This window comes from Vibrio rotiferianus CAIM 577 = LMG 21460 (assembly GCF_002741985.1).
Lineage (GTDB): Bacteria > Pseudomonadota > Gammaproteobacteria > Enterobacterales > Vibrionaceae > Vibrio > Vibrio rotiferianus.
The window spans coordinates 230,686-288,356 of the sequence record NZ_APHW01000002.1; the positions used below are offsets into that span (position 1 = coordinate 230,686).

The 57,671-nt window shown below is 46.2% G+C and carries 41 protein-coding genes, 1 other RNA gene and 1 pseudogene (2 of these 43 only partly in view); 26 read left to right on the plus strand and 17 right to left on the minus strand.

From position 1 onward, the window contains the following. The 3 genes in view from B853_RS01895 to B853_RS01905 are tightly spaced (at most 3 nt apart) and all read right to left on the minus strand, a layout consistent with a single transcriptional unit that may run on beyond the window. Positions 1 to 457, minus strand: the 5' portion of a protein-coding gene (locus B853_RS01895) for a phosphoheptose isomerase (protein WP_010445840.1). The gene continues 134 nt to the left of window position 1, outside the view; only the first 457 of its 591 coding nucleotides appear in the window; the start codon lies at positions 455 to 457; its stop codon lies beyond the left edge, outside the window. Positions 458 to 460: 3 nt separating this feature from the next. Then, a complete protein-coding gene (locus tag B853_RS01900) occupies positions 461 to 829 on the minus strand; it encodes a YraN family protein (RefSeq protein ID WP_038884181.1) in 369 nt (122 codons plus the stop codon). Beyond that, entirely contained in the window at positions 816 to 2,627 is a 1,812-nt protein-coding gene (locus B853_RS01905; RefSeq protein ID WP_038884182.1) for a penicillin-binding protein activator, read from the minus strand. Before B853_RS01905 ends, B853_RS01900 begins: the two co-directional genes overlap by 14 nt. Positions 2,628 to 2,695: 68 nt before the next feature. On the opposite strand from B853_RS01905, the gene rsmI reads away from it, so the two are divergent. The 16 genes from rsmI (at position 2,696) to lpxC (ending at position 21,127) form a co-directional block, all read left to right on the plus strand. Further along, positions 2,696 to 3,559, plus strand: coding sequence for a 16S rRNA (cytidine(1402)-2'-O)-methyltransferase (gene rsmI, locus B853_RS01910; protein ID WP_010445844.1), 864 nt, complete (start codon positions 2,696 to 2,698; stop codon positions 3,557 to 3,559). Positions 3,560 to 3,842: 283 nt separating this feature from the next. Then, positions 3,843 to 4,270, plus strand: an RNA gene (gene rnpB / locus B853_RS01915) — RNase P RNA component class A. Between the two features lie 190 nt (positions 4,271 to 4,460). Then, positions 4,461 to 5,411 (plus strand): 16S rRNA (cytosine(1402)-N(4))-methyltransferase RsmH, encoded by a 951-nt coding sequence (gene rsmH, locus B853_RS01920; RefSeq protein ID WP_038884206.1) that lies wholly within the window; start codon positions 4,461 to 4,463, stop codon positions 5,409 to 5,411. 5 nt (positions 5,412 to 5,416) lie between these two features. Continuing rightward, positions 5,417 to 5,734, plus strand: coding sequence for a cell division protein FtsL (ftsL, locus tag B853_RS01925; RefSeq protein ID WP_010445849.1), 318 nt, complete (start codon positions 5,417 to 5,419; stop codon positions 5,732 to 5,734). Continuing rightward, complete coding sequence (locus B853_RS01930; RefSeq protein ID WP_010445851.1) at positions 5,731 to 7,515, plus strand: penicillin-binding transpeptidase domain-containing protein; 1,785 nt, start codon at positions 5,731 to 5,733, stop codon at positions 7,513 to 7,515. The genes ftsL and B853_RS01930 overlap by 4 nt, the downstream gene beginning before the upstream one ends. 54 nt (positions 7,516 to 7,569) lie before the next feature. Continuing rightward, positions 7,570 to 9,051, plus strand: a complete 1,482-nt coding sequence (gene murE / locus B853_RS01935) for a UDP-N-acetylmuramoyl-L-alanyl-D-glutamate--2,6-diaminopimelate ligase (protein WP_038884183.1) — start codon at positions 7,570 to 7,572, stop codon at positions 9,049 to 9,051. Beyond that, positions 9,048 to 10,412 (plus strand): UDP-N-acetylmuramoyl-tripeptide--D-alanyl-D-alanine ligase, encoded by a 1,365-nt coding sequence (locus B853_RS01940; RefSeq protein WP_038884184.1) that lies wholly within the window; start codon positions 9,048 to 9,050, stop codon positions 10,410 to 10,412. Before murE ends, B853_RS01940 begins: the two co-directional genes overlap by 4 nt. Beyond that, positions 10,412 to 11,494 (plus strand): phospho-N-acetylmuramoyl-pentapeptide-transferase, encoded by a 1,083-nt coding sequence (gene mraY / locus B853_RS01945; RefSeq protein ID WP_010445856.1) that lies wholly within the window; start codon positions 10,412 to 10,414, stop codon positions 11,492 to 11,494. Before B853_RS01940 ends, mraY begins: the two co-directional genes overlap by 1 nt. A 49-nt stretch (positions 11,495 to 11,543) precedes the next feature. Beyond that, positions 11,544 to 12,857, plus strand: a complete 1,314-nt coding sequence (gene murD, locus B853_RS01950) for a UDP-N-acetylmuramoyl-L-alanine--D-glutamate ligase (protein WP_038884185.1) — start codon at positions 11,544 to 11,546, stop codon at positions 12,855 to 12,857. A gap of 18 nt (positions 12,858 to 12,875) precedes the next feature. Next, a complete protein-coding gene (gene ftsW, locus B853_RS01955) occupies positions 12,876 to 14,072 on the plus strand; it encodes a cell division protein FtsW (protein WP_010445860.1) in 1,197 nt (398 codons plus the stop codon). Continuing rightward, positions 14,059 to 15,126, plus strand: a complete 1,068-nt coding sequence (murG, locus tag B853_RS01960; protein ID WP_038884187.1) for an undecaprenyldiphospho-muramoylpentapeptide beta-N-acetylglucosaminyltransferase — start codon at positions 14,059 to 14,061, stop codon at positions 15,124 to 15,126. The genes ftsW and murG overlap by 14 nt, the downstream gene beginning before the upstream one ends. A gap of 22 nt (positions 15,127 to 15,148) precedes the next feature. Next, complete coding sequence (gene murC, locus B853_RS01965) at positions 15,149 to 16,609, plus strand: UDP-N-acetylmuramate--L-alanine ligase (RefSeq protein WP_038884188.1); 1,461 nt, start codon at positions 15,149 to 15,151, stop codon at positions 16,607 to 16,609. A 190-nt stretch (positions 16,610 to 16,799) separates the two neighbouring features. After that, positions 16,800 to 17,585: a cell division protein FtsQ/DivIB gene (locus tag B853_RS01970; RefSeq protein ID WP_029560917.1), complete on the plus strand. Its 786-nt coding sequence runs from the start codon at positions 16,800 to 16,802 to the stop codon at positions 17,583 to 17,585. After that, a complete protein-coding gene (ftsA, locus tag B853_RS01975) occupies positions 17,578 to 18,840 on the plus strand; it encodes a cell division protein FtsA (RefSeq protein ID WP_010445869.1) in 1,263 nt (420 codons plus the stop codon). Before B853_RS01970 ends, ftsA begins: the two co-directional genes overlap by 8 nt. Positions 18,841 to 18,870: 30 nt before the next feature. Further along, the gene (ftsZ, locus tag B853_RS01980) at positions 18,871 to 20,109 is read left to right on the plus strand and encodes a cell division protein FtsZ (protein WP_010445872.1); all 1,239 of its coding nucleotides are present in this window, start codon (positions 18,871 to 18,873) and stop codon (positions 20,107 to 20,109) included. Between the two features lie 100 nt (positions 20,110 to 20,209). After that, positions 20,210 to 21,127: a UDP-3-O-acyl-N-acetylglucosamine deacetylase gene (gene lpxC, locus B853_RS01985; protein ID WP_038884189.1), complete on the plus strand. Its 918-nt coding sequence runs from the start codon at positions 20,210 to 20,212 to the stop codon at positions 21,125 to 21,127. Between the two features lie 66 nt (positions 21,128 to 21,193). On the opposite strand, the gene B853_RS01990 is transcribed toward lpxC, so the two are convergent. Next, positions 21,194 to 21,655 (minus strand): DUF721 domain-containing protein, encoded by a 462-nt coding sequence (locus B853_RS01990; protein WP_010445876.1) that lies wholly within the window; start codon positions 21,653 to 21,655, stop codon positions 21,194 to 21,196. A 406-nt stretch (positions 21,656 to 22,061) separates the two neighbouring features. Between B853_RS01990 and secA the strand changes: the two genes are divergently transcribed. The 5 genes from secA to carB all read left to right on the plus strand — a co-directional run bounded on the left by secA (position 22,062) and on the right by carB (position 31,322). After that, positions 22,062 to 24,791, plus strand: a complete 2,730-nt coding sequence (gene secA / locus B853_RS01995) for a preprotein translocase subunit SecA (protein ID WP_010445878.1) — start codon at positions 22,062 to 22,064, stop codon at positions 24,789 to 24,791. Between the two features lie 338 nt (positions 24,792 to 25,129). Further along, the gene (gene mutT / locus B853_RS02000) at positions 25,130 to 25,528 is read left to right on the plus strand and encodes an 8-oxo-dGTP diphosphatase MutT (protein ID WP_038884191.1); all 399 of its coding nucleotides are present in this window, start codon (positions 25,130 to 25,132) and stop codon (positions 25,526 to 25,528) included. 113 nt (positions 25,529 to 25,641) lie between these two features. Continuing rightward, positions 25,642 to 26,451: a 4-hydroxy-tetrahydrodipicolinate reductase gene (dapB, locus tag B853_RS02005; protein ID WP_038884192.1), complete on the plus strand. Its 810-nt coding sequence runs from the start codon at positions 25,642 to 25,644 to the stop codon at positions 26,449 to 26,451. 481 nt (positions 26,452 to 26,932) lie between these two features. Then, complete coding sequence (gene carA, locus B853_RS02010) at positions 26,933 to 28,072, plus strand: glutamine-hydrolyzing carbamoyl-phosphate synthase small subunit (protein ID WP_010445883.1); 1,140 nt, start codon at positions 26,933 to 26,935, stop codon at positions 28,070 to 28,072. A gap of 16 nt (positions 28,073 to 28,088) precedes the next feature. Beyond that, the gene (gene carB / locus B853_RS02015; RefSeq protein ID WP_038884193.1) at positions 28,089 to 31,322 is read left to right on the plus strand and encodes a carbamoyl-phosphate synthase large subunit; all 3,234 of its coding nucleotides are present in this window, start codon (positions 28,089 to 28,091) and stop codon (positions 31,320 to 31,322) included. An 82-nt stretch (positions 31,323 to 31,404) separates the two neighbouring features. Here the strand turns inward: carB and B853_RS02020 are convergent, their stop codons facing one another. Together B853_RS02020 and B853_RS02025 are read right to left on the minus strand one after the other, a co-directional pair. Next, entirely contained in the window at positions 31,405 to 31,818 is a 414-nt protein-coding gene (locus B853_RS02020) for a hypothetical protein (RefSeq protein WP_170001009.1), read from the minus strand. Beyond that, positions 31,808 to 32,722: a hypothetical protein gene (locus B853_RS02025; RefSeq protein ID WP_038884195.1), complete on the minus strand. Its 915-nt coding sequence runs from the start codon at positions 32,720 to 32,722 to the stop codon at positions 31,808 to 31,810. The genes B853_RS02020 and B853_RS02025 overlap by 11 nt, the downstream gene beginning before the upstream one ends. Positions 32,723 to 32,973: 251 nt before the next feature. Here B853_RS02025 and B853_RS02030 point away from each other — a divergent pair, with 251 nt between their 5' ends. Continuing rightward, a complete protein-coding gene (locus B853_RS02030) occupies positions 32,974 to 33,753 on the plus strand; it encodes a TSUP family transporter (protein ID WP_038884196.1) in 780 nt (259 codons plus the stop codon). On the opposite strand, the gene B853_RS02035 is transcribed toward B853_RS02030, so the two are convergent. The 10 genes and pseudogenes from B853_RS02035 to gltB (B853_RS02080) form a co-directional block, all read right to left on the minus strand. Continuing rightward, positions 33,683 to 34,549, minus strand: a complete 867-nt coding sequence (locus tag B853_RS02035) for a LysR family transcriptional regulator (protein ID WP_010445893.1) — start codon at positions 34,547 to 34,549, stop codon at positions 33,683 to 33,685. The two genes, B853_RS02030 and B853_RS02035, sit on opposite strands and share 71 nt — an antisense overlap. Before the next feature lie 126 nt (positions 34,550 to 34,675). Then, positions 34,676 to 35,296, minus strand: coding sequence for a TRIC cation channel family protein (locus B853_RS02040; protein WP_017190089.1), 621 nt, complete (start codon positions 35,294 to 35,296; stop codon positions 34,676 to 34,678). Positions 35,297 to 35,373: 77 nt separating this feature from the next. Next, complete coding sequence (btuF, locus tag B853_RS02045) at positions 35,374 to 36,198, minus strand: vitamin B12 ABC transporter substrate-binding protein BtuF (protein ID WP_038884197.1); 825 nt, start codon at positions 36,196 to 36,198, stop codon at positions 35,374 to 35,376. After that, positions 36,198 to 37,151, minus strand: coding sequence for a cobalamin biosynthesis family protein (locus tag B853_RS02050; RefSeq protein WP_038884199.1), 954 nt, complete (start codon positions 37,149 to 37,151; stop codon positions 36,198 to 36,200). Before B853_RS02050 ends, btuF begins: the two co-directional genes overlap by 1 nt. 14 nt (positions 37,152 to 37,165) lie before the next feature. Then, positions 37,166 to 37,861, minus strand: a complete 696-nt coding sequence (gene mtnN / locus B853_RS02055) for a 5'-methylthioadenosine/S-adenosylhomocysteine nucleosidase (protein WP_038884201.1) — start codon at positions 37,859 to 37,861, stop codon at positions 37,166 to 37,168. Between the two features lie 65 nt (positions 37,862 to 37,926). Beyond that, positions 37,927 to 38,355, minus strand: a complete 429-nt coding sequence (locus B853_RS02060) for a DUF1499 domain-containing protein (protein ID WP_010445903.1) — start codon at positions 38,353 to 38,355, stop codon at positions 37,927 to 37,929. 91 nt (positions 38,356 to 38,446) lie between these two features. Further along, entirely contained in the window at positions 38,447 to 39,859 is a 1,413-nt protein-coding gene (locus tag B853_RS02065) for an FAD-dependent oxidoreductase (RefSeq protein ID WP_038884203.1), read from the minus strand. 20 nt (positions 39,860 to 39,879) lie between these two features. Then, entirely contained in the window at positions 39,880 to 44,343 is a 4,464-nt protein-coding gene (gltB, locus tag B853_RS02070) for a glutamate synthase large subunit (protein ID WP_038884204.1), read from the minus strand. 452 nt (positions 44,344 to 44,795) lie between these two features. Then, a complete protein-coding gene (locus tag B853_RS02075) occupies positions 44,796 to 46,265 on the minus strand; it encodes a glutamate synthase subunit beta (RefSeq protein WP_038885695.1) in 1,470 nt (489 codons plus the stop codon). Further along, positions 46,265 to 50,817 (minus strand): annotated as a pseudogene (gltB, locus tag B853_RS02080) (glutamate synthase large subunit). Before gltB (B853_RS02080) ends, B853_RS02075 begins: the two are co-directional and overlap by 1 nt. A 555-nt stretch (positions 50,818 to 51,372) precedes the next feature. On the opposite strand from gltB (B853_RS02080), the gene mnmL reads away from it, so the two are divergent. The 4 genes from mnmL to B853_RS02100 all read left to right on the plus strand — a co-directional run bounded on the left by mnmL (position 51,373) and on the right by B853_RS02100 (position 57,120). Next, positions 51,373 to 52,317 carry a tRNA modification radical SAM protein MnmL/YtqA gene (mnmL, locus tag B853_RS02085; protein WP_038885691.1) on the plus strand — a complete coding sequence of 315 codons (945 nt, stop codon included), beginning with the start codon at positions 51,373 to 51,375 and terminating at the stop codon, positions 52,315 to 52,317. A gap of 50 nt (positions 52,318 to 52,367) precedes the next feature. After that, positions 52,368 to 54,113 carry a sensor domain-containing diguanylate cyclase gene (locus B853_RS02090; protein WP_038885690.1) on the plus strand — a complete coding sequence of 582 codons (1,746 nt, stop codon included), beginning with the start codon at positions 52,368 to 52,370 and terminating at the stop codon, positions 54,111 to 54,113. A gap of 195 nt (positions 54,114 to 54,308) precedes the next feature. Next, positions 54,309 to 56,669 carry an aerobic respiration two-component sensor histidine kinase ArcB gene (arcB, locus tag B853_RS02095; RefSeq protein ID WP_010445920.1) on the plus strand — a complete coding sequence of 787 codons (2,361 nt, stop codon included), beginning with the start codon at positions 54,309 to 54,311 and terminating at the stop codon, positions 56,667 to 56,669. Position 56,670: 1 nt separating this feature from the next. Beyond that, positions 56,671 to 57,120, plus strand: coding sequence for a lipoprotein (locus tag B853_RS02100; RefSeq protein ID WP_010445922.1), 450 nt, complete (start codon positions 56,671 to 56,673; stop codon positions 57,118 to 57,120). 69 nt (positions 57,121 to 57,189) lie between these two features. Here B853_RS02100 and arcA read toward each other — a convergent pair whose 3' ends face one another. After that, positions 57,190 to 57,671 carry the 3' portion of a two-component system response regulator ArcA gene (gene arcA / locus B853_RS02105; RefSeq protein ID WP_010445924.1) on the minus strand. The gene runs 235 nt beyond the window's last position, so 482 of the gene's 717 nt are visible here — the last part of the coding sequence; its start codon lies off the right edge, out of view — the gene reads right to left on this strand; the stop codon is at positions 57,190 to 57,192.

Below are 57,671 nucleotides of genomic sequence, written 5' to 3' on the forward strand. Positions count from 1 at the left end.
GACCTGCCATCTCACCGCCATCTTTACCCGTAAGAGCGATGATCGTCATATCACGCGTTACGGCAGCTTCCATTGCTTTGATGATGTTCTTGCTATTACCACTGGTTGAAATCGCTAGTAGGATATCGCCAGGCTGACCAAAAGCACGCACCTGTTTAGAGAAGATCTCTTGGTAGTGGTAGTCGTTGGCGACGGCAGTCAACGTCGTGTTGTCTGCTGTTAGGGCCATTGCTGGTAGGCTAGGGCGTTCAGTCTCGAATCGGTTTAAAAGGCATGAAACAAACTGCTGAGAGTTCGACGCGCTGCCACCGTTGCCACAACATAGAATTTTATTGCCATTGAGCAAACTCGAGACCATGGCTTGAGCTGCATGAGTAATGGCGTCTGGCAGTGCTTCTGCTGCCGCAATTTGAATTTGAATACTTTCTGTAAAACTGTCTTTAATGCTGTCTAGCATCGTTTATCCTTCAGAGATTGCATTTTGTATCCAGTTGATGTCTCGACCACTGTCGTGAATGGCGACCACATCAAACCGATAATCGATATTGTACGCCGAGCGCTGTTGCTGGCTTAGCCAAATTTGGGCTGTTTTGACTAGTTTACGCATTTTTGCGCGGGTGACCATTTCTGCTGCTGAGCCAAAGCTATCATTCTTACGATATTTGACCTCAACAAAGACGATAGTTTCACCTTGTTGGAAGATTAAATCAATTTCGCCGACTTTAGTCAGATAATTTTGATCTAAAAAGCGCAAACCCTGGCGCTGCAAATACTGCTTCGCCAGGGTTTCGTATTGATTACCAATTTGTCGCTTACTAAAGAGCCCCACGCTCAGCCCAGCTCAACTCGCGTTGTACGACACAGTTGTTATCAATACTTAGGGTGCCTGTTTGGCCCGGTACGGAGTAGCCTGGAACCACCTTCATTTGTGGTAATTCGCCCATCAGTTTGTAAGCATCCATACCTAGAGCCTCTAGACGTTTTTCCATATTTGACTGGTTTGGCCAAAGCTCTGTCATTTCAGCTTTCACTGTTGGGTCTGCATCAATCAGCAATGGAATATCACTGTAAATAATCCCCGTGAGATCCTCATATACAGTATCACCACTATTGCTACGCGAGTTAGAGAATAGCTGCGGCGGCTTTGCGTCAGGGTTGATTGCAACTTCGATAAATGGCTTGATGAGCGTCAACTCGGAACTGCGTGCAACAATGTATACCGCGTCAACATCTCTTCGGCTGCGAGGTTGAGTTTCTAGCGGGGTGCGTAGCAGTGATTGCATTTGAGCGATACGTTGCTGGCTTTCTTGTAGACCAAAAACTCCGTTGATATTTTTTTGCAATTGGCGTTTATCACCGAAGTAGCTAGTTGCCACTTTGTTTGAACTGTACTTAGCCCATTCGGCATTAAAGGCTTCAACAACACGTTGACCAAATGAACCACTTGGCGCGAGAATCATTGGGAACTGATAACCTTGGCTGAATAGGTGTTTCGCTGCTTGTGCAACTTCTTGTTCAGGTGAGAGTGCTAGGTAGCAAATTTCATTACCTGGTTGTACATCTTCTGGGATGTTGAGTGCCAAGGCTGGAATGTGTGGGCCATTTGAGGTGCCATCCAAGCTTGTTTGTAGCAAAGTCACGTTTTCTTTTTGCAATGGTCCTACAACGAAGTCGATGCGATCATCGGTAAGTCTTTGCTTGATTTCATCAGCGCTGTACGCATGGGTATCAATGACTGTTAGCGTAGCGTTAGGATCACGATACTCATCATTCATCATGGCAAAAATAAAGCCATCTCGAATCAATTGAGCTTGAGGGGCGAACTTACCGGTGAGCGGAAGTAATAAGGCTGTATTGTTTGGCTTAACAATCTCTAACGCCAATATATTTTTGATTTCCGTAGGTGTATAAACGGCTGCTGGGTGCGATGGGTTTTCGCTCAACCAGCGTTCAAGCGTGTTTTTTAATTGAGGTATATTGCCTGCAAGTGTTTTCGCGTAAATTGCTAGCTGAAGCCAGCCATCTAGAACATCTTCACTCGCTTCTGTGCGCAGCGAGGTCAGCTCATATTCTGAATAACTTGCAAAGTTCATCCAGATTCGACTTGAAATAGCGGCTTGCTCAGATGGCGATGAGTACTGACTAAGAGCAACCAGTTGTCGGTTTGCATCAAAGGGTTTGTGCAAGCTTTGGAAGGCATCCGCACGGAGAGAGTAATAATCTTTCCACTGCTCCGTTGGTAGTTTCCACCACGGCTGAAAGTTCAACTCTTGCAATAGCTGCTGGTAATTGCCCTGTTTCTGTTTCAACGTCGCACGTGTTAATTGCCACTCAGCTTGTTGTACGTCAGTAAGTTGTTGGCGTGAAAGACGTTTTAGTAGTAACTCAGCTTGATCGAATTCATTCGCCTGGATAGCAGCCTTAGAAGCCATAATAAGCCAATCATTCTGTAGGCTACCTTCAGTGCTATCTGCTTGAATCATGTAGTTTTGAACTGACTGGGTTGGCTCTAGCGTAATGTCTACGCTGTCTGGTTGCTTTGGACCAGAGGAACAAGCTGCCAACGTAATTGCCAGTGCAACAGGAGTGAGTAAGCGTGGTACACTGAGTCTCTTATGGTTCATCATTGCCGTGAGTTCTCTATAATTTTGTACAAAATTGTCTCTATATTAATCGTTGAAGTGATGCTAAACAAATGACAGATAAAAATAAGTTGCCAAATGAGGGGCCAACTCTCTACATCGTACCGACTCCAATCGGAAATTTAGCGGATATCACACAACGCGCTATCGAAGTTCTGTCGAATGTGGACATCATTGCCGCAGAGGATACTCGACATACGGGCAAATTACTGTCTCACTTCAATATCCAAACTAAAACTTTTGCTTTGCATGATCACAATGAGCAGCAAAAAGCGCAAGCCTTGGTCGAAAAACTACTTTCAGGTCAGTCTATTGCTTTAGTCTCTGACGCTGGAACGCCACTAATTAGCGATCCAGGGTACCATTTGGTAACAAAATGTCGTCAAGCGGGCGTAAGAGTTGTGCCTCTTCCTGGTGCGTGTGCAGTCATCACGGCGTTAAGTGCTTCTGGTTTACCATCAGATCGTTTCAGCTTTGAAGGCTTTCTACCACCGAAAAGCAAAGGTCGTAAAGACAAGTTCTTGGAAATTGCATCAGTGGAACGCACTTGTATCTTCTATGAGTCACCACACCGTATTTTAGACTCTCTACAAGATATGTTAGACGTTCTTGGTCCTGAACGAGAAGTTGTCTTGGCGCGTGAGCTAACGAAAACCTTTGAAACCATTCAAGGAATGCCTCTAGGTGAACTGATTGAGTGGGTCAAGAGTGATGACAACCAACAGCGCGGTGAGATGGTGCTGCTTATCCACGGTCACCGTGATTCAACTGAAGATACGTTGCCAGATGAAGCAACCCGTACGCTGGGTATTTTGACGAAAGAGCTGCCATTGAAGAAAGCTGCAGCACTTGCCGCAGAGATCTACAGCCTAAAGAAAAATGCACTGTATAAGTGGGGTTTAGAGAATCTGGGCTAGAAGCTCTCAGAACGCTGACATTTCAGGAATGCTTCGCTTCGAGAGGCGGGGGCCGAGAGGTGGGCTTTAGTAGTTTCGTTCAAGAGTCGTTAGCTTTCAGAGTTGTTTAGATAAGATTGATAAGGGGAGTCGTTAACGCGGCTCCCCTATTGCTTATGGAAGCTGGCGCTTCGGGAGCGATCTGCTTTTAGATTGCTGCCTTTTTGACCACTTAACCGACCGTTTTCAGCATTTCTGTGATCTCACTAGACTCTGAGGGGATAACTCTATACAATCCGCCCTCGGAGCTGACTGGGTAGTCGCTGCTTTGTTGATGTCCTTCGGGAGACTGACGTCGAAGTCCCTTTGGGAGACTGACGTTGACGTCCTTCGGGAGACTGACAAAGGGGAGGAAAGTCCGGGCTTCATAGAGCAAGGTGCCAGGTAACGCCTGGGGGGCGCAAGCTACGACAAGTGCAGCAGAGAGAAGACCGCCGATGGCCCTAGGGCACAGGTAAGGGTGAAAGGGTGCGGTAAGAGCGCACCGGACGACTAGTAATAGTTCGTAGCAGGGTAAACTCCACCTGAAGCAAGACCAAATAGGCCTCCACATTGCGTTGCTCGCGTAAGGAGGCGGGTAGGTTGCTCGAGCCAGTGAGTGATTGCTGGCCTAGACGAATGGCTACCGCCGCGCAAGCGGAACAGAACCCGGCTTATGTGTCGGCTCCACCTATTCGAGACCCATCATTACTTCGGTAGTGATGGGTTTTTTGCATTTTATTGACGCAAACTATGTCATTACCAATAAACTTGGCGCTGAATCACGTCTAACTTTAGACTTGTAGTGGCGATGATGTGGGAAATCAGTACACTAGGTCTACATGCCCTAGAAATCGCTTCAAGATCATTCAACGAGAAAGCTATGACCGAAACATTCCAACATATCTCTGTGTTATTAAATGAGTCCATTGATGGCTTGGCTATCAAACCCGACGGTACCTATATCGATGGAACATTTGGCCGTGGTGGTCACAGCAGAACAATCTTGTCGAAACTAGGTGAAAACGGCCGACTATACAGCATCGATCGTGACCCGCAGGCAATCGCTGAAGCGGGAAAAATCGACGACCCGCGCTTCACCATCATTCATGGCCCGTTCTCAGGTATGGCGAAATACGCAGAAGAGTATGGCCTTGTTGGTAAAGTGGACGGTGTATTGCTAGACCTTGGTGTCTCTTCCCCGCAACTCGATGATGCTGAACGTGGTTTTAGCTTTATGAAAGATGGTCCGCTAGACATGCGTATGGACCCAACATCAGGTATTCCCGTATCTCAATGGCTAATGGAAGCCGACTTAGATGATATTACTTGGGTGATTCGTGAGTTTGGTGAAGATAAGCATGCTCGTCGTATTGCAAAAGCAATCGTGGCACACCGTGAAGATGAAGAGAACGAGCCAATGGTTCGTACTGGTCAGTTAGCCAAGCTGATTTCAGATGCGGCGCCAAAAAGTTTCAAAGAGAAAAAGCACCCAGCGACTCGTGCTTTCCAAGCATTCCGTATTTACATCAACAGTGAACTAGAAGAAATTGATACAGCACTGAAAGGCGCTGCGAGCATTCTGGCACCAGAAGGTCGTTTGTCAGTGATCAGCTTCCACTCGTTGGAAGACCGCATGGTAAAACGCTTCATCCGTAAAGAAAGTAAAGGCCCTGAAGTGCCACATGGGATCCCGATGACAGAAGAGCAAATTCGCGCACTTGGTAGCGCGAACATGAAGCCTATGGGTAAAGCGATTAAGCCTACCAAGCAAGAGATTGAGATGAACCCGCGATCTCGTAGTTCAGTTCTTCGTATTGCAGAAAAACTGTAATAATCATGACGAAAACCACTCCTAACCTCGCTAAATTGATCGCAATGGATTTGATAACCGTTGGTCGATGGTCCTTATTGCTGATGTTGTTGATATTTGCGTCTGCAATGGGGGTGGTTTTTGCTACTCATCACGCTCGCCAAGCGATTACTGAAAAAGATCTCACTTTAGTTGAGCGAGAACGTTTAGATAATGAGTGGCGTAACTTGATGCTAGAGGAGACCGCGCTCGCAGAGCACAGTCGTGTTCAAGACCTGGCTAAAAAAGAGTTAGAAATGAAGCGTCCTGATGGCGATAAAGAAGTGGTGATCACACTAAAATGATTGGAAAGAAAACCAAGACTAAGCAAGGGAAGACTTCCTCCTCAAAGCCAAAGGTCGATAAGAAAGACACATTGACTAAATCGAGTTCTCCTCAAGCAGTCGATAACCCGTTCTTAATTCGATGGCGATTTCACCTCTTACTATTCTTCGTTTTTTGTGCTTTTGCACTGCTGGTTGGCCGAGTTGCATACATACAGGTTGTTGAGCCAGATAACCTGATCAAACAAGGTGACTTACGCTCTGTGCGCGTTAAGTCTCTTCCATCTGCTCGAGGAATCATCTCTGACCAAAATGGAGAGCCTCTTGCTGTCAGTGTACCTGTTGAAGCCGTTTGGGCCGATCCTGCTACAATTTTCAAAGATAAAGCGCTAGACCAAGTTCAGAGCTGGTACGCCTTAGCGGACGTACTGGGTTTAGATCGTCAAGGCTTGATTGAAAAAATCAAAAAGAACGAAAAGCGCCGTTTTATCTACTTGCAACGCCAAGTGAGCCCAGCGATGGCAAACTACATTCGTGAGTTGAAGTTGCCTGGCGTTGGGCTCAAGTCAGAATCACGTCGTTATTATCCAGCAGGGGAAGTGAGTGCACACCTTGTGGGCGTTACGGGTATCGACGGACACGGCCTAGAAGGGGTTGAGCGTAGTTATGATAAATGGCTTACAGGCGAAGCTGGCAAAAAAACAATTCGAAAAGACCGATACGGACGAGTTGTTGAAAATATTTCTCTAGAGGAAAAGGAAGAAGGTAAGCCTCTACAGTTAACGATCGATCAAAGACTACAAGCCATCGCATACCGCGCAATTAAGCAAGCGGTCGCTGACCATCGGGCGACATCGGGTTCTGCAGTTATGTTAGATGTTAAAACGGGCGCAGTATTAGCCATGGTAAACGCACCGTCTTACAACCCAAACAACCGCAGTGATTGGCAGAGCTATAAGATGCGTAATCGCATTATTACCGATTCCATGGAGCCTGGTTCAACGATCAAACCATTTGTTATTCTTGCAGCGCTTGAAAACGGTGTTGCTGACAAGGATACCATTGTCGATACCGGGAACGGTATCCTTCAGCTAGGTGGTAGTCGAGTCCGAGATGTATCGAAAGTTGGCAAAGCGAGCCTGACTGAAATTCTTAAGAAGTCGAGTAACATTGGTGTGACTAAGTTGGCGATGCAGATGCCAGTAGAAGCCTTACTTGGACTGTATAGTTCGGTTGGTCTCGGTGAAGTATCAGGGCTCAACCTAGTTGGTGAGGTAACTGGTATATTTCCGACCAGAACGCGTTGGTCTCCAATTGAACGTGCCACCATTGCCTTTGGTTACGGCTTGTCGATAACTCCAATTCAACTTGCTCATGCCTATGCGACATTGGGGAATTTAGGTAAGTACGAGCCTATTCATATTATCGAGAGCAACGATCGAGATATGTCTCGCCAGGTGGTCAGTAAAGAACATGCTCGTCAAGTTCTGGATATGCTCGAAACCGTAACTCAGAAAGGTGGTTCAGCTCGTCGAGCTGCGGTGCCTGGGTACCGAGTTGGAGCAAAGACAGGTACGTCACGTAAGGCCGCCGCTGGTGGTTACAGTGATGAATACATTACGTATACCGCAGGCCTCGCACCCGTGAGTGATCCGCGAGTTGCATTAGTGGTGATTGTTAACGAACCGCAAGGTGATGATTACTATGGTGGTTCAGTTGCATCTCCTGTCTTTTCAGAAATCATGAAGGGCGCATTACAAATCCTTAATGTTGCCCCAGACGAAAATAAATTCCAGCAGTAGGTGTGAACCTGCTGCGATAGCATTAAGAGTTGGGCTGTAGCTCGGAGAACAGATATGACTAAAGCCATCAGTATGGACACGCTGCTTTCAAATTGGGTTGATTGCTCCAGCCTGTCGTCGATTATTGTCTCTGAATTGGAACTCGACAGTCGTAGAGTCCAATCAGGCACTACCTTTGTTGCCATTATTGGTCACGTTGTGGATGGACGTAAGTTTATCCCAGCAGCAATTGAACAAGGTGCAAATGCGGTTCTTGCTCAAGCATGTGACCTAAAAACGCATGGCATGATTGAGATTGTTGATGACGTACCCGTGATATACCTCGACGCGTTGGACAAGTGCTTATCTGAAATTGCTGGTCATTTGTATCCTTACCCAAATATGGAGTTGATCGGTGTCACTGGCACAAACGGTAAAACCACCATCACTCAGCTCATTGCGCAATGGATTGATTTAATTGGTTCAAAAGCGGCAGTCATGGGCACTACTGGCAATGGCTTCCTCAATAGCCTACAAGAAGCTGCAAACACCACCGGTAATGCGGTCGAAATTCAAAAGACATTATCTTCTCTAGCGGAGCAAAATGCGCAATACACAGCGCTTGAAGTTTCTTCTCATGGTTTGATTCAAGGTCGCGTTAAAGCGTTATCTTTTGCGGCGGGCGTATTTACCAACCTAAGTCGTGATCACTTGGATTACCATGGCACGATGGAAGAGTATGCAAACGCGAAGCTCACCTTGTTTACTCAGCATCAATGCACTCACGCAATCATCAACGTCGATGACAAAGTAGGAGCTGCATGGGCGAAGCAATTGAACAACGCGCTTGCCGTATCACTTAAACCAACCACAGAATTTTCTCAGAGCGTATATGCAAACCACATCAAGTATGCGGAATCTGGCATTACGATTGAATTTGATGGCAAGTTTGGTGAAGGAACCTTGCATGCGCCGCTTATTGGCGAGTTCAATGCGGCGAACTTGATGTTGGCCTTCTCAACGCTGCTTAGCCTCGGTTTTAATAAGCAAGATTTACTAACGACAGCAAGCCAATTGCAGCCAGTCTTAGGGCGCATGGAATTATTCCAATCAAGTGGTAATGCAAAAGTGGTGGTGGATTACGCGCATACTCCAGATGCACTAGAGAAAGCATTACAAGCTCTGCGTGTTCATTGTCAAGGTGAACTGTGGGCAATTTTTGGCTGCGGTGGCGATCGCGATGCGGGTAAACGCCCGATGATGGCGGAAATTGCCGAACGTTTGGGTGACAAAGTTGTGCTTACTGATGACAACCCACGCAGTGAAGATCCAGCGCTGATCATGAAAGACATGCTGGCTGGTCTAACGAAACCGGCTGAGGCGATTGTGCAGCATGACCGTTTTAAAGCGTTGTCTTACGCCCTTGAGCATGCTTCTTCGCAAGACATTATCCTTCTGGCGGGTAAAGGCCATGAGGATTACCAAATTCTAAATTCTGGAACCGTCCATTACTCTGACCGCGAGTCAGCCATGACACTATTGGGGCTTTCATCATGATCACAGTAATGCTTTCTCAAATTGCGGACATCACCGGCGGTGAGCTAGTTGGCAATGATCTATCTATTGAGTCTGTTTCGACCGACACTCGAGCTATCGAACAAGGCGCTTTATTTGTTGCTTTGGTTGGAGAACGTTTTGATGCTCACGATTTTTGCCACCAAGCGGTGGAGTCCGGTGCGGGCGCATTATTGGTACAAAAGCGTGTTAATGTGAATGTACCTCAAGTCGTTGTTGACGATAGTAAGATCGCGTTGGGTGATGTGGCTGCCTGGGTTCATAAGCAGTGTGGAACCCCAACCGTCGCGATCACTGGCAGTTGTGGCAAAACGACAGTGAAAGAGATGGTGGCGAGTATTCTTCAGTCAAAAGGCCAAGTGTTGTTTACTGCTGGCAATTTTAATAATGATATCGGTGTGCCACTAACACTGCTTCGTTCTCAGCCGTCAGATGACTACGCTGTGATTGAGTTAGGAGCAAACCATATTGGTGAAATTGCTTATACTACTCAACTCGTCAATCCTGACATTGCGTTGGTTAATAATGTGGCTGCTGCCCACCTAGAAGGGTTCGGGTCAATCGATGGTGTTAAGCAAGCTAAAGGTGAGATTTATCAGGGCTTGCCATCAAACGGTGTCGCGATCGTAAATTTAGACAGTCAGGGTGAGGTAATGTGGAAAGAGGTATTGTCTGACAAACATGTCATTACATTTTCACAAAATCATTCAAATGCTGACTATTATGCGTCTAATATCGTTTTAAATACCTCAGGAGAAGCGAGCTTTGTTCTCCATGATCAACCTCGGCAGCAGAGCTTCTCAATTGAATTGGGTATTATCGGTCAGCATAACGTTGCAAATGCCATCGCTGCTTCCATCATTGCTTTTAATATGGGCGTGAAGGTCGAGGATATTCAAGCTGGTCTGAAGAACTTAAGTAAAGTAAAAGGCCGAGTTGAAGTTGAGCAACTTAATGCTCACGTTAAATTGATCGATGATAGCTATAACGCAAGTGTTCCGGCAATGAAAGCCGCCGTTGATCTTCTTGGTACGTTTCAAGGCCAACGTTGGTTGATTTTGGGCAATATGGCGGAATTGGGAGACGAAAGTCTTGCACTTCATCGTCAAGTCGGAGAACATGCTGCCCCACAAAATTTTGAACATGTGTTGACGTATGGCTGTGATGCAAAGGTTATTAGTGACCTTTGTTCCGGCGTTCATTTTGAAACACATGAAGCGATGATTGACTACATCAAGCAGCACCTTACCCTCGCTAGTTCTGACAACCATACCGTTCTGGTTAAAGGTGCAAACAGTGCGGGAATGTTTAAAATAGCGGCTGCTTTGAAGGAGTATTTTTAATGATTATTTGGCTTGCCGAGCTGCTACAGCCATACTTTTCTTTCTTTCGATTGTTCGAATACCTTTCTTTCCGAGCGATTTTAAGCGTACTAACTGCACTTGGCTTATCTCTTTGGATGGGGCCAATCATGATCAAGCGACTACAGTTGTTGCAAATCGGTCAGGTCGTACGTAACGAAGGTCCAGAATCTCACTTTAGCAAACGTGGTACTCCAACAATGGGTGGTATCATGATTTTGGCTGCAATTTCTATTACCATTCTTCTTTGGACTGACTTATCTAACCCTTACGTATGGGCGGTATTAACCGTGTTATTAGGCTATGGGGCTGTGGGTTTCGTTGATGATTATCGAAAAGTTGTTCGTAAGAACACCGATGGTCTAGTCGCTCGTTGGAAGTATTTTTGGCAGTCATTGATCGCGTTTGTTGTCGCGTTCGCACTGTACGCATACGGTAAAGACACTGCTGCTACTCAGCTGGTGGTGCCATTCTTTAAAGACATCATGCCTCAGCTAGGATTGATGTACATAATCCTGACCTATTTCGTGATTGTTGGTACGAGTAATGCTGTGAACTTGACCGACGGTCTAGATGGTTTGGCGATCTTACCTACGGTTTTGGTTTCTGCTGGTTTTGCTGTGATTGCGTGGGCAACAGGTAATATCAATTTCTCAGAGTATCTACATATTCCGTACCTTCCTCACGCCTCTGAATTGGTTGTCGTCTGTACGGCGATTGTTGGAGCTGGCCTAGGTTTCTTGTGGTTTAACACTTATCCTGCCCAGGTTTTCATGGGTGATGTCGGTTCACTAGCACTTGGTGGAGCACTTGGTACGATTGCAGTACTGGTTCGCCAAGAGCTCGTTCTGGTTATCATGGGTGGTGTGTTTGTAATGGAAACATTATCGGTAATCTTGCAGGTCGGTTCTTACAAACTGCGTGGGCAGCGTATCTTCCGAATGGCACCAATTCATCATCACTACGAGTTGAAAGGCTGGCCAGAGCCTCGTGTTATTGTACGCTTCTGGATTATTTCTATTGTTCTTGTCTTAATTGGGCTAGCAACACTTAAAGTTCGTTAATTTTTGGACAGGCTTACTGTTTGGAAAGACTATAATTTTGTGATCGAATATGGAACGTTGGCAAAACATACATAAGGTCGTTGTTGTAGGGCTCGGTATTACCGGGCTCTCTGTCGTTAAACACCTAACAAAAACACAGCCGCAACTGACGGTTAAAGTTATCGATACGCGTGCTACGCCTCCTAGTGCTGAGCGTTTACCTGAGCAAGTTGAGCTGCACAGTGGTGGTTGGAATACCGAGTGGCTTGCAGAAGCCGACTTAGTTGTGACCAACCCAGGGATCGCCTTAGCAACACCAGAAATCCAAGCGGTTCTTGCCAAAGGCACGCAGGTTGTTGGTGATATCGAACTCTTCGCTTGGACAGTCGATAAGCCTGTCATTGCGATTACTGGTTCGAACGGTAAAAGCACAGTTACCGACCTCACTGGCGTAATGGCGAAAGCTGCAGGTTTAACGGTCGGTGTCGGTGGCAATATCGGTGTTCCTGCTCTTGATTTGCTAGAACAAGACGCAGATTTGTATGTGCTTGAGCTGTCGAGCTTCCAACTAGAAACTACCTCGAGCTTGAAGCTTAAAGCGGCGGCGTTTCTAAACCTTTCGGAAGACCACATGGATCGGTATGACGGCATGGCGGACTACCGACAAGCTAAGCTGCGCATTTTTGACAACGCTGAACTGGCCATCGTGAACCGTGATGATCAAGAAACTTTTCCTGATGTTGATATGCCAATTGTCACGTTTGGCTGCGATGATCAAGCCTACGGTCTTGAGTCTGATGGTCAACGAACTTGGCTGCTTGATCATGGTCAGCGTGTTATCGCTAGCGATGAGTTGATGCTTGTCGGAAAGCATAACCTTGCTAACGCATTGGTTGTACTTGCGCTGCTGAAAGCTGCAGGCGTTGATTATTATAACGCTTTGAATGCACTGAAAACTTACACTGGTTTGACACATAGATGCCAAGTGGTTGCGGATAATCGGGGCGTAAAATGGGTGAATGACTCTAAAGCAACTAATATCGCGAGCACTATGGCTGCACTTTCTGGCCTAGAGTCGACAGGTAAACTGTATTTGCTTGTTGGCGGTGTTGGTAAAGGTGCGGACTTCACTCCACTAAAACCGATCTTCGCAACACTTAACTTGCAACTGTGTTGTTTTGGCGCAGATGGTGATGAGTTTATGCCATTGCATGAATCAGCAACTCGCTTTGACACTATGGAAGATGTGATTCAACAAATATCTTCGCAGTTAAAAACGGGTGATATGGTGATGCTGTCTCCGGCCTGTGCTAGCTTTGATCAATTCGATAACTTTATGGCAAGGGGTGATGCATTTGCAGCTCTTGCTAATAAATACGCATAACTAAAGGTTACACACTTCGTGGGTTTAGGTAACGTTAAACGCAGCATTGGCACTTGGCTTAAGCATCCTGCTCCAGAGGCGCTCTTTGATCGCCAGCTTGTTTGGATTGCGCTGGGTTTGATGTTAACGGGTTTGGTGATGGTAACTTCGGCATCATTTCCAATCAGCTCGCGCCTGACTGATCAGCCTTTCCATTTCATGTTTAGACATGCCACGTTCTTGGTGCTTGCGTTGGGTGCATCATGTGTGATCCTTCAGATACCGTTAGAACAATGGTTTAAGCGCAGTCACTACTTACTAGGCATTTCATTTGCGTTACTCATCATTGTGTTACTGGCGGGTAAATCGGTCAATGGCGCATCGCGATGGATTCCTTTAGGGCTATTTAACTTACAGCCAGCGGAAGTCGCTAAGTTATCGCTGTTTATTTTTATGTCTGGCTATCTAGTACGTAAGCAAGAAGAAGTAAGGCAAACCTTCTTTGGTGGCTTTATGAAGCCAATTATGGTGTTTGCATTCTTAGCGGTATTACTGCTCGGCCAGCCAGACTTAGGCACAGTCGTCGTAATGTTGGTGACCCTCTTTGGCATGCTATTTATCGCAGGGGCTAAACTGACTCAATTCTTAGCATTGATGATTGCTGGTATTGGGGCGGTTGTCGGGTTGATTCTTATAGAACCTTACCGGATGAGGCGTGTAACCTCTTTCTTAGACCCCTGGGAAGATCCATTTGGTAGTGGCTACCAGCTCACTCAGTCGCTGATGGCGTTTGGCCGCGGCGAGTGGTTTGGTCAAGGTCTGGGGAACTCAATTCAAAAACTCGAATACCTACCTGAAGCGCATACCGACTTCGTATTTGCAGTATTGGCGGAAGAGCTAGGCTTTGTTGGTGTTGTCTTGGTCCTTATGCTGATTTTTAGCTTGGTACTTAAAGCAGTTTACATTGGCAAACGTGCTTTCGAAGAAGGTGAAATGTTTGGTGGTTACCTCGCGTTTGGTATCGGTATTTGGTTTGCTTTCCAGACTTTGGTTAACGTTGGCGCCGCTGCCGGTATTGTTCCAACCAAAGGTCTTACTCTGCCGCTGATAAGTTATGGTGGCTCGAGTCTTATTATCATGTCCGTAGCAGTATCAATCTTGCTGCGAATCGATCACGAATGCCGCTTGAAGCGCGGCCAGAAAGAATCAGAACAACAAGTCGATGAAGAAAAATAAACGTTTGATGGTGATGGCCGGTGGTACTGGCGGTCACGTCTTCCCAGGTCTTGCAGTAGCGAAGCGGCTACAAGAGCAAGGCTGGGAAATTCGCTGGTTGGGTACCGCGGATAGAATGGAAGCCGATTTAGTGCCGAAACATGGTATTGAAATTGACTTTATCAAAGTAAAAGGTCTACGAGGTCAAGGTGTTAAGCGTCTTCTTGCGGCACCATTTCAGATCATCAATGCCGTCATGCAGGCTCGTGCTCATATGAAGCGCTGGCAGCCCGATGCAGTGCTTGGTATGGGCGGTTACGTTAGTGGTCCTGGTGGTATTGCTGCTTGGATGAGTGGTATTCCAGTGGTTTTGCATGAGCAAAATGCCGTGGCAGGCCTCACTAACCAATGGTTGTCAAAAATAGCGAAGAAGGTATTCCAAGCTTTCCCCGGTGCTTTCCCAAATGCGGAAGTAGTCGGTAACCCCGTTCGTGAAGATGTGACCCAGCTCGATGCTCCTGTTACACGCATGCAAGAGCGACAAGGTCCAATTCGTATTTTGGTGATGGGTGGCAGCCAAGGCGCACGCATTCTTAACCAAACTCTGCCAGAAGTAATGGCGAAATTAGGCGAAGATTACTGTATTCGTCATCAAGCAGGTAAAGGTTCTGCTGAAGAAGTGAATGCGGCATACCAAGCCAATGGTGTGGCTAATGCAGAAGTAACAGAGTTCATTGATGACGTAGCACAAGCGTATGCATGGGCTGACCTTTTGGTTTGTCGCTCAGGAGCGCTAACCGTTTCTGAAGTATCGGCGGCAGGTGTCGGTGCCATCTTTGTTCCATTTATGCATAAAGACCGTCAGCAAGCTTTGAATGCGGACCATCTGGTAGATTGCGGCGCTGCAAAAATGATAGAACAACCAGATTTAACTGTTGAGGCATTGACTCAGCAGATCCAGCAATTGGATCGACAAGCTTTACTTACAATGGCTGAACAAGCGCGTAGCGCTGCAAAACTGAACGCAGACAAAGTTGTCGCACAGGCCATTGTCGCTTTGACCGAAAAGCGTTAACGAATTATTGAGAATAGAATTGATGACAATCCAACATACACAAGACTTAGCTCAGATTCGCGCAATGGTGCCAGAGATGCGCCGCGTGAAATCCATCCACTTCATCGGTATTGGTGGTGCGGGCATGAGCGGCATTGCTGAAGTGCTGTTGAACGAAGGCTACCAAATCACAGGTTCTGATCTATCAGAAAACCCAGTGACCGAGCGTCTAGTATCAAAAGGTGCGACGGTATTTATCGGCCATCAAGCTAGCAATGTAGAAAAAGCCAGTGTTGTTGTTGTATCCACCGCGATCAATGAAGAAAACCCAGAAGTGATCGCAGCGCGTGAGTTGCGTATCCCTATCGTACGTCGCGCAGAAATGCTGGCGGAGTTAATGCGATTCCGTCATGGTATTGCTGTCGCAGGTACACATGGCAAAACGACGACCACAGCTTTGGTCACTCAAATCTATTCTGAAGCAGGCCTTGATCCAACGTTTGTGAACGGTGGTCTGGTTAAGAGCGCGGGTACGAATGCGCGCCTAGGCTCTAGCCGAATTTTGATTGCAGAAGCGGACGAAAGTGACGCTTCATTCCTGCATCTACAACCTATGGTGAGCATCGTGACGAACATCGAAGCTGACCATATGGATACGTACGGTGGTGACTTTGAAACCTTGAAGCAGACCTTCATTGATTTCCTTCACAACCTACCGTTTTACGGTCAAGCGATTGTGTGTATCGATGATCCTGTGATTCGTGAATTGATTCCTCGTATCAGCCGCCAAGTGATCACTTACGGTTTCTCTGAAGATGCTGATGTGCGTATCGAGAATTACCACCAAGAAGGCCAGCAAGGCAAATTCACCGTAGTACGTGAAGGCCGTGCAAACCTTGATATCACGCTAAACATTCCAGGACGTCATAACGCACTCAACGCATCAGCGGCGATTGCGGTTGCGACAGAAGATGACATCAGTGATGAAGCGATTCTAAAAGCAATGGCTGGCACTCAAGGTACAGGCCGTCGTTTTGATCACTTAGGTGAGTTTGATACTGGTAACGGTCATGCAATGCTTGTTGATGATTACGGCCATCATCCAACAGAAGTGGATGTAACAATTAACGCGGCACGCAGCGGTTGGCAAGACAAGCGTTTAGTGATGATTTTCCAGCCGCACCGCTATAGCCGTACGCGTGATTTGTACGATGACTTTGCAAACGTACTTGAACAAGTTGATGTGTTAATCATGTTGGATGTTTACGCTGCGGGCGAAAAGCCAATTGCAGGGGCGGATGGCCGTGCTTTATGCCGTACGATTCGCAGCCGTGGCAAGGTTGATCCCATTTTTGTCCCAGAAACTAGCCAACTACCATCAGTGCTTGCTAATGTCATTCAAGAAGGTGACTTAGTTTTAACTCAAGGTGCGGGAGATGTAGGTAAAGTAGCTAAACAACTTGCAACATTAGAGTTAAACATTGAAAAGATGCAGCAGGGATAAGTGCTTTCGTTTACACATAGTGTGGAAAAAGACGCAGATCTCGATTTTGCGTCAGGATAGTTGTGATTTGTCACTATCAATGTTTGATAGTTTACAAGAGCTAAGTATAATCCCAAGGTTAAAGTCAGAGTTTTTACCACCTTGTAATAGATAAGGTAAAACACGGGACAACAGTCAGGAAACAATACCATTGTTAAATATGGCACTGAATGAAGAACCACCACAAAAGGAATTACTCCGTGGTCGTCAAGAAAAACTAATAGGTGCTCTGTTTTTCGTTTTCGTCGTGACTTTGATTAGTTCTGTGTTGTATTCGGCGATCAGTTGGATGTGGGATGACCAAAGGTTACCTCTTTCCAAAATAATACTGCAAGGTAACTTGGAGTATGTCACGGCTGAGGACGTGCAAAGTGCGTTCGGGCGAATCGATCATATCGGTACATTTATGTCTCAGGACATTGATGTATTACAGCAGAGTGTCGAAGCTTTGCCTTGGGTTGCTCATGCCGCAATTCGTAAGCAATGGCCAGATAAAGTAAAAGTATTCTTAACGGAGTATCATCCCGAAGCCATTTGGAATGGCAACGAACTACTAGATAATAGTGGGATCGTTTTTGATGGTGATGTAGGTCTGCTGAAGGAAGAAAAAGTAAAATTATATGGACCAGCAGCAAGTGGGCCGGAAGTCTTAGAGACCTACCGAACATTACAGCCTCAATTTGCAAAACTTGGTCTTGCGATTTCTTCACTCGTATTGAATGAACGTCGTGCTTGGCAAATTATCCTCGATAACGGCATACGTTTAGAATTAGGTAAAGAGTCTCTTGACGAGCGTATACAGCGTTTTTTTGAGTTGTATCATCAGCTTGGCAGTGACACCCAAAGAATCAGTTATATCGACTTAAGGTACGATACAGGAGCCGCAGTCGGTTGGTTTCCTGAACAAGAGTTAGAACAAGAGAGTACAGATGACTAAGGCCGCTGATGACAACATTATTGTTGGTCTTGATATAGGCACTGCAACCGTGTCAGCTCTAGTGGGTGAAATTTTACCTGATGGCCAAATAAATATTATTGGTGCAGGTAGCAGCCCGTCACGTGGCATGGATAAAGGTGGCGTGAACGATTTGGAGTCGGTAGTTAAATCCGTCCAAAGAGCCATTGATCAAGCCGAACTAATGGCTGAATGCCAAATTAGCCGAGTGTTTATCTCATTATCGGGTAAGCATATTGCGAGCCGTATTGAGAAGGGCATGGGAACTATTTCCGATGAGGAAGTATCCCAAGAAGATATGGATCGCGCTATCCATACTGCAAAATCGATTAAAATCGGTGATGAACAACGAATCCTTCATGTGATTCCACAGGAGTTCACCATCGACTACCAAGAAGGCATTAAAAACCCGCTTGGTTTATCTGGAGTAAGAATGGAAGTAAGTGTCCATTTGATCTCATGTCATAATGATATGGCACGCAATATTATTAAGGCAGTAGAGCGCTGCGGCCTTAAAGTAGAGCAACTTGTATTTTCTGGGCTTGCTGCAAGTAACGCAGTAATCACCGAGGATGAAAGAGAGCTCGGGGTTTGTGTGGTTGATATTGGTGCTGGCACGATGGATGTATCTATCTGGACTGGTGGTGCGCTACGTCACACTGAAGTGTTTTCTTACGCAGGAAATGCTGTAACAAGCGATATTGCTTTTGCTTTTGGTACGCCTGTAAGCGATGCTGAAGAGATAAAAGTTAAATATGGCTGTGCCCTAAGTGAACTGGTCAGTAAGGATGACACGGTTAATGTCCCAAGTGTAGGAGGTCGACCTTCTCGTAGTCTGCAACGTCAGACGTTGTCAGAAGTGATTGAACCTCGTTACTCTGAGCTTATGGGACTGGTTAACCAAACTATCGACTCTGTACAAGCAAAATTGCGCGAAGAGGGCATCAAACATCATTTAGCCGCAGGTGTGGTTTTAACTGGTGGTGCTGCGCAAATTGACGGAGTGGTAGAGTGTGCGGAACGCGTATTCCGCAATCAAGTTAGGGTTGGCAAGCCACTTGAAGTTAGTGGTTTAACTGACTATGTAAAAGAGCCGTATCATTCTACGGCAGTTGGATTACTTCATTACGCAAGAGACATGCAGTCCAGTGATGATGGCGAGTATAATGAACCGAAACGTTCATCTGTTACTGGCTTCTTCGGTAAATTGCGTAATTGGATACAAAAAGAGTTTTAACCTGAGTTGCAGGATAAACGGAGACAACACATGTTTGAACCGATGATGGAAATGTCTGACGATGCAGTAATCAAGGTCGTTGGGGTTGGTGGCGGCGGTGGTAACGCTGTTGAACACATGGTGCGTGAATCCATCGAAGGTGTGGAATTCATCAGCGTTAATACTGATGCGCAAGCACTTCGTAAGACAAGCGTTGGCAATGTGATCCAGATTGGTGGTGACATCACTAAAGGTCTGGGTGCTGGTGCGAATCCACAAGTTGGCCGTGACGCAGCTCTCGAAGATAGAGAAAGAATTAAAGAGTCCATCACTGGTGCCGATATGGTATTTATCGCAGCTGGTATGGGTGGCGGTACAGGTACTGGTGCAGCACCTGTTATTGCTGAAGTAGCTAAAGAGCTTGGCATTCTTACTGTTGCGGTAGTAACAAAACCGTTCAGCTTTGAAGGCAAAAAGCGTTTGGCATTTGCGGAGCAAGGTATCGATGAGCTATCTAAGCACGTTGACTCTTTGATCACGATTCCAAACGAAAAGCTACTTAAAGTACTTGGTCGTGGTGTAACGCTACTAGAAGCTTTCGCAAGTGCTAACGATGTTCTTAAGAACGCGGTTCAAGGTATCGCTGAGCTAATCACTCGTCCTGGCATGATCAACGTCGACTTTGCGGATGTACGCACTGTGATGTCTGAGATGGGACATGCAATGATGGGTAGCGGTATCGCGAAAGGTGAAGATCGTGCAGAAGAAGCTGCTGAAATGGCAATTTCTAGCCCACTTCTAGAAGATATCGATCTAGCAGGTGCACGTGGCGTTCTTGTGAACATCACTGCAGGTCTGGATATGCGTCTTGACGAGTTTGAGACAGTGGGTAACACCGTGAAAGCTTTTGCTTCTGATAACGCAACTGTGGTTATTGGTACTTCACTAGATCCAGATATGACAGATGAAATCCGAGTAACTGTTGTTGCTACTGGTATTGGCAATGAGAAAAAGCCAGATATCACGCTAGTTGCTGGTGGTAAAGCGAAAGTGGCTCCAGCGCCACAAGCTGCTCAACCACAAGCTCAAAGCGTAGCGCCACAAGCTGAAGAGAAACCGGCACAAACTTTGCAGACAAATCCTGTACAAGAGAAGCCACAAGTCACTCCTCAGCCGACAAACACAGTTTCTTCTTCTCCTGCAGCTGGTGGCCAAAGCGCTGCTCCTAAGCAAGAGAAGGAAAGCGGTTATTTAGATATTCCGGCATTTTTGCGTCGTCAGGCTGATTAATTATTAACCCGTAAATTTGACACAGCTCAAAATTATGGTAGCATTCACGGTCGACGTTACAATCGGCCGTGTTTTGTAGCACTTTTTAAGAGGCAAGCAGATGATCAGACAACGTACTCTGAAAGAAATAGTGAAAACAACTGGTGTGGGTCTCCACTCTGGTCGTAAAGTTACGCTTACTCTGCGCCCGGCAGCTGCAAATACAGGCATTATTTACCGTCGTACAGACGTAAATCCTCCTGTAGATTTCCCAGCAGATCCAGAATCGGTTCGCGATACAATGCTTTGTACAGCATTGGTGAATGATGAAGGCGTACGTATTTCAACTGTTGAGCATTTGAATGCGGCACTTGCTGGTATGGGTATCGATAACATTATTGTTGAAGTTGATGCTCCTGAAATCCCAATTATGGATGGTAGCGCAAGTCCTTTTGTTTACCTGCTTCAACAAGCGGGTGTTGAACCACAAAATGCACCTAAGCGTTTTATCCGTATTAAGAAGCCAGTTCGTTTTGAAGATGGTGATAAATGGGCCGAGTTTGTTCCATTTAACGGCTTCCGTATGGATTTCGAAATCGACTTTAACCACCCAGCGATCGAATCAGACGAGCAACGTCTTTTGTTTGATTTCTCATCTCAAGGTTTTGTTCGTGAGATTTCTCGCGCACGTACGTTCGGTTTCATGCGAGATATCGAATACCTACAATCCCAGAACCTAGTTCTTGGTGGTAGCTTTGACAACGCAATCGTACTGGATGATTACCGCATTCTTAATGAAGAAGGCCTTCGCTTTGAAAATGAGTTTGTTACTCACAAAGTATTGGACGCAATTGGTGATCTTTACATGTGTGGTCACGCAATTATCGGTGAGTTCCGAGCGTACAAGTCAGGTCATGGCCTGAACAACCAACTTCTGCGTGCGGTCCTTGCTGATCAAGAAGCATGGGAATGGACAACATTCGAAGAAGAAGCGGGTTCTCCGGTTGCTTTTGCAGAACCAAATATGGTTCTAGCGTAATACCCAACACTCAGACGCAATAAATTAAAAAAGCCAGGCAATGCCTGGCTTTTTACTATTTGCAGATTAGGATTCTTTGCTTTTCTTTTCTGCCATATCAGCAAGACGTTTTAAGCGTTCTTGGATTTTTGGCGGAGCCATGTCAGCAATGATTAATAGCGAGTTTGCTGCTGCTTCTGTCAACGGTGGCCGCTTTGGTTTTTGTTCTTGCTCGTAGTGATTACGGTAGAGAGATGGATTAATCCTTACTTCTACGCTCATCAGTTTTGCATGTCCTTGGCTTCTTAGTTTGTTTAAGATCATCAAACGATCATAATCGATCTTCATTTTGATCGCGGCACTAGATACATCGATCAATAAATGGCCGCCTCGCACGTTTGCCACACGGCAATGATCAGCCGTTCCTTTCGGTAAGATCTCTTGTAACGCTCTGTTCAGTAGTAAGATCTCGCCTGCGTGTTCTTGAAGCTGACTAAGCCGGGATTCAGCGATGAGATCTTCAGTAGAGGTAGGACGGTGGTCGCGCATAGGTAAAAACTAATTTTGTTGAGATAAAGCTATTCTAGAGCAGCTTTCTGCTCAGGTATAGTTTACATTATGGCCTTTAATCTATAGTTGCATATCTCTGATGGATATTTCTGATTGCTTGAGACACAAAGCTTTGGGGATTTTGCATGAGAATATTGGCTAATCCATCATCAGTTTGGATAAAAACTTCCGAGTGCTTCAAACAAATTGGGCTATTTATGGTTGGATTGAAGAAAAATCCTTACACTATGCCACATTGTTTCAAATTTAAGCCTTGAAAATTGGACGTTTGAACTCAATATCTTTGATAAATGATTTATCTCAGTATTCTTAGTTCCAAACTGGTAGAGACTGAAGGCATTCAAGTAGATCGGGAACGGTCTGATAAACGAGAGATTTACATAAAATGATAACTAAGCTACTGACAAAAGTAATTGGCAGTCGCAACGACCGAACACTGCGCCGCCTTAGAAAAATTGTAAAAGAAATAAATAACTACGAACCGACGTTCGAAGCACTATCAGATGAAGAACTAAAAGCGAAAACAGTTGAGTTTCGTGAACGCCTAGAACAAGGTGAAACGCTTGATAAGCTGCTTCCAGAAGCATTTGCTACGGTTCGTGAAGCATCTAAGCGTGTGTACGGTATGCGTCACTTCGATGTTCAGCTTATCGGTGGTATGGTACTGAACGGTGGTCAAATTGCGGAAATGCGCACTGGTGAAGGTAAAACTTTAACTGCAACCCTTCCTGCTTACCTAAACGCACTTCCAGGTAAAGGCGTACACGTAGTCACAGTGAACGACTACCTAGCAACACGTGATGCTGAGACTAACCGTCCATTATTTGAATTTCTAGGTATGACTGTTGGCGTGAACGTGCCAAACATGCCACCTCAAGCGAAGAAAGAAGCTTATCAAGCCGACATCCTGTACGGCACAAACAACGAGTTTGGTTTTGACTACCTACGTGACAATATGGCTTTCCGCAACGAAGACCGTGTTCAACGCGCACGTTTCTTTGCTGTAGTCGATGAGGTGGACTCAATCCTTATCGATGAAGCTCGTACTCCTCTGATTATCTCTGGTCCAGCAGAAGATAGCTCCGAGCTATACACTCGTATTAATCTATTGATTCCAAATCTGCAAAAACAAGATAAAGAAGATTCTGAAGAATACCGCGGTGATGGTCACTACACCGTAGATGAGAAATCCAAACAGGTTCACTTAACTGAAACGGGCCAAGAGTTCGTTGAAGAGCTGATGGTGAAAAATGGCCTGATGGAAGAGGGTGACACGCTTTACTCTCCAACTAACATCAGCCTGCTGCACCACGTAAATGCAGCACTTCGTGCACACGTATTGTTCGAACGTAACGTAGATTATATCGTTAACGAAGACGGCGAAGTGGTTATCGTTGATGAACACACTGGTCGTACAATGCCGGGTCGTCGTTGGTCTGAAGGTCTTCACCAAGCGGTTGAAGCGAAAGAAGGCGTTAAGATTCAAAACGAAAACCAAACGCTGGCTTCGATTACTTTCCAGAACTACTTCCGTCTATACGAAAAACTGTCAGGCATGACAGGTACAGCGGATACAGAAGCATTCGAATTCCAATCGATTTACGGTCTAGAAACGGTTGTTATCCCAACTAACAAACCTATGATTCGTGACGATATGCCAGATGTTGTTTACCGTACTGAAGCAGAAAAATTTGCTGCCATCATCGAAGACATCAAAGAGCGTGTAGAGAAAGGTCAACCATCTCTAGTGGGTACGGTTTCAATCGAGAAATCAGAGCTGCTATCTAACGCGCTTAAGAAAGCTAAGATCAAGCACAACGTACTGAATGCGAAATTCCACGAGAAAGAAGCTGAAATCGTTGCAGAAGCTGGTAAACCTGGCGCGGTAACTATCGCGACCAACATGGCTGGTCGTGGTACCGATATCGTGTTGGGTGGTAGCTGGCAAGCGAAAGTAGAAGCACTACAAGATCCAACCAAAGAACAGATCGACGCTATCAAAGCTGAGTGGAAACAGGTTCACGATCAAGTACTAGAGTCAGGTGGTCTACACATCATCGGTACTGAGCGTCACGAATCTCGTCGTATCGATAACCAGCTACGTGGTCGTTCTGGTCGTCAAGGCGATGCGGGTTCATCTCGTTTCTACCTATCGATGGAAGATTCACTGTTGCGTATCTTCACTTCAGATCGTATGGCTAGCCTTATCCAAAGTGGTATGGAAGAAGGTGAAGCGATCGAATCTAAGATGCTGTCTCGTTCAATCGAAAAAGCACAGCGTAAAGTGGAAGGTCGTAACTTCGATATCCGTAAACAACTTCTTGAATACGATGACGTGGCGAACGATCAACGTAAAGTGGTTTACGAATTGCGTGATGAGCTAATGAGCGTTGACGACATTAGCGACATGATCGAGCAAAACCGTGAAGATGTTATTACGGCGATCATCGACGAATACATTCCACCACAATCTCTAGAAGATATGTGGGATGTGGAAGGTCTACAAGAGCGCTTGAAAGCAGACTTCGATCTAGATGCGCCAATCAAGCAATGGCTTGAAGAAGACGACAAGCTATACGAAGAAGCGCTACGTGAGAAGATCACTAACCTAGCGGTTGAAGTTTACAAAGCGAAAGAAGAAGTGGTTGGCGCACAAGTGCTACGTAACTTCGAGAAGTCAGTTATGCTTCAAACGCTAGATACGCTATGGAAAGAACACCTAGCAGCGATGGATCATCTACGTCAAGGTATTCACTTGCGTGGTTACGCGCAGAAGAACCCGAAACAAGAGTACAAGCGTGAGTCGTTTGAACTGTTTGAAGGTCTACTAGAAGCGCTGAAAACAGACGTGATTACTGTTCTATCTCGCGTTCGTGTTCAACAGCAAGAAGAAGTTGAACGTATGGAAGAGCAGCGTCGCGCGCAAGCTGAAGAAGCGGCTCGTCGTGCACAAGCTCAACACGCGGCAGCACAGAACCCATTGTCTGAAGGTGAAGAGTCTGAAGAAGGTTCTCATCAGCCAATGGTTCGCGAAGAGCGTAAAGTGGGACGTAATGAGCCTTGTCCATGTGGCAGCGGCAAAAAGTACAAACAGTGCCACGGTAAAATCGACTAATACAGTCTGAAAACATAAATAAAGAGTCGCTTAGGCGGCTCTTTTTGTATTGATATACCCAAGTAACCTCGAGATGCTTGGTTCAGCGAGAATGACTTGGTTTGAAGGCGAGGCAACAATTTGAAGATCTAGTGGTTCTAAATCGAAAATTGTTAACGAAGCATGCGAACCAAGGCAACTCGCCCTTCGGGAGCGTGTCACTGAAGCAACTTCATCGTCAAACAACTTGGAAATAGCGTGCTATTCCGCTTCGTTGTTTTCCTTGAACTTGAATCAGTGACGACGCTCTGAATCTAGCATCTTGAAGTGACTTGGGTATAGATCTAGGAACGAATCTAATGAAAAGAATTCACATTGTTGCGGCGATCATCTTCAACCAAGACAAATCGCAAATCTTCATCACCAAACGTCCAGATGACAAACACAAAGGCGGCTTTTGGGAGTTTCCTGGCGGCAAAGTTGAGCAAGGTGAAAGTGTTGAACAAGCGATGATCCGTGAACTCGAGGAAGAGATTGGTATTACGGCGACAGAGCAAGCCTTGTTTGAGCACTTGGAATACGATTATCCAGATAAGTCTCTGAAGTTTGATTTCATGACGGTAACTCAATTCAATAACCAACCTTATGGTCGCGAAGGCCAAGAAGGTTGTTGGGTGGATATTGCTGCATTGCCTGATTACGCCTTCCCTGAAGCGAATGTACCTATCCTCGAACGAGTGGTAAAAGAGTTTTCCTAACTCACCGCGAACTATCTTGTGGTTAACACAGGATATTGTTAGTTTAAAAAGATATCGCGAAACGAAAGAGGACGAGGCAAACCTCGTTTATCCAGAGAAGGAGAGAAAGCGCAATGGTTCGTATTGCAATCGCAGGAGCGGCTGGCCGTATGGGTCGCAACCTAGTAAAGGCCTCACACTTAAATCCGGAAGCCTCTGTTGCAGCAGGCTCTGAACGTCCAGAGTCTTCATTAGTTGGCGTTGATGTGGGTGAATTGTGTGGTGAGGGTAAGTTTGATGTCTTTCTGACAGATGATTTAGCAAAAGAAGTCGAGAACTTTGATGTTGTTATCGACTTTACTGCTCCAGTGAGCACGCTAGCGAATCTAGAGCTATGTAAGCAACATGGTAAGAGCATTATTATTGGTACAACGGGCTTCAGTGAAGAAGAGCGTGAACTGATTGATGAAGCCGCTAAGCAAGTGCCTGTTGTCATGGCTCCAAACTATTCTGTTGGCGTGAACCTAGTCTTCAAGCTTCTTGAGAAAGCAGCCAAAGTCATGGGCGACTACTGTGATGTTGAGATTGTTGAAGCGCATCACCGCCATAAAGTGGATGCGCCTTCAGGTACAGCGATTGGTATGGGTGAAGCCATTGCTGGTGCAATGGGCAACAAACTGAGTGATGTGGCGGTGTACGCGCGTGAAGGCATTACTGGTGAGCGCACTAAAGATGAGATCGGTTTTGCCACTATTCGTGCTGGTGATATCGTCGGTGAGCATACTGCGATGTTTGCTGATATCGGTGAGCGAGTTGAGATCACACACAAAGCGACCGACCGTATGACCTTTGCTAATGGTGCCGTTAAGGCAGCTGTTTGGTTACATTCTAAACCAGCAGGCTTTTATACCATGACCGATGTCCTCGGGCTGAATGAGCTTTAAGTACATAATTATTCGCCGGCGCAAGCCGGCTTTTTTGTATTTGAAGAAAATTATGTAAATGAAATGAGTACGTGAGATGCGCGTGTTATCGATAGTTTGATTGGTATTTTGGGTGGTTTTGCTATTTATCTTGGTGTAATGCTCAAAAGTAAGTGTTGATTTTACTGGATGAACGTTTGCGCAAAAATCTCAGAAAATTTTGTGATCTGTAATAAGTTCAAATTTGTAAAATTCACAAAAAAGTCACGGTAGCTGATGTGTAGGTAAGTAAAACTTACTTTTTTAGGGCTTTTTCTGTTGAAACGCCCTTACTAGCTAGAAAGTGATAATTTATTTTTCAATGTGTGTTGACAGTTTCCAAGTCCGTCTTTAGAATACCGCCAATTTGTCAAAAATACCTGTTTATGTAAATAATCAAGGTAAAGGAAGGCAAATTTGCAGCTTAATTTATTTTTTATGCATTTTTATTCTGGAGGTTGTCTTGGGTAAATTAGCACTGTTAGTCCTAGAAGATGGGACAGTGTTCCGCGGTGTTTCCATTGGAGCAGATGGTATTTCCGTTGGTGAAGTTGTTTTTAATACCTCGATGACGGGGTACCAAGAAATTCTCACTGATCCTTCCTATTCTCAACAAATCGTTACTCTTACTTATCCTCACATTGGCAATACCGGAACCAATTCCGAAGACGAAGAATCCTCTTCAATCCACGCACAAGGCCTTGTGATTCGCGATCTCCCTCTTATCGCTTCTAACTTCCGTAATGAACAATCCCTTTCTGATTACCTCAAGTCGCAAAACATCGTCGGCATTGCAGACATCGACACGCGTAAGCTAACTCGTATCCTGCGTGAAAAAGGTGCTCAAAACGGTTGTATCGTAGCTGGTAATAACCTAGACGAAGCTTTGGCATTAGCGAAAGCAAAAGAATTCCCTGGTTTGAAAGGAATGGATCTTGCGAAAGAGGTTACAACAAAAGAAGCGTATCAATGGAAACAAGGTTCGTGGACGCTTGAGGGTGGACTTCCAGAAGCGAAAGACGACAGCGAATTGCCATATCACGTTGTTGCCTACGACTTCGGCGCAAAACGCAACATCCTGCGCATGTTGGTTGACCGAGGCTGCCGCCTAACGGTTGTTCCTGCTGAAACTTCAGCAGAAGAAGTTCTGGCTCTAAACCCAGATGGCGTTTTCCTATCAAACGGCCCTGGTGACCCAGAACCATGTACTTACGCGATTGAAGCGACAAAAGTATTCCTAGAAAAAGGCCTGCCAATCTTTGGTATCTGTCTAGGCCACCAAATCCTTGCGCTAGCATCGGGTGCACAAACAGTGAAAATGAAGTTTGGTCACCACGGCGCAAACCACCCAGTAAAAGATTTGGAGCGTAATGTTGTGATGATTACGTCGCAGAACCACGGTTTTGCAGCAGACGAAGCAACACTACCTGAAAATCTACGTGCTACTCACGTATCGCTATTTGATGGTTCTCTACAAGGTATCCACCGTACAGATAAACCAGCATTTAGCTTCCAAGGTCACCCTGAAGCGAGCCCAGGTCCACACGACGCGGCACCGCTATTTGACCACTTTATCGAACTAATCAAAAAACACAGCGCTTAATTCGGAGTAGTAGATAATGCCAAAACGTACTGACATTCAAAGTATTCTTATTCTTGGTGCTGGTCCGATTGTTATCGGTCAGGCATGTGAGTTTGACTACTCTGGCGCACAAGCGTGTAAAGCACTGCGTGAAGAGGGTTACCGAGTTATCCTAGTAAACTCTAACCCTGCAACCATCATGACTGACCCAGACATGGCGGATGCAACTTACATCGAGCCAATCCAATGGGAAGTGGTTCGCAACATCATCGCGAAAGAAAAGCCGGATGCAGTACTACCTACAATGGGTGGCCAAACTGCATTGAACTGTGCACTAGACCTAGAGAAGCACGGTGTTCTTGAAGAGTTCGGCGTTGAGATGATTGGTGCGACTGCTGACGCAATCGACAAAGCGGAAGACCGTTCTCGTTTCGATAAAGCGATGAAGTCTATCGGCCTTGAGTGTCCACGTGCAGATACTGCAAAAACGATGGAAGAAGCTTACGCTGTACTCGATATGGTTGGCTTCCCATGTATCATCCGTCCATCTTTCACAATGGGTGGTACTGGCGGTGGTATCGCATACAACAAAGAAGAGTTCGAAGAAATTTGTCGTCGCGGTCTAGACCTGTCGCCAACTAACGAGCTTCTTATCGATGAATCTCTTATCGGTTGGAAAGAGTACGAGATGGAAGTGGTTCGTGACAAAGCGGACAACTGTATCATCGTATGTGCGATTGAAAACTTCGACCCAATGGGCATCCACACGGGTGACTCAATCACGGTTGCACCAGCGCAAACACTAACAGACAAAGAATACCAGCTAATGCGTAACGCATCTCTAGCAGTACTGCGTGAGATCGGCGTTGAAACTGGTGGTTCAAACGTACAGTTTGGTATCAACCCGAAAGATGGTCGTATGGTTATCATCGAGATGAACCCGCGTGTATCTCGCTCTTCTGCTCTAGCTTCAAAAGCAACAGGTTTCCCAATCGCTAAGATTGCAGCAAAACTTGCTGTTGGCTTTACGCTAGACGAGCTAATGAACGACATTACTGGCGGCGCTACGCCAGCATCATTCGAACCAACAATCGACTACGTAGTAACGAAGATTCCTCGCTTTAACTTCGAGAAATTTGCTGGTGCTAACGACCGTCTAACGACGCAAATGAAGTCTGTTGGTGAAGTTATGGCTATTGGCCGTAACCAGCAAGAATCTCTACAAAAAGCGCTTCGCGGCCTAGAAGTTGGTGCGACTGGCTTTGACGAAATGGTTGACCTAGATGCGCCAGACGCACTGACGAAAATCCGTCATGAGCTGAAAGAAGCAGGCGCAGAGCGTATTTGGTACATCGCGGATGCATTCCGTGCCGGTATGTCAGTAGATGGCGTATTCAACCTAACGCAAATCGACCGTTGGTTCCTAGTTCAAATCGAAGACATCGTTAAACTTGAGCAAGAGCTAAAAGCAAAAGGCTTCGCGGGTCTGAACAAAGACGAGCTAAACAAGCTGAAGCGTAAAGGTTTTGCTGATGCGCGCCTATCTAAGATTCTAGGTGTTGCGGAAAGCGAAATCCGTCGTCTTCGTGACCAGTACGACATCCACCCAGTGTACAAGCGCGTTGATACGTGTGCGGCTGAGTTCTCTTCTGATACAGCTTACATGTACTCATCTTACGATGACGAGTGTGAAGCGAACCCAACAGACAAAGACAAGATCATGATTCTAGGCGGCGGTCCAAACCGTATCGGCCAAGGTATCGAATTTGACTACTGTTGTGTACACGCATCGCTAGCACTACGTGAAGATGGCTACGAAACTATCATGGTTAACTGTAACCCTGAGACAGTTTCTACGGACTACGACACGTCTGACCGTCTGTACTTCGAACCAGTAACACTGGAAGACGTACTAGCCATCGCTCGTGTTGAGAAGCCAAAAGGCGTTATCGTTCAGTACGGTGGTCAAACACCACTTAAACTGGCTCGTGCACTTGAAGCGGCTGGCGTGCCAATCATCGGTACTAGCCCAGATGCAATTGACCGTGCAGAAGACCGTGAGCGTTTCCAAGTTGCAGTTGACCGTCTAGGTCTTTTACAGCCAGAAAACGCGACGGTAACGACGATGGAGCAAGCGGTAGAGAAATCTCGTGAAATCGGTTACCCACTGGTTGTACGTCCGTCTTACGTACTTGGTGGTCGTGCGATGGAAATCGTATACGACGAGCAAGATCTACGTCGCTACTTCAACGAAGCAGTTAGCGTATCAAACGAATCTCCAGTTCTACTAGATAGCTTCCTAGACGACGCAGTTGAAGTCGATATCGATGCTATCTGTGACGGTGAGCGCGTGGTTATCGGCGGTATCATGGAGCACATCGAGCAAGCGGGTGTTCACTCTGGTGACTCAGCATGTTCTCTTCCTGCATACACGTTAAGCCAAGAAATCCAAGACGTAATGCGCGAGCAAGTTGAAAAGCTAGCGTTCGAGTTGGGTGTTCGTGGTCTGATGAACACGCAGTTTGCGGTTAAGAACAACCAAGTATACCTAATCGAGGTGAACCCTCGTGCAGCGCGTACAGTACCGTTCGTATCTAAAGCAACAGGTGCACCAATCGCTAAGATTGCTGCGCGTGTAATGGCGGGTCAATCGCTAGAGTCTCAAGGCTTTACGAAAGAAATCATCCCACCTTACTACTCAGTGAAAGAAGTTGTACTGCCATTCAACAAATTCCCTGGTGTTGACCCACTGTTAGGCCCAGAAATGCGCTCTACTGGTGAGGTTATGGGTGTTGGTGCTACGTTTGCAGAAGCTTACGCGAAAGCAGAATTGGGTTGTGGCAACATTTACCCAGAAGGTGGTCGTGCACTACTGTCTGTTCGTGCAGGTGACAAAGAGCGCGTTGTGGACCTAGCGTCTAAGTTGACAAAACTTGGTTACCAGCTAGATGCAACGCACGGCACAGCTGTCATTCTTGGCGAAGCGGGTATTAACCCACGTCTAGTAAACAAAGTACACGAAGGTCGCCCTCATATTCTTGACCGTATCAAGAACAACGAGTACACCTACATCGTGAACACTGCTGCTGGCCGTCAAGCGATTGAAGACTCTAAAGTTCTTCGTCGAGGTGCATTGGCTGAGAAAGTGAACTATACGACAACGCTAAACGCTGCATTCGCAACTTGTATGGCACACACTGCAGACGCGAAGAGCACGGTAACTTCGGTTCAAGAGCTACACGCAAAAGTGAAAGCTAGCCTAGAAGCGTAATAGATAAAAATCAGTAAGCCCGAAAAATAGGGCTTATATGACAACCTCATTGCCCGCTCATTTGAGCGGGCTTTTTTTGTCTTTAAGGTTTCTTAAAATGGAGAGAATTGAAATGCGCTAAGAAAGCTTGGTAGAGTGGACTTTTGTATAGCATCAAACTGATAACTGAAAGTAACGTCCCTAAAGATGATGCAATAGTACTGCCATTTGTAATAACAAAATTAGCGCTGCAAGTAACAAGAATAAATGCAATGGTGAGCAAGTTTACTTTCGCTGCAATACTCAAGCCCTTGCTTATAGTCAGAATATTTGGCACACATATTACTGTCGCAGTTATGGTACCGAAGAGAATGAAATAAGTATCGAGCTCCATTTGTCGAGTGATAGAAAACCATTCACTCCAGATGCTTAGGCTTATTGCTAGACCAATGGTTAATGCTAAATATAAGCATATGCTTATTAATATGTTCACAATGCCAATCGATTTAGTATTCAACTTTCAACTCCTCATAAATGCCAATGGCAAGGTTTTTGATCTCACCTGAATAGCCGCTTCCAACTATGCTCACTGAGCCTCCAATAGCGTCGAGGAGTTGGTGGGAAATAGATGTAGAAATAGTTGCTTGTGAATACCTTTTAGGTATCACCCCAGACAACGTAAGCTGCTTGCGCGCTTTACTTGAAAACGTAGGAAGGTTTTTACGGACAATTTCTTTAGTCAAGTTTGCTCGTTCTTGTCTGTTTAGTCCTTTTAGGATCTCGGAGACTCCTTTTCCGGTGGTTTGTTTGAGAGATAGAACCATTTTTGTTGTCTGATATCCGCTTACACTAGCTCCAGCTAAAGATATGTAATCTAAAGCTTTTGTTGTGTTTTTGTACCATTCATTACTGTCTAAATTAGATAGCTTATCTGGTGATTTTGAAGCCATTACAGTTCTTGCTACTCCTATAGAGCATTGGGCTGTAGCCGCGGCAGTCGCTCCAAATGAAATATAGGACATGGCTAAACCAGCGGGACCACTAATGGGTATTGTCAAACCGGAGCCAATAACACCAAGCCACCCAATAGCAGCTCCAATGCAGCTAATGCTCGCTGACAAAAGTTCTTGATTGAACTTGGATTTGGGCTCTTCCTGTTTTATCTCTTTTGCAAACTCATGCGTGGCTTGAGCTTTTATCGGCTCACGTAAGACGATGAAAATGGGGTTGATACGGCATGTAGACTTAAAGTCTCTCAAGCGAATAATGGTAAATTTGCTATCGATATAAATAACCCCAGCACCCGAAGTTTCAGGCCTAGAGTCTATGACTCTGAAAAGCTGTTTTAGATTTACGGTTTGTTCTATACGAGAACGTAGCTGTTGCTCTTTGATTGATGGGCGAATCCCTAAAGCATCCATTGTTTTCACTTTCTATGAGATTGAATTTACCAGATTAGGCCAGTGTTTTTCTTTCCCATCAAAAAAATGAAATGCTCTTGAGAGTGAATTCGATTGGAAATGTAATTGATACATTTAACGTATCATTTCTTGGATTTTTCTTATTGATGAATATTAGGAATAGGTTGATGTCTTGAGTTTCCTTTTGCGCGTTGGTGTGGTGGTGCTATCGTTGCCTTCTCTTCGTTACACATTTTTACAAGGACGCATAAGTGGAAATCACTTTTGAGATTTTAGTTGCATTGTTTTTTGTTGCATCGGCAGCGGGATTTATCGATGCAATGGCTGGTGGTGGTGGCCTATTGACTCTGCCTGCTTTATTGGCGGCGGGGCTTAGTCCCACTCAGGCGCTAGCGACCAACAAGTTACAAAGCTCATTCGGAAGTTTTTCTGCCAGTTGGTATTTTGTGCGTAATGGTATTGTTAGCCTTAAAGAGATGCGCTTAGCGATTCTATGCACCTTTATTGGGTCTGCTATTGGTGCAGAAGCTGTACAGTTTATTGATGCCGGGATACTAACCAGCCTTATTCCAGTATTACTTATCGCGATTTCACTCTACTTTTTGCTTTCTTCAACCTCGAAAGCGGCTGAGGGTGAACCAAAGCTCTCTGAAGCTATGTTCGCTCTGTGTGTTGGTGGTGGTGTTGGTTTTTACGATGGTTTTTTTGGGCCGGGTACTGGCTCTATATTTGCGCTCTGCTTTGTCGCGCTTGGTCACTTCTCGTTAGTTGATGCAACGGCTCGAACTAAGATTCTTAACTTCACTTCGAATATTGCGGCTTTGCTGTTCTTTATTCTAGCGGGCTTACCTGTGTGGGAAATCGGTTTGACTATGGCTGTAGGTGGCTTTATTGGTGCTCAACTTGGTGCCAAAGTGGTGGTAACCAAAGGACAAAAGTGGATTCGACCTTTAGTTATAACTATGTCAATGCTGATGGCGGCGAAACTTCTTTGGCAACAACATCAACAATGGCTTCTATCACTGTTTTAACTCGTTCATTACGATAGGCGTTGTGGCGTAGGCAGATGTGTATTGGACGAATCAAGGGGGCGAGTTCCTCGAAGTTGTAACAGTACTCCTCCGCTATATTCAGTGTTTTAATGATCGACCTTGGAATTAGAGCTGGCGCCATACCACCTAACGCTAATTGTGCTGCTGCCGTGTACGAATCCATTTCCATTAAAGGCTGGATATTGTGTTTAGAGAGCACGGCCTGCTGATAAGTGTTGGCTGGATTATTTAAGTCATTGGTCAGAATTGCTTTTGGCATCTTTGTGAGCTCATGTCTGCTTATGATAGAGAAAGGCTCATCTGCTAGATGATAACTCATCAAACCATGATGAGGAGGTAAGTAACCCGCGCAGAATCCAAGAGTGGCTTTGCCTGATTTTACGTTTTCTACGATTCGTGGCGTATGGTTGGTTGAAATTCTTAGGTATGGATCTTGGGCTAAGCGCTCTTCCATGATCAAACTGAGGTAACCTGCTACCAACGTTTCCGAACAGTCTATTTTTATCAATGACGAATCTTCGAGCTCTTGTTGGTCATGTATCTGACCACGCAACTCATTAAATGTAGGCTCGATAGTGCTTATTAGTGCTATAGCATCTGAAGTGAGCTTTATATGGCGACCATTTGGTTCTATCAACTTCTTCCCTAGTTTTTTTTCTAGGTTCGCAATCCGTTTGCTGACTGCTGATTGACTGATGTAAAGCTGACTTCCAGTACGACTCATGGTCTTTTCTTTACTCAATACCAAGAGTGTTTCGATGCCTTCCAGTAACATGCCTATCCATGAATGTTGGGAATAATAGCCTTAATATAACCAAGCTTTGTGCGAGAAGCGATAGGCGTGGGGCAAACAAAAAGAGCCGTCGATTAGGACGGCTCTTTTTAGTTAATTAGCTGAAGATTATCGATTGATGGCAAAGGTTGGCAGTGATAAGTGCCAGCGAATCGCACCAAGACGAATAATCAATGTCGAAACGACGCCAGCGAGTAGGGCGAAAGAGTGGTCATGACCCATGCTCAATGCCGTGGTGTGGAAAATACCGCCTATGATACATGCGGTAGCGTAGACTTCGCTTCTTAAAACCATTGGTACTTCACGAGCTAACACATCGCGAATGATGCCACCACCACAGCCAGTAATGACACCCATGATCACCGCTACCATGCCGGATGCATTGTAGGCCAGGGCTTTTTCAACACCGATACCAACAAATACTGCCAAACCAATCGCGTCACATACGGGAAGCACCCACCAAGGTAGACGTTTAGGACGACGAACCAGAATCATGGTGAGCAAACAGGTAATGAAAATTACCCAAAGATAGGTAGTGTCAGTGATCCAGAATACCGGGGTTGCGCCAAGCGCCATATCACGAATAGTGCCACCGCCAATAGCAGTCACACTACCGAGCACGATCACACCGAAAGGATCCATCTTTAATCGGCCTGCGAGCAAAACACCAGAAACCGCAAAGACAGCAGTACCGAATAAATCGATCATATAAAGCAGCATGGAGTCCATGTTACTTGGTACCTTATAAACAAATTGTGGGGGAACAGAAATGGGACGGAAATTGTACGGGATTTCCAACGGAAACGTTAGCGTTTTTGCCGAACGGTTTCAAAGTGTTCGCACACCTCTGTGATCGCGTTTAAGGTTCTCGGGGTTGGTCGGTTGATCCAATCGGAATTGAGTGACCAAACATGGTCATTTTTTAATGCAGGGATGTCGTTTTTCCACTCTGCCCACATACCATCATCACTCATGGCATGGCGAGAGGTAAATAGGACTTCGGGTTGGCGAGTAATCACTTGCTCGAGACTGACTTGCGGGTAAGGGGCACTGCCTTTGGCAAAGATATTCTCTCCACCGCAGAAGGTGAAAACTTCACTTGGCCAGTTCTTGCCTGCAACAGTGATGATCGGTTTTTCACTTAACTGATAGAAGTAGCTGACTTTATCTTCGGTATCGTACTTTTCTTTTAGTACTTCCAGTTGCGCGCGAAAATCTGCAGCGGCCTTTTGTCCTACATCCGGTTTTTCACTGTACTGGCTGAGCTGCTCAATATTCTTGGCTATGTCTTCTAGCGTCCCTGTTGTTGAATAGTAGAGAGGGATACCAAATTGTGTGAGCTTCTCAAGTTCTTTGGCTGGATTTCCTGCCGGCCAAGCGATAACCAAATCGGGCTGCAGGGCGATGATGCGTTCGAGTTTGATACCTTGGTAGTTTGATACTTTTTCTAGATCTTTGGCTTGCTCAGGGTAGTCACTCATCTCACTGACCGCGATCAGCTTGTCTCCAAGACCTGCTGCATAGGCAATTTCCGTTGCGTGTGGTGCCAGACTGATGACACGTTGAACAGGCTCATTGGCAAAAGAAACGGCAGAGAAGATAAGAGAGAGGGCAAAGCAAAGTTTTTTCATCATAGTCCTTGATAAATGAATCCGAGAATTAGGCTTTGGATAACAATCCAAGCAAAGATACGCCAAACGATTAAGGTTTGGATTTGCGCTAGATGAATGGCGGATGGCGCAATGCGACCACCTATTTTTGCTCGTTCAGCTCGCTGTCCTTGATATAAAGCAGGACCACCTAGCGACAATTGAAGCTTGTTACCAATTGAGCACAACAACCAAGCTGGCCCTGGAAGCGGCCAAGATTTCGCTTGTTGAAGCATAGCGGTTGAAACGCTTGATACGTTTTTACCCACACCAATAAACATAGCGAATAAGCGCAATGGAATGATTTCTAGCGCCGCTGTTAATTGAATTACAGGCTTACCAAATGGGGAATATTGACGGCGACTTGGGGACCATGCTCGAGCAAGTTCAGCGGTTAGGCGATACATCAGCGCACCAATTCCACCAGTTAATCCATACCAAAACAGCACACAAACTACATTACGTCCGTAACCCATGATGATGGTCTCTGCTCCAGCTTTACCAATGCCTAGTAGCGATAAGCTCTCTGTATCGCGATTAAGGTAAGGTTTGAGTAGTGCTCGGCACTGTGCTTTGTTCTCATTCGACATTGCGGTGACCAGTTGTTTAGCAAGTGATTCGTTGTTTCGCCAGTCGAGAGCAATAAGCAGCAATGCCAACTCAAATAACGGAGCTTGCCAAACTAAAGGCTTCATCGCGAGCAGCAATATCAAGCAAGGCACAAGCATAAGAAGAAGCGCGAGTCCGCCAGAGATGATACTTTGCGAGTAGTTGTGGTTGTTATTGACTTTGCTTGCTAGTTGCTCGGCGAACTTATGCCAAAGCGTCACTGGATGCGCAGCGTGTGGAATGGGGAGCAGGAGATGGAATACTAATGCGCCCCACATGACGAGGAGCGCACCATTGGCATAAAATTGCTGAAAGGTTTCTTCCATGAAATTCGATAGACTTACTTAGTCAGTTCCAACATTTTGAATACCATTTCTGATGAGCTTTTCGCTGCTAGCGGTAGGAACTCTTCGAAGCTCATTGGCGATTCTTTATCTGCTACGTCTGAGATAGCGCGCACAACAACAAATGGAGTATTGAATTGGTGACAAGTTTGAGCGATAGCAGATGCTTCCATTTCTACAGCGATAACTGACGGGAAGTGCTTACGAATGAAGTCTTGGCGCTCTGCAGTGCAAACAAACGCATCACCAGTACAGATAAGACCGCGAACTGCGTGAGTGTTTTCCATTTGAGCCAGTGCTTTTTCAGCAAGGTCCATTAACTTCTCATCCGCTTTGAATGCCGCTGGTTGGCCAGCCATTTGACCTATTTCGTAGCCAAACGCCGTTACGTCTGCATCGTGGTGACGAACTTCTGTTGAGATAACAACGTCTCCTAGGTTTAGGCTTGAGTCAAAGCCGCCTGCAGAACCAGTGTTGATCACCACATCTGGTTGGTACTCGTCTAGCAGAATGGTTGTACCTACTGCTGCCGCTACTTTACCGATGCCAGATTGAAGCAGTACCACATCAACGTCGTTAATCTGACCAGAGAAAAACGTACAACCTGCTTTGTTTACTGTTTGGCAGTTTGTCATTGCTTCTTTCATGATGGTGACTTCTTGTTCCATCGCACCGATGATACCAACTTTCATAACACTCTCTTTCGATAAAAATTTAAGTTGGCGAGAGTATACCACTCTGCACCAATATGTGGTTGTTATTTGATTAATCCAGCATTCGCCAACAGTGCCCGTAATTGTTCGGCACGCTTACGGTTCACACCAAAGTCTGAATAGCCAACGCGAGATTCTGAGCGAACAATTAACTGATCGCCTTCGAGCTTGAGTTCTAAATCATCCACAAAGCGCATGATTTTAGATGTGCACTCGATTCGCAGGTAATTACCTTCTTTCACCGCTGTTTTCGCCCCCGGCAGTTCAAGTGCCACTTGCTCAATAGCATCGATGTTCGCTGAATCAGCTAGGGTGAATGGCGTTAGGTTATATTCTTCACGCGTGTCTTGGGTGGAAACGCAGTTTGGTTTGTCACCACAAGGTGATTGAGAACGATCCGTCATGGTTGTGACTCCTTGGCTACAAGCAGTTAAGCCGAGCAAAGTGATGGAAAGGAGAGCGGCTTTTTTCATTGTATTTACTCATATAATTTTGCTTCTAATTATATGGATACAAAAGAAAAAGGATCCAATAATAGGATCCTTTTTGTGATGTTAGCTGTGATTAAACTTCGAGGTAATCGAGAATGCCTTCTGCCGCTTTTCGTCCTTCATCAATTGCAGTGACGACCAGATCTGAGCCTCGCACCGCATCGCCACCCGCGAAGATCTTTTCGTTGCTGGTCTGGAATTGGAACTCTTGCTTAGCAGGGGCTTTGATACGACCCCATTGATCCAAATCGACATCAAACGGAGCTAACCAGTCCATTTTGTGTGGCTGGAAACCAAACGCCATGATCACGACGTCTGCCGGTAGAACATGCTCGCTGCCTTCTACTGGCTCTGGACGGCGACGACCTGCTTCATCAGGCTCACCAAGAGCGGTTTTCACCACTTTGACCCCCGAGACTTTGCCAGACGCATCCACTTCAATCCCTAGTGGCTGAAGATTGAACATGAACTTCACGCCTTCTTCTTTGGCGTTTTTCACCTCACGGCGAGAGCCGGGCATATTGGCTTCATCACGACGGTAAGCACATACCACGTTTGACGCGCCTTGGCGGATAGAGGTTCGAACACAGTCCATAGCGGTATCACCACCACCCAATACCACAACGCGTTGTTTCGCCATGTCGATAAAAGGTTGGTCGTGCTCTAAATCCATCACTTTGTAGGTATTTGAAATCAAGAATGGCAGAGCGTCGTAAACGCCCGGCGCGCCCTCATTTTCTAACCCTGCACGCATGTATTTGTAGGTGCCTACACCTAAAAAGACAGCATCGTACTCATCAAGCAACTCTTGCATTTGCACATCTTTGCCTACTTCGACATTCATGCGGAACTCAACACCCATCTCGGTGAAGACGCGGCGGCGGTTTTCCATCACGCCTTTTTCAAGCTTGAATGAAGGGATACCGAAGGTCAGTAGGCCTCCAATTTCAGGATAGCGGTCAAATACGACAGGTTTCACGCCATTGCGCACAAGGATATCAGCGGCTGCCAAGCCTGCTGGGCCTGCACCAATGATGGCAACCTTTTTGTCGGTCCACTCCACCTTGGACATATCAGGTTTCCAGCCCATTTCGAAGGCTTTGTCGGTAATGTATTTTTCAACGTTACCTATAGTGACTGCACCAAAGTCCTCATTAAGAGTACAAGAGCCCTCACATAGACGATCTTGCGGACATACTCGGCCACAAACTTCAGGCAAGCTGTTGGTTTGGTGCGATAGCTCAACGGCTTCGAGGATACGACCTTCATTGGCTAGCTTTAGCCATTGTGGGATGTAGTTGTGGACAGGGCACTTCCATTCACAATATGGGTTACCACAATCTAAGCAGCGATCCGCCTGCGCAGTCGCTTGTTGCTTGGTAAACGGTTCATAGATTTCAACGAACTCGATCTTACGAACTTTGATAGGCTTCTTCGCAGGATCTACGCGTTGAACATCGATAAATTGATAAACGTTCTGACTCATGATTCAAACATCCTCCATGATTACTGGGCTTGAACGCGCAGTTCTGCGGCACTGCGACTCTGGTGACCAAGTAGCGTGCGCAAGTCCGCCGCTTGTGGTTTCACCAAGTAGAACTTTGGAATCCATTCATCAAAGTTCGCCAAGATATCTTCTGCGTGGCTAGAGCCGGTTTCTTCGAGATGTTCGGCAATCAGACCACGTAAGTGCTCTTGGTGGATGTAGAGATCCGATAGAGAAATCGCTTCAACAGACTCGTTGTTCACGCGACCTTGGAAGTCTTGGTTCTCATCCAATACGTAAGCAAAACCGCCAGTCATGCCTGCGCCAAAGTTCACGCCTGTCGCGCCAAGAATGGCAACAATACCGCCGGTCATGTACTCACAAGCGTTATCGCCAGCGCCTTCAATGACAGCAATCGTACCTGAGTTACGTACGCCGAAACGCTCACCGGCTTTACCTGCAGCAAACAACTTACCGCCGGTTGCCCCGTACAGACAGGTGTTACCAATGATGGTCGCTTCATTACACTTAAATGCAGTGCCAAGGTGAGGTTTGATAACCACCTTACCGCCAGCCATGCCTTTACCTACGTAGTCGTTTGCATCGCCAGTGAGATAAAGCTCTACGCCACCCGCGTTCCAAACGCCAAATGACTGACCTGCAGTGCCATCCAAGTGCAGTTTGATTGGCGTTGCCGCCATGCCTTGGTTGCCGTAACGCTGAGCGATTTCACCTGATAGGCGAGCACCCACAGAACGGTCGGTGTTGATCACGTTGTAGAAGAAGCTAGCAGATTGACGTTTTTCAACCGCTTGTAGTGCGTCTTCGATGATCTTGTTGTTTAGCTCTGCTTTATCAAATGGTGTATTTGGTTGTGTCCAGTAAAGAGGATGTCCTTCTGGAGAGACTGGTGCCTCAAGGATATTCGACAAATCCAGCTTGGTTTGTTTTGCTGTCAGACCTTCAACGGTTTCCAACAAATCGGTACGACCAATCAAGTCAGTCAGTTTTTCAACACCAAGTTCAGCGAGCAATCCGCGTACTTCGTCTGCCAGACCAATGAAGTAGTTCATCACCATTTCCGGAAGACCTTTGAAGTACTCTTTACGCAGCGTCTCGTCTTGAGTTGCAACGCCAGTAGCACAGTTGTTGAGGTGACAAATACGTAGGAACTTACAACCCATAGCCACCATTGGCGCAGTACCAAAACCGAAGCTTTCTGCACCGAGAATCGCCGCTTTCACCACGTCTAGGCCAGTCTTTAGACCACCATCTACCTGTAGACGAATCTTATGACGTAGACCATTAGCAACTAGTGCTTGTTGTGTTTCTGCCAATCCCAACTCCCAAGGGCTACCTGCGTATTTCACTGAGGTTAATGGGCTTGCTGCGGTACCGCCGTCGTAACCCGAGATGGTAATGAGATCAGCGTAAGCTTTCGCGACACCTGTTGCGATGGTTCCTACGCCTGGTTCAGATACTAATTTCACCGAAACTAGCGCATTTGGATTGACCTGTTTTAAGTCGAAGATCAGCTGGGCCAAATCTTCAATCGAATAAATATCGTGGTGCGGAGGAGGGGAAATCAGAGTTACTCCCTGTACCGAATAACGCAGTTTTGCGATTTCTGCAGTGACTTTGTGTCCCGGTAACTGACCACCTTCACCTGGCTTCGCACCCTGTGCCACCTTGATCTGCAGTACGTCTGCATTGGTTAGGTAGTGAGGCGTAACACCAAATCGACCTGAAGCAATCTGCTTGATACGTGAGTTACGCTCTGTACCGAAGCGACGTGGATCTTCACCACCTTCACCTGAGTTAGAGTAGCCTCCGAGACGATTCATCGCTGTTGCAAGTGCTTCGTGTGCTTCTGGGCTAAGTGCACCAATGGACATTGCCGCTGAGTCAAAACGTTTGAATAGTTCTGTACTTGGCTCGATTTGCTCAAGTGGTAGTGGGGAGTCTGATTTTTTCAGCGACATTAGGTCACGCAGCATGGCAACAGGGCGTTGGTTCACCTGCTTAGCAAAGCTCTGATAATCGTTACTTTCGCCTGACTTCACAGCGGTTTGCAGTGTACCAACCACGTCTGGGTTGTAGGCGTGATATTCACCACCATGGACATATTTCAATAAACCACCATGCTCGATGGCTTTACGTTTCGCCCAAGCTTTACGAGAAAGGTTGTACAAGTCTTGTTGGAAGTCGTCGAAGTTAGCGCCTTCAATACGAGTTGTTACACCTTTAAAGCACAAATCGACCACTTCTTGGCTCAAGCCAACTGCTTCAAACAGTTGCGAGCAACGGTAAGAGGCGATGGTAGAAATCCCCATTTTCGACATGATCTTGTACAGACCTTTGTTGATGCCGTATTGGTAATTTTGCATCACATCGCGATAGTCTTTTTCTAGCGCTTTATCATCAATCAGTTTACCTAGCGCTTCATAAGCTAGGTATGGGTAAACTGCAGTGGCGCCAAAGCCAAGCAAGACAGCAAATTGGTGTGGGTCACGTGCCGTGGCTGTCTCAACCACAATGTTGGCATCACAACGTAAGTTCGCATCGATCAGGCGAGTTTGAACCGCTCCGACCGCCATTGCTGCAGGAATTGGCAGTTTGCCTTTGACTAAAGCACGATCCGAAAGCACCACTAGCACAGTGCCTTCACGCACCACGTGTTCGGCTTGCTCACACAGATCATCAATGGCTTGTTTAAGATCTTTCTGTTGTGGATCGTAGTTGATATCGAGAATGGTATTACGGTAGTGATCGTCACCAAGCTCGAGTAACTGCTGCATGTCTGAGTAAAGTAATACCGGCGAATCGAAGGTCACTCGGTAGGCGTGGCCATCGGTTTCACAGAAGACGTTCATCTCCTGACCAATACTGGTCGCCAGTGACATGACGTGTTTTTCACGCAATGGATCGATTGGCGGGTTGGTTACCTGAGCAAACTTTTGGCGGAAGTAATCAGTTACCAAGCGCTCTTTAGAGGATAAGACGGCCATCGGGGTGTCATCACCCATGGAGCCGACCGCTTCTTGGCCCATATCACCAAGGACACGCAGTACTTGATCGACTTCTTCATTACTCATGGCGAATTGCTTTTGATAAGTCTTAAGCAAGTCTTCATCAAAGCTACGTTCGCCAACTTGATCTTCAGCTAACTGAGCAAAAGGTGTGAGTTTGCGAACGTTGTTTTCCATCCACTCGCGGTAAGGGTGACGAGATTTCAGATCGTTATCGATCTCGCTCGATTGCCAAAGCTTACCTTTTCGAGTGTCGATAACCAGCAGTTCACCCGGACCAACACGGCCTTTTTCTGCGACCTCATCCGGAGCGTAATCCCAAATCCCCACCTCAGAAGCTAGAGTGATCAACTTGTCCTTGGTAATCACATAACGTGCAGGACGCAGACCATTTCGATCTAGGTTACAGGCAGCGTAACGACCATCGGACAGTACGATACCAGCCGGGCCATCCCATGGTTCCATGTGTTTGGAGTTGAAGTCGTAAAACGCTCGAAGATCCGGATCCATATCTGGGTGGTTTTGCCATGCTGGTGGCACAAGCATGCGCATGGCGCGGAAGATATCCATACCGCCTGCTAAAAAGAGATCCAACATATTATCTAAGCTGGAAGAATCTGAGCCAGTCTCGTTCACAAATGGTGCCGCAGTTTGTAGGTCTGGCAGCAGTGGTGATGAGAACTTGTAAGCACGAGCACGTGCCCATTGTCGGTTACCATCAATGGTATTGATCTCACCATTATGAGCAAGGTAACGGAACGGTTGAGCCAGAGGCCAACGAGGCTGAGTATTCGTTGAAAAACGCTGGTGGAACAGGCAGATAGCAGATTCCATGCGTAGATCAGCAAGATCAAGATAGAAGCGCGGTAAGTCCGCAGGCATGCACAAGCCTTTGTACACCAGAACTTGTGTCGACAAGCTACAGATGTAGAAGTCAGGATCTTCTGTAATTTGTTTCTCGATGCGACGGCGTGCAATATAGAGGCGACGCTCAATGTCACGCTCGCGCCAACCTGCCGGAGCAGAGATAAAGACTTGCTGAATGTCTGGAAGTGAATCAGCAGCGATCGGACCGAGTACTTCTGAATTGGTTGGCACTTCACGCCAACCTGCAACAGTTAACGTCTCTTGTGCGAGTTCTTTGTTGACGATGTCCTTGGCGAGTTGAGCTTTCACCGGGTCTTGGTTGAAGAAAATCATCCCAACGGCGTATTGCTTGCCAAGGTTGAAGCCATTTTCTTCGGCGATAAGGCGTAAATAGGAATCGGGCTTTTGTAGAAGAAGACCGCAACCATCACCAGTTTTACCATCGGCGGCGATGCCACCACGGTGGGTCATGCGATCAAGTGCGGAAATTGCTGTACGTACCAGCTTGTGACTTTGCTCGCCTTCCATGTGCGCGATTAAGCCAAATCCACAGTTGTCTTTCTCAAGACTTGGATCATAAAGAGCCATTGCAATTCTCCCTTTGCTTATCTGTCATCCCGACAGATATATCAACACTGCTCAAGTTGATAATGATGACTAACTATGCGTCACTTTCTATGTTTTATGTATATCTATTCAATAAAATTCGTCAAATATCTTAACAAAAATTGTGTGTTTTATTTTCACCAACTTCACAAGCTATAGCTTATTGTAAAAAAGGTCAAGTTATTAGTGAATCATCGCGTGAATATGCGATTTACCATTTAATTGGCTGAAATAATTCAAGAAAAACAGTGAGATAGAAAAGTTATTGTTACAAAAAACTAACATTTGATTCTGGCGGGCATAAAAAAGACCAGCACAAAATGCTGGTCAAAATAAAAAGGTTGGAAGGAACTGTTTTCTTTCTTCGCTACCAGCTATCGATACTACTGATGGCTGGATTTAATACTTAGAAAGAGGAAGTGAGAACACTCCCTTTACGCAGAAAGCATCAGTGAATCTGCTTTTGCTTCTAGGTTTGTGCCACCCATTAAATAGTCATCGATAGCACGGGCGCATTCACGACCTTCGTTGATACAACGAACCACCAGAGATTGTCCTGTTCGCATATCACCAGCAGCAAATACACCTTCTTGGTTGGTAGCAAAACCTTGGGTTGCTACGTTACCGCGATCATTCAGCGCGATATCCAGTTGCGCAAGCACGCCAGTTGGTTCTGGGTGCAGGAAGCCCATCGCTAGGAATGCCATATCACATGGGATCACACGCTCGCTGCCTTCTACTTCTTTGAAGCTTGGGCGCTCGCCAGGTTTCGCATCTTGCCAAACGATATCAGCAAGACGAAGACCAGTGACTTCACCTTTGTCATTGCCGATGAACTCTTTGGTTAGGATGTTCCAGTGACGATCAACACCCTCTTCATGAGACGTCGAAGTACGTAGGATCATCGGGTACTGTGGCCATGGCATATTTGCAGGGCGTTTCTCTGGTGGAATCGGCATGATTTCAACCTGAGTGATGCTTGTTGCGCCATGACGGTTAGAGGTACCCACACAGTCAGAGCCGGTATCACCACCACCGATAACGACAACATGTTTACCCGCGGCGTGAAGTTCTTCACCCTTAAGATCCATGTTGTTGGCACGGCGGTTGTTTTGACCTAGGAATTCCATTGCGAAGTGAACGCCTTTTAGCTCACGACCTGGAACGGGTAAATTACGAGGAACGGTTGAACCACCCGTTAGTAGAACCACATCGAATTCTTGACGAAGTTGCTGGGCATTCACATCAACACCAACGTGTTGGTTAACTTTGAATTCAATACCTGCTGCTGCCATCAAGTTGATTTTGCGGTCAATCACGTCCATACCCAGTTTGAAATCTGGGATACCAAAACGCAGTAGACCACCCACTTTCTCGTCTCGTTCGAATACCGTCACAGTATGACCAGCGCTATTTAGCTGCTCGGCAGCCGCAAGGCCAGCAGGGCCAGAACCGATGATCGCAACAGTTTTACCTGTGCGAGAGCGTGGTGTTTTTGGTTTGGCGTACCCTTCACGATACGCCGTTTCTACGATGGTTTTCTCGATATTACAGATGGTGATTGGGTCTTGGTTGATGCCAAGTACACAAGCACTTTCACATGGAGCAGGGCAAACTCGACCAGTAAATTCTGGGAAGTTATTGGTTGAGCTTAGAATGTTCCATGCTTCTTCCCAGCTATCACGATAAACCGCATCGTTAAACTCTGGGATGATGTTACCGATAGGGCAGCCGTTATGACAAAACGGCACACCACAATCCATACAACGAGAAGCTTGAGTATTGATCTTGTCACCAAACTCCTCGTTCAGAACGAACTCTTTGTTGTTCTTGATGCGTTCAGCTGGATCGATCTTTTGTGGTAGTTCACGACCATGCTCTAAAAATCCAGTAGGCTTACCCATTATACGGCCTCCACTTGAGTTTCGTTTCCTTGAGACTGTGCTTCAGCTTTACGCTTTTGAAGAACCGCTTTGTAGTCACGCGGCATTACCTTAACCATAGAGGCTAGGCTTGCTTCAAAGTTGTCTAGGAAAGACTGAGCGACTTCACTTCCTGTGAATTGAACATGCTTAGTTAGCATGTTGAGTAATAGATCTCTGTCTTCTTGCTCGATTGGATCTAGGTCTACGAGTTCTGGGTTCAGTTTTGACTCAAAGTCGCCTGATTTATCCCACACATAAGCCACGCCACCACTCATACCTGCGGCAAAGTTACGACCTGTTGAGCCGAGGATGATGGCTGCACCGCCAGTCATGTATTCACAACCGTGGTCACCGACGCCTTCAACTACGACTTTCGCACCTGAGTTACGAACACAGAAACGTTCACCAGCCATACCGCGGATGAAAGACTCACCCGAAGTTGCACCGTAGAAACACACGTTACCAACCACGATATTGTCTTCCGCGACAATGCTTGATTTCGCGTCTGGGTAAAGTACTAACGTACCTCCAGATAAGCCTTTACCCCAGTAGTCGTTCGCGTCGCCTTCCACTTCGAACTTCACGCCCTTAGCGAGGAATGCACCGAATGACTGACCCGCAGAACCGTTGAACTTCACGTTCATTGGTTGAGGTAGACCGGCATCTTTGTACACTTTTGAGATTTCGTTCGACAGCATGGTACCTGCAGAGCGGTCTGTGTTGACGATAGGGAACTCGGCATTCACCGCTTCGCCTTTCTCGAGTGCAGGAATCGCTGCTTGAATCAGCTTGCGGTCTAGCACTTCTTCTAGATTGTGGTTCTGCTGAGCTTGGTTGAATACACCATCAGCTTCGCGTGGTTGCTCAACGTGGAGAACAGGAGACAGATCTAGGTTCTTGTATTTCCAGTGAGAAACGTCTTGGCGAATCTTCAGCTTCTGACCTTGACCGACCATCTCATCGATAGTGCGGAAGCCTAGTTCAGCCATGATTTCACGCAGACCTTGTGCCATGTATTGGAAGAAGGTTACGACGTCTTCTACGCGACCATCAAAGCGCTCGCGAAGGGTCTTGTTCTGAGTTGCGATACCGACAGGACAGGTATTCTTATGACACTTACGCATCATGATACAACCTTCAACCACCAAGGCTGCGGTTGCCACCCCCCCCATTCTTCTGCACCAAGTAGTGTTGCCACTGCAAGGTCACGAGGTGTCTTCATCTGACCATCCGCTTGAACCACGATACGGTTACGTAGACCGTTCTTCAGTAGCGTTTGGTGCGTTTCTGCCAAACCAAGTTCCCAAGGAAGACCGGTATGACGGATTGAAGACATTGGGGATGCTCCAGTACCACCGTCAAAACCTGCGATTAGTACAACGTCCGCTTTCGCTTTCGCTACACCAGAAGCGATCGTACCTACGCCTGCTTCCGATACCAGCTTCACGTTTACACGGCCCGCGCGGTTCGCGTTCTTCAAGTCGTAGATAAGCTGAGCCAAATCTTCGATTGAATAGATATCGTGGTGTGGTGGTGGCGAGATAAGGCCAACGCCCGGAGTCGAGTGACGTGTTGCACCGATCCAGTCATCTACTTTATCGCCTGGTAGCTGACCACCTTCACCTGGCTTCGCACCTTGAGCCATTTTGATTTGCAGCTCTTCAGCGTTAGTTAGGTAGTAAGAGGTGACACCGAAACGACCAGAAGCCACCTGCTTGATTGCAGAGCGTTCCCAATCGCCGTTTTCTTTACGCTCGAAACGCATTGGGTCTTCACCACCTTCACCAGAGTTCGATTTCGCGCCAAGACGGTTCATCGCAACAGCCAGTGTGGAGTGTGCTTCGTAAGAAATAGAACCGAATGACATAGCACCCGTCGCGAAGCGTTTCACGATGCTCTCAATTGGCTCGACTTCGTCGATAGAGATAGAACCTGCTGGATTCTTAATAAACTCAAGTTGACTACGCAGAGTTACCGCGTTGTCGCCTTGCTTATCTACGGCTGTCGCGTACTGCTTGAACTGATCGTAGTTCTTGTTGCGCGTAGACTCTTGCAGTAGAGAAATGGTTTCTGGGTTGAATAGGTGCTTCTCACCACGCTGTTTCCATTGGTAAACACCACCAACATCCAGCATTTGAATTGGGATTTCGCGTTGTGGGTAACCGATGCGATGACGGATCAGCACTTCTTTGGCGATATCATCAAGGGTTAGACCTTGGATACGAGAAACTGTACCTGTGAAGTATTTGTCGACCACTGATTTGTGGATGCCCAACGCTTCGAAGATTTGTGCACCGTGGTACGACTGTAGCGTCGAGATACCCATCTTCGAGAAGATCTTCAGAAGACCGCCATTGATCGCTTTACGGTAGTTGTTGAACAGATCGCGCGGGTTCGCCTCTGGATCCAACTTCTTAGTACGTTGAAGCTCAATAATGGTTTCAATCACTAGGTATGGGTTAACCGCATTCGCACCGTAACCAAGTAGTGTTGCAAAGTGGTGCGTTTCACGCGCGTCACCGGTTTCAACCACGATGTCACACTTCGCACGTAGACCTTTACGGATCAAGTGGTGGTGCACTGCGCCAACTGCCAGCATTGCTGGAATCGCCGCGTGGTTTGAGTTAACTGCACGGTCAGTGAGTAGGATGATTGAGTAACCATCGATAACCGCGTCTTCTGCGTATTGGCAGATACGTTTTAGTGCGCGCTCAAGCTTGCCTTGATCTTCATTGGCTTGGAACACGATATCCAGCGTCTTCGCTTGTAGGTGCTCGTTATCGATCGCACGCAGTTTTTCAAGCTCAGAGTTCGCCAGAACAGGCGATTCCAATTCTACTTTCTGACAGTGAAGTGGTGTTTCAGTCAGAAGGTTTTGGTCTTTACCCAAGTAAGTGTTCAGCGACATAACCATACGCTCACGGATCGGGTCGATCGGTGGGTTGGTTACCTGTGCAAACAGCTGCTTGAAGTAGTTTGAAAGATGTTGAGACTGATGAGATAGAACCGCAAGAGGCCAGTCGGCACCCATTGCTGACAATGGCTCTTTCGCGTCATTCGCCATTGGAACGATGATTTCGTTCACTTCTTCAGTGCTCACACCGAAAGCTTGCTGACGATGCAACAAACGCTCTGGAGAAGGTTGGCTGAACTGGTTGCTCGCATCTGGCAGCTTCTTCAAGCTCAGCAGGTTTTCTTCTACCCACTTCTCGTAAGGCTGTGCCGTTGCGATGGTGTCTTTCACTTCTTCATCAGAGATGATGCGACCTTGCTCTAGATCTGCAACGAAGATACGACCTGGTTGTAGACGACCGCGGAACTCTACGTTCTCTGGTTCAATATCCACAACACCAGATTCAGATGCCATCACTAGGAAGTTGTCTTTGGTCACTGTGTAGCGAGAAGGGCGCAAACCGTTACGGTCTAGTGTCGCACCAACTTGAACACCGTCAGTAAAACATACTGAAGCAGGACCATCCCATGGTTCCATGATGTTCGCGTGGTATTGGTAGAACGCGCGACGCTTAGGATCCATGTTTTTGTTTTCTTGCCATGCTTCCGGGATCATCATCATCAACGCATGTGGCAGGCTGCGACCAGAAAGAACTAGGAGCTCAAGTGCCATATCGAAGTTAGATGAATCCGAGCTGCCTTCCTGACAGATTGGAAGAAGCATGTCGATTTCAGCCTGAGTAAACAGGTCTGATTCTAGGATTGCTTCACGGGCTTTCATCCAGTTCAAGTTACCGCGAACTGTATTGATTTCACCGTTGTGGGCAATGTAACGGAAAGGCTGTGCAAGACGCCATTTCGGGAAGGTATTGGTAGAGAAGCGAGAGTGTACCAGTGCCAGTGCGGTCACCATGGTCGGGTTTTGCAGATCAAGGAAGTACTGAGGTACTTGCTCGGTCGTTAACTGACCTTTGTACACCAATGTCTTGTAAGACATTGAGTTAATGTAGAAGTCGTCACCAATGTTCGAAACGCTTTCTAGGCAAACACGTACAGTGTAGTTACGAAGTACGTACAGTTTGCGCTCGAGCTCTTCAGGTGTGATGCCAGGGCCACCAGAGATAAACACATGCTCAAACTGAGGCTCTGTGCTTAGTGGGTCTGCACCGATCATTGAGTTGTCGGTTGGCAAAACGCGGTAGCCGATAACTTCAAGGTCTAGACGCTGTGCGTTGCGTTCTAGAATGTCACGGCATTGTTCGCGTTTGTATTCGTCTTTCGGGAAAAGAACGACACCAACACCATACTTTTCAAACGAAGGCAGTTTAATGCCTAGCTTAACGGCTTCTTCTAATAGGAATTCATGAGGTTTTTGTAGCAAGATACCCGCGCCATCACCGCTGCATGGATCACAGCCTTGGCCACCACGGTGTTCCATGCGAGCCAGCATATCCAATGCTTGAGTCACTACTTCATGAGATTTACGGTTTTTAAGGTGAGCAACAAAACCGATACCACAAGCGTCATGCTCCAGCTCCGGAGTGTACAGACCCTGTGAATTTTGCTCTCTATCTACCATAGATACATCCTTCCAGTTCAATGTCGACGTAAGAATCCCAGACAGATCTCGGCTGTCTTAGGGACGTTCTGCACGTCTTATCCTTTATATTTATGATTCGCCACTGGCCGAGGTTGACCAGTCTTGATTCCTTTCCGTATCTCGCAGGAAAAATTTTGCGAGAAAAACAATCCTTGGTGATATCCCTTTATTTATTGCCACAATTTAGTGACTTATATAGGTAGGAGCGGGATAACACCGACAATTCCCGTCGTTGATATTGTAATAAAAGTCACAAAAACGGCGGGGTTGTGTAAGTATCCTACAATTTTGTGACTTCGGAATGCAACGAAAAGTCGCCTTTGTGACCCAAATTTTTCGTTTAAATATGCACTTTTTTGTTTAACATTTACGCAACATTGCAGGTTTTGGGTTGGTTTTATGCAGTTTTATTGATTTAGCTTCGTAGCGTGTTTGTTTGAATTCACTAGAATTGTTTGTTTTTTCTTGCAGGGATGTAATTTACTTACATTAATCGTATTGAGATTTATTACGATTTACAATTGATGAGAATCTATGCAATTACATGAATTGGTCAACACACTAGGTCAAGACCTTCAACGTCGTTACGGCGAAAAAGTCCATAAGCTGACTTTACATGGTGGCTTTAGCTGCCCAAACCGAGATGGCACGATTGGTCGTGGCGGATGTACTTTTTGTAATGTTGCCTCTTTTGCTGACGAAGATGTTCAGATCAAAAGTATCCACGATCAATTGAAAGATCGCGCCGGAGAGATCCATCGAGCGAAGAAGTACCTAGCATATTTTCAGGCGTACACCAGTACCTATGCAGAAGTACAAGTTCTCAAAAACATGTATGAAGAAGCACTTAAGGCTGCTGATATTGTCGGCCTTTGTGTGGGCACTCGTCCTGATTGCGTTCCTGATGCGGTATTAGATCTGCTGTCGGATTACGTGAACCAAGGTTACGAGATTTGGCTGGAGCTAGGTCTTCAAACTGCCAACAATGACACCCTCAAGCGTATCAACCGAGGTCATGATTTTGAGTGCTACGCAGAAATCACCAAGCGTGCTCGTGCACTTGGCATCAAAGTGTGCACTCACCTGATCGTTGGTTTACCGAAAGAAACTAGCGATGACAACGTTGAAACACTGCGTAAAGTGCTTGAAGTCGGTACTGACGGCATCAAGCTTCACGGTCTACATATTGTCGAAGGCAGTACTATGGCAAAAGCGTGGCGTGCTGGAAAGCTAGAAGCGCCTGAGCTTGAAGAGTATGTGGCTATAGCCAGTGAAATGATCCGCATGACGCCGAAAGAGGTGATTTATCATCGTGTTTCTTCTGCGGCACGTCGTCCAACCTTGCTATCCCCACTGTGGTGTGAGAACCGCTGGCTCGCGATGACCGAAATTGGTCGCGCATTGGATCGAGAAGGCTCACAAGGTAGCTTAACTGGCGATGCTTTCATCTATAGCAAACCAGAATTAAAGGCAGATTGATTGATTAATAACTGATATATTTCTCACTGTTATTGAAATGGAACAGAAGAATGGATCAGTTATTTACTTGGCTATGGAGTGAGCAAAATGACTATGGATACGTTATTTTGCTCACTATAGTGAGTGCGGCTGTTTTAGCACTTATCCACTATCGCTATCAGCAAACTCTCAAACAACTCATCACTGACTCTCCATATTCTGTATTTGTTATTGATGCTGGGCATGGACAGATCTTGCTTGCCAATGACTCCGCCACGCAATTCCTCGGCATTCGTGCACTAGGTGCGGGATTTCTCTATCCTGCTACTTTTCATACAAACGACTTACTTACCATAGTGTCTAGCTTTGCTAGTCGCTCTTTTCGTCAGCAACTGTTTGACTGGCACTTATCTGAAAGTGAAAGCACCAGAGTCGAGTTATCTGGGAGAAAGAGCTTTTACAACGGACATCGAGTTTGGATTCTGTATGCTCAACCTTATCAGGCTACATCAGTAGAATGCCAACAAGAGCAAGCTGAGCTGAATATGGCACGTTCTGCTCTGGATTCACTTTCGGAGCTGGTCTGTCTGCAGGATCAGCAAGGTAACTACTTGGCGACTAATCGCGCTTTTGATCTATTTTGGGAAGGGCGAAGGGAAGAAGCTGGTATCACGCCACATGACGCGTTGGCGACTAGAAAAACGGAACGGCGCTGGACTACTGATGTGAACGGGCGTAGTTGCCTCCTAGAAGTAAACCAGAGTGCGCTTGTTTCACAAGTGGGTGAACTGATTGGCACATTATCTATCAGTCATGATGTGACTGAATGGCACAAAATGCAGCAAAACCTGCGAGACGAGATGGAGCGTCGTAAAGATACCGAAGTTGCACTTGCTCAGCGCGATACCATTTTGCAGACCATTTTGGACGCAAGTCCTGATCCTATCGGTATTTTCAATGAAAACTTGGTTTATCAAGCTTGTAATAAGCCATTCGTAAATGCTCTTGGTATTTCTGATGTGTCTGAGCTAATTGGAAAGCGTCTGCAAGATGTCATTCCTGAAGAACTATACCTGCGCTTAAAGGCAAGCGATGTTCAGGCTCTTAATGATGCGGAACCCGTCAGGTATATCGATAAAATTCTCACATCGGATGGCCATTACACTTGGTTTGATGTGGTTAAGTCTCCCTTTAAAGATAAAGCTTCTGGTACCAACGGAGTGCTAATTATGGCTCGTGATATTTCTGAGCGATATTTGGCCGAGCAGAAGTTAGAAGAAGCCAACCTTGAATTAGAAAAGCTCAGTTTCCTAGACAGTTTGACCCAAGTGGCAAACCGTCGTCGATTTGATGAACAGCTGCATACATTGTGGTATCACCACGTTAGAGAAAAACTCCCATTGACCATTATGCTTTGTGACATAGACTTCTTTAAAGATTTCAACGACAGCTATGGGCACCAAAAAGGAGATGAAGCATTGGTACAGGTTGCTAATGTTTTTAAAGCTGTCGTTAACCGTTCTTCGGACTGTGTTGCGCGTTATGGTGGGGAAGAATTCGCTTTTATTTTACCCAATACGACGACACAAGGGGCGGAGCAAGTTGCGCAGCGCATCCATCAACAAGTTCACCAAGCGGCGATTGGCCACATGAGTTCAGAGGTTGCCCAAAGCTTAACAGTTAGTATTGGCTTCGTTTCTTATGTTCCGCAGCATGGGGATGAGCCAGAAATGGGCGTCGCCATGGCAGATAGTGCACTGTACCAAGCAAAAGCCGATGGTCGTGACCGCACCCGTATTCATCCCAGCTCGTTGTAGCGCTTTGTGACCGCATACTCTAACTTGAGAGTGGGTGGTTTTAATCACCGTATTAAACACGTTAAACTGCGAACAACGTAGCATAAGTCTGTGATATCTCTTGTGACTCGCTTTAGTTACAACAATGCCGTTTTCCTTAATCTGTCTGATACGCAAGTTGAAGTCGGTTGCCTAGCTTGTTCCTTGGAGTAGTGAATGAAGCCCATGAAAAATCTCGCCCAGTATTACGTTGATCTGTTGGTCAAGCTGGGGATTGTCCGTTTCTCAATATTGCTAGCACTGGCGCTGGTTGCCTTAGCAGTCGTGGTGCAAGTCGGAATTACGCTCGCATTGAAGGGCAGTGTTGATGATATCGATATTGTACGGTCGGTTTTTTTTGGGCTGCTGATTACACCTTGGGCGGTTTATTTCTTGTCCGTTGTTGTGGACCAACTTGAAGAGTCACGTCAAAGGCTGACCAAGTTAGTCTCTAAGCTTAAAGATATGCGCTCTCGTGACCAAGAGCTCAACTTCCAACTGCAGCAAAATATTGAAAAACTTAATCAAGAGATCGAAGAGCGTATTAAAGCTGAGGAAGCTCGTGAAGAAGCAATGCAAGATTTAGAAAATGAAGTATTCCAACGTGAGCGAACACAACTCGAATTAGCTGAGCGTACTGCACTTTTGCGATCCTTTATCGATGCTTCACCAGATCTTATTTATTACCGTAATGCTGACGGAGTTTTCTCTGGCTGTAACCGCGCGATGGAAGAGCTAACTGGTAAGAAAGAGCACCAGTTAGTCGGCTTGAGCCCGTGGGATGTCTACAGCAAAGAAGTGGCAGAGCATATCGTCGATACCGACCAAAAAGTGTTTGCTGATAACCAAGCATTAACTTACGAGCAATGGCTGGATTACCCTGACGGTCGCAAGCACTACTTTGAATTACGTAAAGTGCCGTTTTACAGCAAAGATGGTCGCCACCTCGGATTGGTTGGCTTTGGCCGTGATATTACTGAGCGTAAGCGTCATGAAGAGTCTTTAGAAAAAGCTAGCCGAGACAAAACCACCTTTATCTCTACCATCAGCCATGAACTTCGAACTCCGCTAAACGGAATTGTGGGGTTGAGCCGCATGCTACTCGATAGTCAGCTAACTGAAGAGCAGCGGAAGCATATGCAAACCATCAATGTGAGCGCTATTACCCTAGGCAACATCTTCAACGACATTATCGATATGGACAAATTCGATCGTCGTAAACTGGAGTTGCTACCTGTACCGCTCAATTTTGAAGACTTTGTCGCAGAAATTGAGAGCATCTCGGCATTAATGGCAGAACAAAAAGGGCTGCGCTTTGACTTAGAGCGTTTAAGCTCGTTGCCGAAGGCGATTGAAGTGGATGCTACCCGTCTGCGTCAGGTTATTTGGAATCTGGTTAGCAATGCGATGAAGTTCACCAAAGAAGGTGGCGTCGTAATGACGGTAAGTGCGGACGTTGAAGAAGAATATGCAACCATCATAATTGAGGTGGAAGACACCGGTATTGGTATACCTGAGGATGAGGTGGAAAAGATCTTTGCCATGTATTACCAAGTTAAATCGGGTAAAGACAACCTTCATGCTGTCGGTACTGGCATCGGATTAGCCGTGTCGAAGCAGTTAATCAATATGATGGATGGTGATATCACAGTGGCAAGTGAAGAGGGCTTTGGCAGTACTTTCACTGTGTCGATTCATGTTCCGGTGGTTGAGCTTGAAGAGCCAATTATCGACGCGAAACGTGACAATATGCACCTTAATATCTTTATGGTTGAAGATATTGAACTTAACGTTACTGTGGCGAAGTCTTTACTTGAAAGCCTAGGCCATTCAGTCACTGTTGCCATGACAGGTGAAGAAGCGTTGGTGAACTTTGTGCCGGATGAATACGACTTGGCATTGCTTGATATCCAATTGCCGGACATGACAGGTTTTGATGTCGCTAAGTACTACCGTGAGCACTATGACAATCTACCTCCGCTGGTGGCGCTAACTGCGAATGTAATGAAAGATCGTCGAGAGTATTTAGACAATGGTATGGACGATGCAATCAGCAAGCCTCTCGCAGTACAGGCTCTTCAAGCTGTTATTGATAAATTCTTCGCTAACCGTGTTGACGGGCAAGAAGAAACAGTTGTCGACCAGAAGGTGATAGAGGACGAGGTATCTGCACCATCTCCAGTGATTGAGACGCACTTGTTGGATTTGGATATGTTAGAGTCTTATGTAGATATTGTGGGCGTGAAGCCTGTGTACGATAGCATTAAAATGTTTGAAGATATGATGCCTGATTATATTGAGGTATTGGACTCGAACATGACGGCGAAAGACCAAGATGGCATTGTCTCTGAAGCGCATAAAATTAAAGGTGCTGCAGGGTCTATTGGTCTCAAACATATTCAAAGCGTCGCCCAGAAAGCTCAGTCACCAGATATGCCTGCATGGTGGGAGAACATCTCTGACTGGGTTGAAGAGATTAAAAACGAATATCAAAATGATATTCAAGTACTGAAGAGTTGGTTGGAACAGAGGAAATAACATGAAGAAAATCGCGTCAGCAGCGTTAGCCGTCGCTCTCTTAGCTGGTTGCAGTTCTGCTCCACAGGTAGGTTGGCAAGAAGACAGTCAAATTACAATGAATCAAGTAAATGTTGAACTGAAAAGTAACCTATGGGTCAACATGATGCCGACTATTGGTGAAGTTCAAGAACAAAACGTACATGGTGCGTTGTATCTGCAAGCCGATAAAGATCTCCCTGCAAACCTTACTGTGGAATCACTGATTTTAAAGCAAGGGGATTCAGAGTGGGTGATTGATGGCGACCTTCTAGAACTAAGAACGCACAGTGAAAATCAGTGGGAAGTCGCGTTTGTATGGCAAATTGAAGCGGATACAGAAAAGCCGATAGATTTAGCGTTACTATTGGATGATGCGGGTAAAACAGGCTGGCTAGTTGAGAAAAACATTAAAATCGACAAAGTATACTGATCTTACCAAGTACCAGATAAAAAAAGGGCTTGCTCATGGAGCAAGCCCTTAATGTTTGTATTGCAGCGATTAGTCTTCTAGGTCGCCACAGAAACGGTAACCTTCACCGTGAATAGTCGCGATGATTTCAGGTGTACCTGATACTGATTCAAAATGCTTACGAATGCGACGGATGGTTACGTCTACTGTGCGGTCGTGTGGCTTAAGCTCACGACCAGTCATTTTCTTCAGTAGATCTGCACGAGTTTGGATCTTGCCTGGGTTTTCACAGAAGTGAAGTAGTGCACGGAACTCTGAGCGAGGTAGCTTGTAGCCTTCACCAGCTGGGCTCACTAGCGAGCGGCTGTTGATGTCTAGTACCCAACCATTGAACACGTACTTCTCTACTGAGCGTTTCTCTTCTTGAACAGCGTTAGTGCTCATTGAACGGCTTAGTAGGTTACGTGCACGGATAGTCAGTTCACGTGGGTTGAAAGGCTTAGTGATGTAATCATCAGCGCCGATTTCAAGACCTAGGATCTTGTCTACTTCATTGTCACGACCAGTTAAGA

Excerpts from the sequence above, each read along its gene's own strand:
- B853_RS01905 (WP_038884182.1), bottom strand. The coding sequence starts at position 2,627 with ATGATGAACCATAAGAGACTCAGTGTACCACGCTTACTCACTCCTGTT.
- rsmI (WP_010445844.1), top strand. The coding sequence starts at position 2,696 with ATGACAGATAAAAATAAGTTGCCAAATGAGGGGCCAACTCTCTACATC.
- rsmH (WP_038884206.1), top strand. The coding sequence starts at position 4,461 with ATGACCGAAACATTCCAACATATCTCTGTGTTATTAAATGAGTCCATT.
- ftsL (WP_010445849.1), top strand. The coding sequence starts at position 5,417 with ATGACGAAAACCACTCCTAACCTCGCTAAATTGATCGCAATGGATTTG.
- B853_RS01930 (WP_010445851.1), top strand. The coding sequence starts at position 5,731 with ATGATTGGAAAGAAAACCAAGACTAAGCAAGGGAAGACTTCCTCCTCA.
- murE (WP_038884183.1), top strand. The coding sequence starts at position 7,570 with ATGACTAAAGCCATCAGTATGGACACGCTGCTTTCAAATTGGGTTGAT.
- B853_RS01940 (WP_038884184.1), top strand. The coding sequence starts at position 9,048 with ATGATCACAGTAATGCTTTCTCAAATTGCGGACATCACCGGCGGTGAG.
- mraY (WP_010445856.1), top strand. The coding sequence starts at position 10,412 with ATGATTATTTGGCTTGCCGAGCTGCTACAGCCATACTTTTCTTTCTTT.
- murD (WP_038884185.1), top strand. The coding sequence starts at position 11,544 with ATGGAACGTTGGCAAAACATACATAAGGTCGTTGTTGTAGGGCTCGGT.
- murG (WP_038884187.1), top strand. The coding sequence starts at position 14,059 with ATGAAGAAAAATAAACGTTTGATGGTGATGGCCGGTGGTACTGGCGGT.
- murC (WP_038884188.1), top strand. The coding sequence starts at position 15,149 with ATGACAATCCAACATACACAAGACTTAGCTCAGATTCGCGCAATGGTG.
- ftsA (WP_010445869.1), top strand. The coding sequence starts at position 17,578 with ATGACTAAGGCCGCTGATGACAACATTATTGTTGGTCTTGATATAGGC.
- ftsZ (WP_010445872.1), top strand. The coding sequence starts at position 18,871 with ATGTTTGAACCGATGATGGAAATGTCTGACGATGCAGTAATCAAGGTC.
- lpxC (WP_038884189.1), top strand. The coding sequence starts at position 20,210 with ATGATCAGACAACGTACTCTGAAAGAAATAGTGAAAACAACTGGTGTG.
- B853_RS01990 (WP_010445876.1), bottom strand. The coding sequence starts at position 21,655 with ATGCGCGACCACCGTCCTACCTCTACTGAAGATCTCATCGCTGAATCC.
- secA (WP_010445878.1), top strand. The coding sequence starts at position 22,062 with ATGATAACTAAGCTACTGACAAAAGTAATTGGCAGTCGCAACGACCGA.
- mutT (WP_038884191.1), top strand. The coding sequence starts at position 25,130 with ATGAAAAGAATTCACATTGTTGCGGCGATCATCTTCAACCAAGACAAA.
- dapB (WP_038884192.1), top strand. The coding sequence starts at position 25,642 with ATGGTTCGTATTGCAATCGCAGGAGCGGCTGGCCGTATGGGTCGCAAC.
- carB (WP_038884193.1), top strand. The coding sequence starts at position 28,089 with ATGCCAAAACGTACTGACATTCAAAGTATTCTTATTCTTGGTGCTGGT.
- B853_RS02025 (WP_038884195.1), bottom strand. The coding sequence starts at position 32,722 with ATGGATGCTTTAGGGATTCGCCCATCAATCAAAGAGCAACAGCTACGT.
- B853_RS02035 (WP_010445893.1), bottom strand. The coding sequence starts at position 34,549 with ATGTTACTGGAAGGCATCGAAACACTCTTGGTATTGAGTAAAGAAAAG.
- B853_RS02040 (WP_017190089.1), bottom strand. The coding sequence starts at position 35,296 with ATGGACTCCATGCTGCTTTATATGATCGATTTATTCGGTACTGCTGTC.
- btuF (WP_038884197.1), bottom strand. The coding sequence starts at position 36,198 with ATGAAAAAACTTTGCTTTGCCCTCTCTCTTATCTTCTCTGCCGTTTCT.
- B853_RS02050 (WP_038884199.1), bottom strand. The coding sequence starts at position 37,151 with ATGGAAGAAACCTTTCAGCAATTTTATGCCAATGGTGCGCTCCTCGTC.
- mtnN (WP_038884201.1), bottom strand. The coding sequence starts at position 37,861 with ATGAAAGTTGGTATCATCGGTGCGATGGAACAAGAAGTCACCATCATG.
- B853_RS02060 (WP_010445903.1), bottom strand. The coding sequence starts at position 38,355 with ATGAAAAAAGCCGCTCTCCTTTCCATCACTTTGCTCGGCTTAACTGCT.
- B853_RS02065 (WP_038884203.1), bottom strand. The coding sequence starts at position 39,859 with ATGAGTCAGAACGTTTATCAATTTATCGATGTTCAACGCGTAGATCCT.
- gltB (WP_038884204.1), bottom strand. The coding sequence starts at position 44,343 with ATGGCTCTTTATGATCCAAGTCTTGAGAAAGACAACTGTGGATTTGGC.
- B853_RS02075 (WP_038885695.1), bottom strand. The coding sequence starts at position 46,265 with ATGGGTAAGCCTACTGGATTTTTAGAGCATGGTCGTGAACTACCACAA.
- mnmL (WP_038885691.1), top strand. The coding sequence starts at position 51,373 with ATGCAATTACATGAATTGGTCAACACACTAGGTCAAGACCTTCAACGT.
- B853_RS02090 (WP_038885690.1), top strand. The coding sequence starts at position 52,368 with ATGGATCAGTTATTTACTTGGCTATGGAGTGAGCAAAATGACTATGGA.
- arcB (WP_010445920.1), top strand. The coding sequence starts at position 54,309 with ATGAAGCCCATGAAAAATCTCGCCCAGTATTACGTTGATCTGTTGGTC.
- B853_RS02100 (WP_010445922.1), top strand. The coding sequence starts at position 56,671 with ATGAAGAAAATCGCGTCAGCAGCGTTAGCCGTCGCTCTCTTAGCTGGT.